This is a genomic window from Undibacterium sp. Ji50W, assembly GCF_049340445.1.
GTDB lineage: Bacteria > Pseudomonadota > Gammaproteobacteria > Burkholderiales > Burkholderiaceae_D > Undibacterium.
This window is the reverse complement of sequence record NZ_JBMPOX010000010.1, coordinates 115343-173013: the sequence shown is the minus strand read 5'-3', so window position 1 is coordinate 173013 and position 57671 is coordinate 115343. Positions and strand designations below refer to the sequence as shown.

General features: G+C 52.0%; 49 protein-coding genes (2 of these 49 running past the window's edge). 22 read left to right on the top strand and 27 right to left on the bottom strand.

Annotated elements, in window-relative coordinates; genetic code table 11:
• A protein-coding gene (locus ACO0K9_RS15960) for a metal-dependent hydrolase (protein ID WP_422986620.1) crosses the window boundary here: on the top strand, positions 1-425 show its 3' end. Its footprint begins 463 nt before the window's first position; only the last 425 of its 888 coding nucleotides appear in the window; its start codon lies off the left edge, out of view; it ends in the stop codon at positions 423-425.
• Positions 426-444: 19 nt separating this feature from the next.
• Here the strand turns inward: ACO0K9_RS15960 and ACO0K9_RS15955 are convergent, their stop codons facing one another.
• From ACO0K9_RS15955 to ACO0K9_RS15910, 10 genes are all read right to left on the bottom strand, one after another.
• A complete protein-coding gene (locus tag ACO0K9_RS15955) occupies positions 445-1116 on the bottom strand; it encodes an ABC transporter ATP-binding protein (protein WP_422986618.1) in 672 nt (223 codons plus the stop codon).
• Positions 1117-1138: 22 nt separating this feature from the next.
• On the bottom strand, positions 1139-2368 hold the full coding sequence (locus tag ACO0K9_RS15950; protein ID WP_422986616.1) for an ABC transporter permease: 1230 nt from the start codon (positions 2366-2368) through the stop codon (positions 1139-1141).
• Positions 2365-3615 carry an efflux RND transporter periplasmic adaptor subunit gene (locus tag ACO0K9_RS15945; protein WP_422986614.1) on the bottom strand — a complete coding sequence of 417 codons (1251 nt, stop codon included), beginning with the start codon at positions 3613-3615 and terminating at the stop codon, positions 2365-2367. The genes ACO0K9_RS15950 and ACO0K9_RS15945 overlap by 4 nt, the downstream gene beginning before the upstream one ends.
• 340 nt (positions 3616-3955) lie before the next feature.
• Positions 3956-5281, bottom strand: a complete 1326-nt coding sequence (locus tag ACO0K9_RS15940; RefSeq protein WP_422986612.1) for a TolC family outer membrane protein — start codon at positions 5279-5281, stop codon at positions 3956-3958.
• Between the two features lie 23 nt (positions 5282-5304).
• Positions 5305-5628: a rhodanese-like domain-containing protein gene (locus ACO0K9_RS15935; RefSeq protein ID WP_422986610.1), complete on the bottom strand. Its 324-nt coding sequence runs from the start codon at positions 5626-5628 to the stop codon at positions 5305-5307.
• Between the two features lie 38 nt (positions 5629-5666).
• Positions 5667-6317, bottom strand: coding sequence for a protein-L-isoaspartate O-methyltransferase family protein (locus tag ACO0K9_RS15930; RefSeq protein WP_422986608.1), 651 nt, complete (start codon positions 6315-6317; stop codon positions 5667-5669).
• A 42-nt stretch (positions 6318-6359) separates the two neighbouring features.
• On the bottom strand, positions 6360-9560 hold the full coding sequence (locus ACO0K9_RS15925) for an efflux RND transporter permease subunit (protein ID WP_422986606.1): 3201 nt from the start codon (positions 9558-9560) through the stop codon (positions 6360-6362).
• Between the two features lie 2 nt (positions 9561-9562).
• Complete coding sequence (locus ACO0K9_RS15920) at positions 9563-10726, bottom strand: efflux RND transporter periplasmic adaptor subunit (protein WP_422986604.1); 1164 nt, start codon at positions 10724-10726, stop codon at positions 9563-9565.
• A gap of 240 nt (positions 10727-10966) precedes the next feature.
• Entirely contained in the window at positions 10967-11593 is a 627-nt protein-coding gene (locus ACO0K9_RS15915) for a TetR/AcrR family transcriptional regulator (protein WP_422986602.1), read from the bottom strand.
• Between the two features lie 404 nt (positions 11594-11997).
• Positions 11998-12978 carry an AraC family transcriptional regulator gene (locus tag ACO0K9_RS15910; RefSeq protein ID WP_422986600.1) on the bottom strand — a complete coding sequence of 327 codons (981 nt, stop codon included), beginning with the start codon at positions 12976-12978 and terminating at the stop codon, positions 11998-12000.
• Between the two features lie 131 nt (positions 12979-13109).
• Here ACO0K9_RS15910 and ACO0K9_RS15905 point away from each other — a divergent pair, with 131 nt between their 5' ends.
• From ACO0K9_RS15905 to ACO0K9_RS15895, 3 genes are all read left to right on the top strand, one after another.
• Positions 13110-14228 (top strand): zinc-binding alcohol dehydrogenase family protein, encoded by a 1119-nt coding sequence (locus ACO0K9_RS15905; RefSeq protein ID WP_422986598.1) that lies wholly within the window; start codon positions 13110-13112, stop codon positions 14226-14228.
• An 84-nt stretch (positions 14229-14312) separates the two neighbouring features.
• Positions 14313-15083 (top strand): hypothetical protein, encoded by a 771-nt coding sequence (locus ACO0K9_RS15900; protein ID WP_422986596.1) that lies wholly within the window; start codon positions 14313-14315, stop codon positions 15081-15083.
• Positions 15084-15183: 100 nt separating this feature from the next.
• Entirely contained in the window at positions 15184-16203 is a 1020-nt protein-coding gene (locus ACO0K9_RS15895; RefSeq protein WP_422986594.1) for an MBL fold metallo-hydrolase, read from the top strand.
• A gap of 91 nt (positions 16204-16294) precedes the next feature.
• Here the strand turns inward: ACO0K9_RS15895 and ACO0K9_RS15890 are convergent, their stop codons facing one another.
• The 5 genes from ACO0K9_RS15890 to ACO0K9_RS15870 all read right to left on the bottom strand — a co-directional run bounded on the left by ACO0K9_RS15890 (position 16295) and on the right by ACO0K9_RS15870 (position 24824).
• Positions 16295-18115 carry a glycoside hydrolase family 28 protein gene (locus ACO0K9_RS15890; protein WP_422986592.1) on the bottom strand — a complete coding sequence of 607 codons (1821 nt, stop codon included), beginning with the start codon at positions 18113-18115 and terminating at the stop codon, positions 16295-16297.
• A gap of 97 nt (positions 18116-18212) precedes the next feature.
• The gene (locus ACO0K9_RS15885; protein WP_422986590.1) at positions 18213-19805 is read right to left on the bottom strand and encodes a DUF5060 domain-containing protein; all 1593 of its coding nucleotides are present in this window, start codon (positions 19803-19805) and stop codon (positions 18213-18215) included.
• Positions 19802-21418, bottom strand: coding sequence for a DUF5060 domain-containing protein (locus ACO0K9_RS15880; protein WP_422986588.1), 1617 nt, complete (start codon positions 21416-21418; stop codon positions 19802-19804). The genes ACO0K9_RS15885 and ACO0K9_RS15880 overlap by 4 nt, the downstream gene beginning before the upstream one ends.
• Before the next feature lie 457 nt (positions 21419-21875).
• Positions 21876-22865: a LacI family DNA-binding transcriptional regulator gene (locus tag ACO0K9_RS15875; protein WP_422986586.1), complete on the bottom strand. Its 990-nt coding sequence runs from the start codon at positions 22863-22865 to the stop codon at positions 21876-21878.
• 357 nt (positions 22866-23222) lie between these two features.
• Entirely contained in the window at positions 23223-24824 is a 1602-nt protein-coding gene (locus tag ACO0K9_RS15870; RefSeq protein ID WP_422986584.1) for a tryptophan halogenase family protein, read from the bottom strand.
• A gap of 363 nt (positions 24825-25187) precedes the next feature.
• Between ACO0K9_RS15870 and ACO0K9_RS15865 the strand changes: the two genes are divergently transcribed.
• Complete coding sequence (locus tag ACO0K9_RS15865) at positions 25188-27602, top strand: TonB-dependent receptor (RefSeq protein ID WP_422986582.1); 2415 nt, start codon at positions 25188-25190, stop codon at positions 27600-27602.
• 67 nt (positions 27603-27669) lie between these two features.
• Positions 27670-27879, top strand: coding sequence for a hypothetical protein (locus ACO0K9_RS15860; protein ID WP_422986580.1), 210 nt, complete (start codon positions 27670-27672; stop codon positions 27877-27879).
• 307 nt (positions 27880-28186) lie between these two features.
• Here the strand turns inward: ACO0K9_RS15860 and ACO0K9_RS15855 are convergent, their stop codons facing one another.
• Together ACO0K9_RS15855 and ACO0K9_RS15850 are read right to left on the bottom strand one after the other, a co-directional pair.
• Positions 28187-29530: a GH1 family beta-glucosidase gene (locus tag ACO0K9_RS15855; RefSeq protein ID WP_422986578.1), complete on the bottom strand. Its 1344-nt coding sequence runs from the start codon at positions 29528-29530 to the stop codon at positions 28187-28189.
• 451 nt (positions 29531-29981) lie between these two features.
• On the bottom strand, positions 29982-30116 hold the full coding sequence (locus ACO0K9_RS15850; RefSeq protein ID WP_422986576.1) for a hypothetical protein: 135 nt from the start codon (positions 30114-30116) through the stop codon (positions 29982-29984).
• 380 nt (positions 30117-30496) lie between these two features.
• Between ACO0K9_RS15850 and ACO0K9_RS15845 the strand changes: the two genes are divergently transcribed.
• From ACO0K9_RS15845 to ACO0K9_RS15835, 3 genes are all read left to right on the top strand, one after another.
• Positions 30497-31831, top strand: a complete 1335-nt coding sequence (locus tag ACO0K9_RS15845; protein ID WP_422986574.1) for an MFS transporter — start codon at positions 30497-30499, stop codon at positions 31829-31831.
• Positions 31832-32403: 572 nt separating this feature from the next.
• The gene (locus ACO0K9_RS15840) at positions 32404-33780 is read left to right on the top strand and encodes a pyridoxal-phosphate dependent enzyme (RefSeq protein WP_422986572.1); all 1377 of its coding nucleotides are present in this window, start codon (positions 32404-32406) and stop codon (positions 33778-33780) included.
• Positions 33777-34970 (top strand): trans-sulfuration enzyme family protein, encoded by a 1194-nt coding sequence (locus ACO0K9_RS15835; RefSeq protein WP_422986570.1) that lies wholly within the window; start codon positions 33777-33779, stop codon positions 34968-34970. The genes ACO0K9_RS15840 and ACO0K9_RS15835 overlap by 4 nt, the downstream gene beginning before the upstream one ends.
• An 85-nt stretch (positions 34971-35055) precedes the next feature.
• Here the strand turns inward: ACO0K9_RS15835 and ACO0K9_RS15830 are convergent, their stop codons facing one another.
• On the bottom strand, positions 35056-37227 hold the full coding sequence (locus ACO0K9_RS15830) for a DUF4214 domain-containing protein (RefSeq protein ID WP_422986568.1): 2172 nt from the start codon (positions 37225-37227) through the stop codon (positions 35056-35058).
• Positions 37228-37424: 197 nt separating this feature from the next.
• On the opposite strand from ACO0K9_RS15830, the gene ACO0K9_RS15825 reads away from it, so the two are divergent.
• The gene (locus ACO0K9_RS15825) at positions 37425-38015 is read left to right on the top strand and encodes a DNA-3-methyladenine glycosylase I (RefSeq protein WP_422986566.1); all 591 of its coding nucleotides are present in this window, start codon (positions 37425-37427) and stop codon (positions 38013-38015) included.
• 91 nt (positions 38016-38106) lie between these two features.
• Here ACO0K9_RS15825 and ACO0K9_RS15820 read toward each other — a convergent pair whose 3' ends face one another.
• From ACO0K9_RS15820 to purM, 5 genes are all read right to left on the bottom strand, one after another.
• Entirely contained in the window at positions 38107-38985 is an 879-nt protein-coding gene (locus ACO0K9_RS15820; protein WP_422986564.1) for a peptidase, read from the bottom strand.
• Positions 38986-39152: 167 nt separating this feature from the next.
• The gene (locus ACO0K9_RS15815) at positions 39153-39959 is read right to left on the bottom strand and encodes a transglutaminase family protein (protein WP_422986562.1); all 807 of its coding nucleotides are present in this window, start codon (positions 39957-39959) and stop codon (positions 39153-39155) included.
• Between the two features lie 16 nt (positions 39960-39975).
• Complete coding sequence (locus tag ACO0K9_RS15810; RefSeq protein ID WP_422986560.1) at positions 39976-40926, bottom strand: alpha-E domain-containing protein; 951 nt, start codon at positions 40924-40926, stop codon at positions 39976-39978.
• Between the two features lie 88 nt (positions 40927-41014).
• The gene (locus ACO0K9_RS15805) at positions 41015-42448 is read right to left on the bottom strand and encodes a circularly permuted type 2 ATP-grasp protein (RefSeq protein WP_422986558.1); all 1434 of its coding nucleotides are present in this window, start codon (positions 42446-42448) and stop codon (positions 41015-41017) included.
• A gap of 256 nt (positions 42449-42704) precedes the next feature.
• The gene (gene purM / locus ACO0K9_RS15800; protein ID WP_422986556.1) at positions 42705-43748 is read right to left on the bottom strand and encodes a phosphoribosylformylglycinamidine cyclo-ligase; all 1044 of its coding nucleotides are present in this window, start codon (positions 43746-43748) and stop codon (positions 42705-42707) included.
• A 175-nt stretch (positions 43749-43923) separates the two neighbouring features.
• On the opposite strand from purM, the gene ACO0K9_RS15795 reads away from it, so the two are divergent.
• The 8 genes from ACO0K9_RS15795 (at position 43924) to panB (ending at position 50733) form a co-directional block, all read left to right on the top strand.
• A complete protein-coding gene (locus ACO0K9_RS15795) occupies positions 43924-45009 on the top strand; it encodes an AI-2E family transporter (protein ID WP_422986554.1) in 1086 nt (361 codons plus the stop codon).
• Positions 45006-45701, top strand: coding sequence for a DnaA regulatory inactivator Hda (hda, locus tag ACO0K9_RS15790; protein ID WP_186949162.1), 696 nt, complete (start codon positions 45006-45008; stop codon positions 45699-45701). Before ACO0K9_RS15795 ends, hda begins: the two co-directional genes overlap by 4 nt.
• Position 45702: 1 nt before the next feature.
• Entirely contained in the window at positions 45703-46392 is a 690-nt protein-coding gene (locus ACO0K9_RS15785; RefSeq protein WP_422986551.1) for an HAD family hydrolase, read from the top strand.
• On the top strand, positions 46389-47750 hold the full coding sequence (gene pcnB / locus ACO0K9_RS15780; RefSeq protein WP_422986549.1) for a polynucleotide adenylyltransferase PcnB: 1362 nt from the start codon (positions 46389-46391) through the stop codon (positions 47748-47750). Before ACO0K9_RS15785 ends, pcnB begins: the two co-directional genes overlap by 4 nt.
• 2 nt (positions 47751-47752) lie before the next feature.
• The gene (gene folK / locus ACO0K9_RS15775; protein ID WP_422986547.1) at positions 47753-48232 is read left to right on the top strand and encodes a 2-amino-4-hydroxy-6-hydroxymethyldihydropteridine diphosphokinase; all 480 of its coding nucleotides are present in this window, start codon (positions 47753-47755) and stop codon (positions 48230-48232) included.
• Positions 48233-48365: 133 nt separating this feature from the next.
• Entirely contained in the window at positions 48366-48890 is a 525-nt protein-coding gene (locus tag ACO0K9_RS15770; protein WP_422986545.1) for a hypothetical protein, read from the top strand.
• A 118-nt stretch (positions 48891-49008) separates the two neighbouring features.
• Entirely contained in the window at positions 49009-49461 is a 453-nt protein-coding gene (locus ACO0K9_RS15765) for an REP-associated tyrosine transposase (RefSeq protein ID WP_422986543.1), read from the top strand.
• Between the two features lie 459 nt (positions 49462-49920).
• Positions 49921-50733, top strand: a complete 813-nt coding sequence (gene panB, locus ACO0K9_RS15760; RefSeq protein ID WP_422986541.1) for a 3-methyl-2-oxobutanoate hydroxymethyltransferase — start codon at positions 49921-49923, stop codon at positions 50731-50733.
• Between the two features lie 57 nt (positions 50734-50790).
• Here panB and ACO0K9_RS15755 read toward each other — a convergent pair whose 3' ends face one another.
• A complete protein-coding gene (locus ACO0K9_RS15755; protein ID WP_422986670.1) occupies positions 50791-51870 on the bottom strand; it encodes an MBL fold metallo-hydrolase in 1080 nt (359 codons plus the stop codon).
• 191 nt (positions 51871-52061) lie between these two features.
• On the opposite strand from ACO0K9_RS15755, the gene ACO0K9_RS15750 reads away from it, so the two are divergent.
• From ACO0K9_RS15750 to kdpE, 4 genes are all read left to right on the top strand, one after another.
• Complete coding sequence (locus tag ACO0K9_RS15750) at positions 52062-52676, top strand: TetR/AcrR family transcriptional regulator (RefSeq protein WP_422986539.1); 615 nt, start codon at positions 52062-52064, stop codon at positions 52674-52676.
• 401 nt (positions 52677-53077) lie between these two features.
• Positions 53078-54223 (top strand): phospholipase D-like domain-containing protein, encoded by a 1146-nt coding sequence (locus ACO0K9_RS15745; RefSeq protein WP_422986537.1) that lies wholly within the window; start codon positions 53078-53080, stop codon positions 54221-54223.
• A gap of 66 nt (positions 54224-54289) precedes the next feature.
• Complete coding sequence (locus tag ACO0K9_RS15740; RefSeq protein WP_422986535.1) at positions 54290-54778, top strand: phospholipase D-like domain-containing protein; 489 nt, start codon at positions 54290-54292, stop codon at positions 54776-54778.
• Between the two features lie 209 nt (positions 54779-54987).
• A complete protein-coding gene (gene kdpE, locus ACO0K9_RS15735) occupies positions 54988-55680 on the top strand; it encodes a two-component system response regulator KdpE (protein ID WP_422986533.1) in 693 nt (230 codons plus the stop codon).
• Positions 55681-55754: 74 nt separating this feature from the next.
• Here the strand turns inward: kdpE and ACO0K9_RS15730 are convergent, their stop codons facing one another.
• The 3 genes in view from ACO0K9_RS15730 to ACO0K9_RS15720 are tightly spaced (at most 49 nt apart) and all read right to left on the bottom strand, a layout consistent with a single transcriptional unit that may run on beyond the window.
• The gene (locus tag ACO0K9_RS15730) at positions 55755-55994 is read right to left on the bottom strand and encodes a TIGR02450 family Trp-rich protein (RefSeq protein ID WP_422986531.1); all 240 of its coding nucleotides are present in this window, start codon (positions 55992-55994) and stop codon (positions 55755-55757) included.
• Between the two features lie 49 nt (positions 55995-56043).
• Positions 56044-57591 carry a cryptochrome/photolyase family protein gene (locus ACO0K9_RS15725; RefSeq protein ID WP_422986529.1) on the bottom strand — a complete coding sequence of 516 codons (1548 nt, stop codon included), beginning with the start codon at positions 57589-57591 and terminating at the stop codon, positions 56044-56046.
• Between the two features lie 26 nt (positions 57592-57617).
• Positions 57618-57671, bottom strand: the final stretch of a protein-coding gene (locus tag ACO0K9_RS15720; protein ID WP_422986668.1) for a DUF2256 domain-containing protein. It continues 102 nt past the right edge of the window; the window shows 54 of its 156 coding nt (coding positions 103-156); the start codon falls outside the window, past its right edge — the gene reads right to left on this strand; it ends in the stop codon at positions 57618-57620.

Sequence of the window (57671 nt, the reverse complement as noted above, 5' to 3'; positions counted from 1 at the left end):
AATGGGTGGAGGATGCTGTAGAGCCGATGAAACGTTTATGGACCTGGCATTCGATAGAAGAAACCGAACACAAATCAGTGGTTTTTGATGTCTATCAAGCGCTGGGAGGTGGTTACTGGCGGCGCGTCGCCTGGTTACTCTATGTGACGATACTGTTCAGCTTTGACACCGCGGTACAGACTGCCCATTGTCTGTATCGCGATGGCGAATTATTCAAAGCTAAAACGCTATGGCAAGGATTGAAATTTTATTTTGGCCGCCGTGGCTTGTTATGGTTTTCCTTACCCCAGTATCTGGCTTACTTCAAACCAGGATTCCAGCCATGGGAAAGAGACAATCTACATCTGACCAAGGATTGGCTGACAACAAATGCGGATATTTACAAAAACGTTGGAGTAACTACACCGGCTGCAGGCAAGCCATAATTTCATGAACCAAATTGATTCACACCGGCACGCCAGCAGAGGGGACCAAGCGTCCGTCAACCAGTTCAATAATGCGGTCGCAGCGTCTTGCCAGCTCCATATTGTGGGTCACCATCAAAAAAGTTGTCCCATTTTCTGTATTGACCTTGCGCATAAGCTCAAATATGGCATCGGTGGATTTGGTGTCCAGATTGCCTGTAGGTTCGTCTGCCAAGATAAGCGGTGGGTTTAATGCCAGTGCCCGTGCAATGGCGACACGCTGCTGCTGCCCACCAGACATATTACCCACCATGCTATCCTGCCATTGTGCGAGCCCGACTTGTGCCAGCAAAGCCTGTGCGCGCTCGCGCATGGCGGTATTTGGTCTGCCTTTCTGCATCAACATCGGCATCATGACATTTTCTGTCGCGCTAAAAGCGCTCAGAAGATAATGCGCCTGAAACACAAAACCAATCGCCTCTCCGCGCAGACGGGTCAATTCCGCATCGTCCATGTGGCTGGTTTCTTTGTTGATCAGATACAGTTTGCCACTAGTTGGTCTGTCCAACAGACCGATAATATTCAATAGGGTACTTTTTCCCGAACCGGATGGTCCAATCAAGGCGGCAAATTCACCTTTCTGTATCGACAAATCAATGTCGTGCAAAACCTGTGTCTCTGCCTGTGTACCGACAGCATAGAATTTATTCAAATGCTCAAGGCGAAGTAGAGAATCAACCACGAATAGCCACCACGGGATCAAGCCTGGCTGCGCGAATTGCCGGAGTGACAGCAGCCAGCAGGCCAGTCAGCGTCGCAATCAGGGCACTCCAGAGAAACAGGCTCATATCCATGCTGATAGGGAACATGGGCGTACCGTCGGGGTTCTTGGCTATCATCCTCCAGCCAGCCAACAAACCGGTCGCCAGGCTGGAGCCCAAGATAGAACCCAGCAAACCAACGACTGCCCCCTGTATCAAAAATATACGCATGACCTGCCTGCGCGTACCCCCCATTGCGCGCAAAATACCAACTTCTTTCTGGCGTTGAACTACCGACACCACCAACACGCTGGCAATACCTGCCGCGACAGATAAGGCAACAAAAATACGTATCAACAAACTTGAATAAGTCTGTGCCCGCATACCTAGAAAGAACTGGCTGTTGGCAGCAATCCAGCTCATCGCTGTCAGGCCGGTCGTATTGGCAATTGCCTGAGCAATATCTTCTGCTGCATAGGGGTCACGCACGGTCAGATCTATACTGGAGACGCCACCGACCATGCCCAGCAGATTCTGTGCTGTGGATAATAAAACATAGACAGTGCGCTGATTAGCGCCGCGACTGCCCAAGTCGAAAATACCGGCGATATTCAAATTCAGGCTGGCACCTGCAGCACTGGTGACACGTAATTTGTCACCCAGTTGCACTCCCATGTCATCCGCCAGTTGCACACCAATCAGCATGTCAGTATTCATCATGCGACCACTGCCACTCACCATTTTTTCTGGTAAAGGGACTATTTTCATGTAAGCATCAGGCTCTATGCCGAGCAGAGATATGGCCTGGGTTGCACTGCCACGTACCACCAGCGCCGGACCGCTGGCACTGGCTGATACCGCAAGGACATCCGCACGCGACTGCATTTGATCACGCACTTTTTGCCATTGATCAATGGTGTTCATGCGTTGGGATGGTTTTTGTACCGTCGATGCGACAAGCTTGCCAGGCGACGCCGTCAACACGTTAGTGGCTTGCTCTTTTGGTCTTTCCAGACTGATATGGGCTTGCGAACTGAGTACACGTTTGAACAAATTTCCCTGCATGCCCGACAACAGCGCCGACATGAAAACAATCACGCCTACACCAATCGCCACTCCCAGAATGATGAATAAGGACTGCATGCGTCCCTCACGCAAAAAGCGAATCGCGACTATCCATTCAAACGGCAACAGACTGTTCATGACTTGCTACCATTCTTGCTTTCTTTGGGTAAATCAGCGCGTACCCGCTTGCCTTCCGCGACAGTAATCCCCGTAGCTGGCAAGATCAAATCATTCTCATTTAAGCCAGACAGCACTTCAACACTCTTGTCGCCGCGAACACCAATTGTGATAGCTCTGTGCTCTGTCTTGTTGTCTTTCAACAGCATCACCCAAGGTGAACTGGCAGCATCATGTACAGCATCAATGCTAATAGACAGGGCATCTTTACGCCTGGCCACTTCAATTTCAACTGACACCGTCATATCCTGTTTCAAGAAAGCGGGTGGATTGTTGACCGTCAGTTTGACATCGACAGATCCGCGTTGCGCATTAATGCCAGGGTTAATATAAGTCAGCACAGCAGGAAATTTTTGCCCCGGATAGGCATCTGCCATTGCCTGGGCGCTTTGATTCATTTGCAGATAGCGCAGATTTTTTTCATCAATCTGTATCAGCAACTGGGTCAGGCCCACAGGCGACAACACCATCAACACCTTGCCAGGCTGGACAATATCGCCACGTTCAACATCACGCGATATCAATACACCGTCACTGACAGCCCGTATCTGCATGTGCAGCAATTTTGCCATTGCTGCATTTTCTGCAGCCCTGGCCTGGTCCAGTGCGGCAGTCGCCAACTGATAATCACTGCCGGCTGGTTTGCTGCTTTGAATTTGTAGTCTTACACTATTGAGCTGGCTACGTGCAACATCCAGATTGCGTTTGGCATCATCCAATTGTGCCTGCCCAACAAAACCCTGAGCAACCAATTCACGTGTCCGGTCAAATTGCTTTTGCACATTAGATAGATTGGCCTGTGCCTGCACAAAAGATTGCTCCGCCAACGGTTGGGTTAAATCCTGTAATTGCTTGATTTTGATCTCGGCCTGATGCACATTGGCTTGAGCCAGTTCCAGCGCAGCAGTTTCATCGGCGGCTTCCAACTCGATCAATAGTGCTCCCGCCTTGACCGTTTGCCCCTCCTTCACCGGCACATTGGCAACCCGGCCCGTCACCTGTGCACCAATATCAACACGCGCCGGGGTTTCAACCCGACCACTGGCGACCACGGTTTGTATCAGTTCACCGCGTTGCAACTGGTAGACTTTGACTTTGGCGCCAAACAGCAATGGACGGGCAAAATAAGCGATTACGACAAGGGTAAGAATCGCCAGGATACCAGTCAACACATTACGCCTGTTCAAAAATCCGGCTTCTTTAGTCATCGAAAACCCTCTGGTTTTTAGAGCGTGTGGAAATATCCGACAAGCAGGGCCGGCGCATCCCATTTGAATACAATGGACTCTGCGTGACTGAAGATCAACATTCCCTGTTATTGCCCGGCTTACTGGCCTTTTGTCGCCAAATCACGAACGCAAATCCGTGGCAACCTGAACGCGTAGGCGTTCAATCGGGTCCAGCTCGTCAAAAGATATGAGCCACCTATGTCAAGTGTCCTTCAATTGATGCAGTGCATATTGATATTTAGCAAGCTCGCAATAAAAAAGCTCGCCAGAGGCGAGCTTTTCATCAGGACTTTCTCAGTCTAAAGTCAAAGCAATCAGCTTAGTGCTGCAGCAAGGCATTCACTTCTGCCAGATCTTCTTCTTTTAGCGTACCAGCGGCAGACTTCAGGCGCAGGCCGTTAAGGACAGTGTCATAACGCGCTTTTGCCAAAGTCTGACGGGTTGTGTACAATTGTTGCTGTGCATTCAGCACGTCGATATTGATACGCACGCCAACCTGATAACCGAGTTTATTTGAATCCAGAGCAGACTGGCTGGAGATTTCTGCAGCTTCATACGCCTTCACTTGGGCCAACCCGGAAGTCACACCAACAAAAGCCTGACGTGCGCCCTGAGCCGCTGTGCGGCGTGCGTTTTCATAATCACTGCGTGCCTTGTCTTCCAGTGCAATCGATTCCTTGACACGGCTGTTAACAGCAAAACCAGAGAACAGCGGGATATTCCATTGTACGCCTATGGTAGTCGGCTTGATGACGCCGCTTGAAGGCGGGTTGGTCGCGCCACCGGTGGTCTGGCGACCGGTCGTCGCTACCAGGTCAACTGTGGGGTAATGACCGGCACGGTTTTTTTCGATATCACGCTTGGCAATTTCCACCGCAACTTGCGAAGCGACCACACTGTAGTTTTGCTTTTCTGCCGAACCAACCCAGTCATCAATCACTGCCGGTTGTGGCGCATTCAGTTTGACGCCAGGTCGCAATGGTGCCAGTTCACCGGCTTCTTTGGCAATAATTTGCTGCAAGGCTGCGCGCTTGATTTCCAAATCACTCTGGCCTGCATATTCCTGTGCAGTCACCAGGTCATAACGTGCTTGTGCTTCATGCGTGTCAGTGATGGTTGAGGTACCTACTTCAAAATTGCGTTTGGCAGAAGCCAATTGTTCAGAGATGGCGCTCTTTTGTGCACGCAGGGTTTCTAGTGTATCCAGCGCTGCCAGTACATCGAAATAAGCTTGCGCTACCCTTACGATCAGGTCTTGTCTGGACTGGGCAAACTGCGCTTCGGTGACCAGCAGCAAGAGTTTGCTTTGTTCATATTGCTGCCAGTTGGTCCAGTTGAACAAGGGCTGCGACAGCGCCAGCGTCCAGGCATTGGATGTGCCTTTCACGGTATGCGAACCAGGAAAGGCATCGACTTCAGCATCGGTGCTGGATTTGGTGTCCGATCCTCTCAAAGCGATACCTGGCAACAGGCCGGCACGACCTTGTATTGGTTTTTCCTGTCCAGCCGTCAACGATGCGCGGGCACTCGCATACTGCGCATCATTTGCCAAAGCATCCTTGTAGATTTGCAGCAAATCTGTGGCGTTTGCATTCAGCGAAAGGAAGGCACTGGCAAGCAGTGTGGCAAGAATAGGATTACGCATGTAACGCTCCGAAAAAAAGTGAATTAATAGGTAGGCATTGCTGGGTCGACTTGCTGCGCCCATGCATGCACCCCACCCGTCAGGTTAATTGTCTGGGTATAACCCTGACGCTCTAAAAAATTTGCTACCTGCATACTGCGTCCACCGTGATGACAGATGCAGACAATCACGTCATCCGGTTCCAGTTCATGAAAACTCGTTGGTACCGTTTGCATGGGCATCAGTTGCACACCGGGGATATGACAAGTCTGATGCTCCCATGGTTCCCGTACATCGAGTAAAACAGGTGGATTTCTACTGCTATCGTTCAGCCATTGTGCAAGTTCGGTGGCAGTGATGTGTTGCATGATTTTTTTCCAGTTTGTTCTAGCGTATCGGTTTCAAATTACAAGCTGAAATGAGAAACCGGTGCAGCACCAACAGCAGGGGCAACCACGGTTTCAAACAAATTGCGTGTCGATACATCTGTGCCAGAAGTACGGGTCTGCAACTGTGCAGTCAGGGTCGGCAGTTGACCAACAAACGCCAACAGACGCCCACCGGTATTCAACTGCTTTTGCAATTGCTCTGGCACTTGCTCCAGGCCACCGGCGATGACAATGGCGTCATAGGTGCCGGTGTCTTTGAAACTGAATGCATCTGCCAATACGACATCCACATTACTCACATGGTTGTTGGCCAGATTAGCAACCGCCAGGTCACGCAGGCCTGGAGATGATTCCAGTACCGTGACATGACGCGCGCGATAGGCCAGCAGTGCTGCCAGGTAGCCGTTACCAGCGCCGATCAGCAATACTGTTTCCTGCTTCTTCAGGGCCAGTTCTTCCAGGATGCGGGCTTCCAGTTTTGGCGTCATGGCCTTGCTGCCATCTGGCAACGGCAATTCGGTGTCAAAAAAAGCCAGGCTTTTTTGTTCTGCCGGGAAATAATCCTCACGCTTGACAACGATCAGCATGTCCAGCACTTCCTGGTTCAAGACATTCCATGGACGGATTTGTTGTTCTATCATGTTGAAGCGGGCTTTTTCGATGTTCATTTCTTTACTCGATTGCAAAATTAATAGGGAACCGGCATTTTATCAAAGCACTTGGGCAGTTTGACGATTACCTCGCCATTTTTGCGTAATCCATAGACCAAGATCATCCAGATAGGTATAAATCACTGGCACAACCACCAAAGTCAGCAATGATGAAGTGATAATCCCACCTATCACTGCCTGCCCCATCGGTGCACGCTGCTCGGAACCTTCGGACAAGGCAAATGCCAATGGCACCATGCCAAATACCATTGCCAGCGTCGTCATCAAGATGGGGCGCAAGCGCACATGGGCGGCCTCCAGCAAGGCTTCCATACGATTCATGCCATTTTTTCTCGCCTGATTGGCAAAATCTACCAGCAAAATGGCATTCTTGGTAACCAATCCCATGAGCATGATGAAACCGATGATGGAAAACATGTTCAGCGTAGAGCGGAAGAACATCAAAGCCAGGAACACGCCTATCAAAGTCATGGGCAGGGCCGACATGATGGCGATCGGCTGCAAGAAGCTGGCAAACTGTGACGCCAGGATCATGTAGATGAAGATCACCGCCAGGGCCAGAGCCGACAGCGCATAGCCAAAGGATTCGGTCATGTTCTTGGTCGCGCCGCCCATCTTGTAGCGATAGCCAGGTTGCCACTGCATGCCTTCCAGCACTTTTTTAACTTCAGCACTGACTTCTCCGGCCGAACGGCCAACCACATTGGCCGACAATTCGACTTCACGGTTCAAATCACGACGATTGATCTGGTTGGCACCGGTCGATGGCTTGATATCAGCCACCTGGCGCAAGGGCACCATTTTCGGTGAGCCATCGGCATTCGTCTGTGAACTGGTCAGCATCAGGCGCGACAGGTCTTCGGCATTATTCCTGTCATTGGGTGACAGACGCACCGTGACATCATAGTTTTCATCATCCGGCGCACGCCAGGTGGTGGCGATTTCACCCGCCAGCAAGGGCCGCAGGGCACCGCCTATCTGCGCCACACCGACACCCAGGTCAGCCCCGATATCACGGCGTGGCTGTACCGAGATGGTCGGTTTTTGCGCCTTCAGGCTGGAATCCAGATCGACCAGGCCAGGAATAGTACGCAATTTTGCCTGCACCTGTTCCGACAATTTACTTAGTTCCACCAGGTCACTACCTTGCAGGCTGAAGCGCAGGTTCTTGTTATCACCACCCACGCCATCGAGTGCGCCGATATGGGTGACGGTGATACCGGCAATCTGGCTCAAACGGGCGCGCAACGGTATCGACATCTGCACCGTGGTTCTGGCCCTGTCCTTGCGTGGCACCAGGCGAATAAAAGTGGTCACATAATTCTTGCCCTGGGCCGAACCGGTGTTCACCGTGCTGTAGGTATCCAGTACTTCCGGGAATTCCTTGACCACGGCTTCCACCTGATGCACCTTGGTTTCTGTCAGTTCCAGCGATGAACCTACTGGTGTGTAATAGGTGACGCCGGTTTCAGAGTAATCTGCCTGCGGCACAAATTCGGACCCGATCAGGCCTGTGCCGGGTATTGCCAAACCCAGGAAAAAAGTCAGGCCAGCGATCAGCAGGGTTTTGATGCGGTGCTTGAGCGACCAGCGCAACATGACTTGATAGCCGCGTGAAAACCACTGCACGCCACGTTCGAACTGTTCGAGTACCCGGCCTATGCTGTTTGCATACCAGCCCTTGCGGATGGACTTGCCGTTTTCATCTACCGTGGGATGACCATGCGCATCGGGGTCGGGCCAGATGGATGACAACATCGGGTCCAGCGTGAAGGATACAAACATGGAAATCAGCACGGCAGCCGTGACGGTAATGCCAAACTGATGGAAGAAACGGCCAATGATGCCGCCCATAAAACCCACAGGCAAAAACACCGCGACGATAGAAAAAGTGGTCGCCAGCACGGCCAGGCCGATTTCTGCGGTACCTTCCAGCGCAGCCGTATGGTGATCCTTGAACTTGCCATTCACTTTCATGCCGGCGTGACGCACGATATTTTCGCGCACCACGATGGCATCATCAATCAGCAAACCCACACACAATGACAGGGCCATCAGGGTGATCATGTTGATGGTGAAACCAAACATGTCCATGAACAAAAAGGTACCGATCAGTGCCACCGGCAAGGTCAGGCCGGTGATGACGGTAGAACGCCAGGAATTCAGGAACAGGAAGACAATCAATACCGTCAGTGCAGCCCCTTCTATCAGGGTACGGCGGACGTTTTCCACTCCCACCCGTATCTGGCGGGAACCATCCTTGATGACCTGTACCTTGACACCCGGGTACTGTGCCTTCAACTGTGGTTCCAGTGCCTTCAGGGCATCGGTCAGGCCATTGGCAACTTCTATGGTGTTTTGCCCCTGGGCTTTCAGAATATCCAGTGCCACAGTGCGCTGGCCGTTATACAGTGCCAGGCTTTCCTGCTCTTCCTGTCCATCCAGCACGGTCGCCACTTGCGACAGCAAGACCGGCTGCCCTCCACGGCGGGCAACGATGATGCGGCCAAAGTCTTGCGGATTCTGGATGCGCCCCTGTATCTGCACGACCTTTTCATTATCAAGCGCACGGATGGCACCGGTGGGCAGTTCCTGGTTCTCATTACGCAGGGCATTGATGACCTGATCCACACCCAGGCCCAGTGCTTCGAGTTCATTCGGTTTCAGGTAAATCTTGATCTCGCGCTTGACGCCACCGACCAGGGTAACAGAACCGACACCGCGTACATTTTCCAGACGCTTTTTGACAAGTTGATCACCGATGGTGGTCAGCTCGCGGAAATCGCGTTTCTTGATCTTGTCGTCATTCGTCACCGATACTGAAAAGATCGGCTTGTCCGACGGGTCATAGCGGGTGACCCGTGGTTCCTTGACCTCTTTGCGGAAGGTGGATTTGATCAGGGCCACTTTTTCACGCACGTCCTGCGCTGCCTGTGCCGGGTCTATCGTCAGATCGAATTCCAGAATGACCACCGACGTGCCTTCATAGGAACGCGATGTCAGTGCGCTGATGCCATTGATGGTGTTGACGGTTTCTTCCACCTTGCGTGTCACATCTGATTCGATGGTTTCCGGCGAAGCACCCGGATAATCAGTCTGGATAACCACCACCGGAAAGGTAATGTCAGGGAATTGATCAACCCGCAGACGCTGGTAAGAAAACAGGCCGAGCACCACAAAGGCCACCATCATCATGGTTGCCAGCACCGGGTTGCCTATACTGATACGTGTGAACCACATGCTTACACCTTGCCTGTGGCGGTAATCAGTTTGACGGCAACTCCGGCACGCAAGCGCCCCAGGTTGGCCTTGACGATACGTGCATCCGGCACCAGGCCAGCAGTGATTTCAACCACCGCCTGGCCCTTGCTGTCACCATGCAAACCCAGCTTCACCGGCTTTTGCTGCAAGACATTGTTTTCTATCGCATACACAAAAGCCTGCTCAGCTTCATACTGTATGGCAGTCTCGGGCACGGTCAGTACATCGGATTTTTTATCCACTACCAGTTGTGCCTCGCCGAACATGCCGGCCCGCAACAGGGTATCTGGATTGGCAACCTGCACATACGCCATAATGGAGCGCGAGCCAGCAGTCGTAGACGGGTTGATCCTGACGACCTTGCCCTCGACTGCTGCCGTCACGCCTTCAATTTTCAATTGCACTGCCTGGCCGATACGGATGCTGGCGATATCCTGGGTCGGTACCGGTGCTTCCATTTCAAGTACACGCAAATCGACTACGTCCAGCAGGCGATTATCAGGGGATATTTTTTCACCAGGCTGTACCATGCGGCTACTGACCATACCGGTAATCGGCGCGCGGATGACGGTATCCGCCAGGGCTTTCTGGGCCACGGCCAGCGCGCCTTTGGCGCTATCGACATTGGCTACCGCAATCGCATACTGATTATTGGTATTGTCGTAGGCGTTCTTGGAAATGAAACTCTTGTCGAGCAAGGCGCGGTTATTGTCGCGTGCCGTGCGGGCGATTTCCAGTTGCCCCTGGGCGGCGGCCAGCGCACCACGCGCCTGTTCCTGCCGCGCCAGGTAATCGCTAGTATCCATTTTCACCAGGACCTGGCCAGCCTGCACGGCCTCGCCTTCGCGCACCAGTACTTCGGTAATATCGCCCGCTACTTTAGCTTTGACCGCAGCCTGATTGACTGCACGCAAGGCACCTGACAATGCCAGCAGTTTCCTGACTTCGGTGGTTTTGACTTCAGTAATATCGGCCGGCAAAAACTCCAGTACCGGCACTGCTGCATTGGCAGCAGCGCTGACTGTCGCTGCAATAGCGGCAGCAGATGGCGCAGTTGTGCCCTGCGATTTTCTTTTGGCTAGCAGCAACCCTGCAGCCAACAGCACCACAACGGCGATGATCCAGAATGTCCTGCGCTTTAACATGATTGTTTTTTCCAAAAAGTAATTGTTTCAAGACCTGGAAAAACACGGGCAATAAGCCCCCCAAAGGTCAGATGAAACCCTGACTTTAAAGCCTGACACTATGTAAGGGTCAAGCAGCGCATCTATATTTTGTAGAACCAGAACTGTTGCAAACGCAGCCAGCACTATGCCGCACAGGCATTGTCGTGCCTGCGACCGCTACACTTGAACGTTCTGGTGGTGCATCAAATTTTTATAATTCTATATACGCAGGCTATGCAATGCGATTTCTATGTAATGCTCAAGATAGGTATCAAGCTTGTCAGGATCGATCTGGCAAACACCTTGTGAATGCTTCCACATCATCATCATGATCACGGGTGCCGTCAGTATTCTGGTATCAATTTCCAGATCCACCTGGCGGAACTCACCACGCTCCATGCCCCGACGCAATACTATTGTCATCAGGTTTTCACCCCGATCGACCACTTCTTCCTGATAAAACCTGGCCAGCTCAGGAAAATTCCCGGCTTCTGCCATCATCAGTTTCGGCAAACCGGATAACTTGGTCTTGCCAACGTTGTCCCACCAGGTATGCGTGATCAAACGAAACAGTTCATCGCTGCTACCGTTAAACTGGCCAATCGCATCCTCTGCTGCTCCGATCAAAGGCACAATGCTTTCCCTGACTACAGCCTTGAATAATTCTTCCTTGCTGGAAAAATACAAATACAAGGTACCTTTGGAAACGCCAGCAGTACGCGCCACATCATCCAGACGTGTCGCAGCAAAGCCGCGCTCGACAAACAGGTCAAGGGCAGCAGCAAGCAATTCTTGCGGGCGGGCATCCTTACGACGCTCCCATTTAGGCTTAAAAGGACATGACATTATAACAATAACTCAATTAACTTACTTTTGAGTCAGTAATATAGTCCCCGTCCCTTTCAGCGTCAAGACAAACGCATGTTGCGTCTTAATAAAGTCTTAATCAGAACAAAAAACACTTAAAAACTGGTGGATTAATAGTTAAATAATAGAAATTCGATTAAGCATCCGAAAACCCATCCATCGCACCCACCTGACACACAAATTGCGCGATCTCTGCCAAACCATGCTCGTTGTCATTCTGATGTTCAGCTACTTTGCCAAACAACTACGACAACCACCAGCACGATGCGACAGAATGCAAAAATTGATAGCCCAAACATATAAATATTGGAACAGGCTGCTTTATATATAAGGGACACCGAATAAAAATATGCAAATTCAGTAGCTGAACAGGTCAGAATATTTCAACAGTGATTTTGAAATTGGGTGTCAATTTTGATCCTGGCAATCTCTGCCCGACCAAGACTGTATTCACGTGGAGAGCATTGCATGATACGTTTGAAGGCGGTGCTGAATGAACTTTCCGAATCATAGCCGAGTGAAGGTGCAATAATGGAAATGGGGTCACTGGTGTTCATCAGCCGGTCGCCAGCAAGCAACATGCGCCAGCGGGTCAGATAATCCATTGGTGATTCCCCCACCAGTTTTTTGAATTTCAATGCGAAGGTAGATCTGGACATATAGGCACGTTCGGCCAGGCTCTGTATCGTCCATTTTTGTGCCGGGTTTTCATGCATGGCATGGATGGCGGCGCTGATCTGCTTGTCTGTCAGTGCATAGATCCAGCCTACGCCACCACTAACACTTTGTGTGTTTTTGGCACCTGCGGCCCGTTCCAGCAAAAACAGACGCAAGGCCTGGACGAGCATCAGATAGGCGAGGTGCTGGGCAATCAAAGTACCGCCAGGCTGTGGTTCACGCAGTTCCTGCATGATTTGTTCCAAGGAACCACGCAAGGCTTTTTTATCTGACTCTCTGTGGATATGAACGACCGCTGGCAAGATACCCAGCAGTATTCCTGCGTGTCTTCCGGCAAATTCAAAATAACCGCCCAATCCATAACAATCACCACCGCCGTTATAAGTGACAACGCCACCTTCCTTCACTGTGGGAAACACCATACTGGCATCGACAGGTGGTAAAGCCGGGTCGCTGCCAAGCGTGGCTGGCTGCCCACCCGGCAACAAGACGCAGTCGCCTTCTTTGAGATGCACTGGTTCAGGACAACCTTCAACCGTGAGCCAGAATTCGCCAGAAAGCAGTGCATAACAGCGTATGCCTTGCAGTGCCTTGAAATGCAGCGACCATTGCCCGCCCGCATCGAGCCCGCGGAACATATAACTGCGAGGTTTGAGTAAGGACAAGACGTCTGACAGCGGATCCATTACGTCCCCGGACGATTGAAAAGATAAACCGGACTATAGAGCATGGATCGTCCCGGTACAAGCATCTATCATCTGGTCATTCTTACCCTTTCGTTCTTACCCGCTACGGGCTCACAATCTCTGGAATGCGAATGACTACCAATACTGCTGCATGGATATCAACGAAGCGCACTGATCTGGAGGTAAAACCAGCCAGTTACACGCCACCCGGGGACCTGGAAATAGTTGTACGAAACCACGCCGTCGCCATCAATCCGCTGGACTGGATATTGCAAAATGCAGGCGAGTTAGTTTTTTCCTGGATCAAATACCCGTTTATCCTGGGATCAGACCTTTCAGGCGAGGTCGCTGAAGTGGGCAAGAAGGTCACCCGATTCAAAGTGGGGCAACGTGTACTGGCACATGCGGTGGGGAGTGATCCCACACGCAACAGCGCAGCCGAAGGCGCTTTTCAGCATTACACTGTGGTCCTTGAACACATGGCCTCACCCATCCCCGATCACATGTCGTACGAGAGTGCAGCGGTGCTTCCGCTGGGCTTGTCGACGGCGGCTTGCGGCCTGTTTGAAAAAGATCAGTTGGCCCTACGGCATCCTTCTGTCAACGCCAAACCAACCGGACAAACCTTGCTGGTCTGGGGCGGCTCCACGAGCGTTGGCAGTAACGCGATTCAGTTGGCCGTTGCCGCCGGTTATGAGGTGATTACGACTGCCTCACCAAAAAACTTTGACTACGTCAGAAAACTAGGCGCTAGTCAGGTCTTCGACTATCGCAGCAGCAACGCGGTAAAGGATATCATCAAGGCCTGCCATGGCAAGACCATGGTTGGTGCATTGGCGATTGGCATGGGGTCAATAGAAGCCTGCCTCGATATTATGCATGAAAGCAAAGGCAACAAGTTTGTTTCCATGACGACCTTTCCAGTCTCTTTCCAGAAAATGACAAAGGGGTCTAATCTGAAACTACATTTTCTACTTCAGCTTCCGCGGCTGGTCGTATTTATGCTATCAATGCAGATCAAATCACGTCTCAGAGGCATACGTACCAAAGTCATCTTCGGTACATCCTTGATTGCCAATGAAGTCAGTCAGGTCATCTACGTGGATTTCTTGCCCACGGCCCTGGCTGAAGGTGTCATTGTTGCCGCCCCGGAACCACATGTGATAGGCAAAGGGCTGGAACATGTGCAGGCAGGTCTGGATATGCAAAGAAAAGGCGTGACAGCCAGCAAGATAGTCATTTCCCTTTAACGTGTATACAGCAACGCTACAACGCCAGAGTGCGTGACCATATCCCTGCCTGCTGATTCACCAATCAGAGAAAGAAGTAAATCCATGACATCGCTGAATGATGCACTGAAGGTTTTACTGGCATACAGCCTGATCATGATGATCGGCCTGATAGTGACCTGGTGGTGGTCGCGTTTTGACGAAAGGACAATTCGTGGCGTAGGCGTCTGGATAAAACCCATGAAATTCATGGCGGCCACGGCATTATTTGCCATCACGACTGCATGCCTGATGCGGATGGCAGACGTCAGGCCGCAAGCATTGCCATCCTTCTATTGGATTGCAGTATTAATTGTCAGCACATCTTTTTTTGAAGTAGCTTACATCAGCTTGCAGGGCAGCCTGGGTGAAGCCTCGCATTACAATACATCGGACTTGCTGCACGCCGTCATGTCTGGGCTTATGGGTATTGTGGCTGTAGCGCTGACCGCTTCACAAGCCTGGCTGGCCTGGGTGATCTGGACGCAAAATGACAAGCCAGCCCTGTCGGTAATGCAGTCTGGAATTGTCGTCGGTTTGATACTGACCTTTGTATTGTCGACGCTGAGCGGCTTTCTTTTGGGATCCCATCAAGCACCGCCCGGGAAAGGATGGCCAATAGTTGGCTGGCATTTGCGTGGTGACATCCGGCCAGCACATTTTCTTGGTGTACACGCGCAGCAATTCATACCGGCCTTCGGTCTGCTTGCTGAATACTTTGCGGGTGGTGCTGCACTTGCTGTATTTTCTACTCTCACAATGTTCTATCTGCTTGCATGTATTTGCTTGACCTTAACGGCAATAAGAGCCATTCCGGTCACCGCACATTTCGGTTAATCAATTTAATATCCGGACTTTTCAAAAAGAAAAAATGCAAATTATCTTTATCCGATTTATTCTTGTAATCATCTTGCTCCAGTTGGCGGGATGCGCACCATTGCAGCCATATCCAACATCAGATCACTATGATGGCAGCAAGTTTTTTAATCCGGCCGATCCCGAAGGTAACAGTCTGTGGGATGGACTCAAGCTGCTATTCGCGTTTGATTTTGAAAACTGGCCGGATGTGGTTGAAAATAACACGGTTGGCAATGATTCGGTTGACCATGCGCAAGCGGTTACTGTGCAAGGGAAACCGAGCAAAGATGAAGTCGCCGTCACCTTTGTCAATCATGCCAGCCTGCTCATCCAGACGCAGCATATAAATCTGCTGACTGATCCAGTCTGGTCGGACCGGGTCAGCCCCTTTGGCTGGATAGGTCCCAGGCGACACAGAAAAGCAGGCATTGCTTTTGTTGATTTACCGAAAATTGATGTCGTCGTCATTAGTCATAATCACTATGATCACATGGATCTTGAAACCCTCAAGCGATTAAACGATCGTTTCCATCCACTCTTTTTTGTCCCTCTCGGTAACAAAAAGCTGTTGGAAGATAGTGGAATGGCGCACGTCGTTGAACTTGACTGGTGGCAAAGTTACCAGGTGACTTCAGACCTCAAACTGAGCCTGACTCCAGCAGCGCATTTCTCTGGTCGTGGTTTGTTTGACAGAGGCCGCAGCCTGTGGGGTAGTTACCATATTTCATTTAACGGACACAGCCTGTATTTTGGTGGAGACACAGCGTATTCATCGCATTTCAAGGCAATACAGGAACGCTTTGGACCACCAGATATCGCCTTGCTACCAATAGGTGCGTATGAACCAAGATGGTTTATGAAACGGGTGCATATGGACCCGACTGAGGCGGTTCAAGCACACCTGGACCTGGGCGCAAAGCAAAGCATAGGCATGCATTTTGGAACTTTTCAGTTGACCAATGAAGGTATCGATCAACCAGTGAAAGATTTGAATGTGGCGTTACAAGAGAAAAAAATAGCGGCCAAGGAATTTTCGGTACTGCCGGAGGGGCGCGCGACGATGTTCAAAGTCGGCCAAGGATATTCGGCCGGCAGATAGTTCATCATGCGCTTTATTGTTTCGAGATGCGGTTTTGAGATGCGCAACAGCAATGCAGCATCTCAATGCAAGGCAGTACCTGGGCATGCCATCATGCCGACAGCACTTCGTTGTAAACCTTGTTAGCGATGGTGACGTTGCGCAATACCAGTTCGCGCACATTATGGATGAACCAGGCTTGCTTGCCATTCACCGGTGTGCCGAAGTCGCAGTCGCTGATGGTCACATTCGTAATGGGTGACACCACGGGCTTATCCGGGCCGTTGTAGCTGGATTTGAGCGGCCCGAGTAACACAATAGCCTGATAGCAGGAACGCGCCCCCTGGTCGGTATTCACATTGCTAACCTTGACTCCGCTGATGTACACGTCTGATACCTGTGGCGGCCGTATCCGCATCGCGTCATCCTTGGGTGCGTAATCGCAATCGAAAGTAATGACTGCCCCGCCGCCCACCGATGCGCTGCGTGGCGGTACCTCGGCGCCTGGCAACAGATTGGAAAAGCCAGGCTTGGTCTGCACCCCGTTAGGCAAGGTCACATTACGCACATAGAGGTGGCGCAAAAATCCGCCACGATTCATATTGGTCTTCAGGCGGATAGCAGTACGCAAGGCATCGCTGGCCCAGTGCAGATTGCGAAATTCCACATTCTGCACATAGATGTTTTCAATACCACCCGCCATCTCACTACCCAGCGTGACACCGCCGTGGCCACTATTCATGATGGAATTCTGTATCACGATATTGCGTGTCACTCCATACTGGATGTCGCGATTTTTTCCAGCCTTGATGGCTATACAATCGTCGCCGGTATTAAAGGTACATCCGTCGACCAGGACATTGTCGCAACATTCCGGGTCAAAACCATCACTGTTCGGCCCTATACTATGCATTTGCACATTGCGGAAGAGTACGTTGCGGCAATTGACAGGATTGTGCAACCAGAATGGCGCAGCCTGCACCTGATAGTCTTGCAGTAATACATCGGTGCAGCCAATCAACTGGATCATATGTGGCCGCAGGAAATGACCAATGCCAAAAATCCGGCGTTCAACCGGGACACCCGCTTCAGACAAGGCTGGCAAGAAATAATGGTCCGAGCGCCAAGTTTCCCGACCACCTTCTATCAATTTGGCCTGTTCAGGGGACAAACCGGGTGCCAGTGATTCCAGCGAAACCGGGTTGCGCGGATTGACCACGCTTTGCCTGTCATTGGCAGGTGCACCATCTGCCTTGCGACCCGCCCAGCCCCACCAGCAATCCTTACTGCCCGGAAAAGCGACACCACCCTGACCATCCAGAATGCTGGTGGCATCTTCACCAGTGAGGGCAATGTTTTGCTGGCCGTAAGCGTACACCAACGGTGAAAAATTCAGGCAATCATTACTTTGCCAGCGCGACAGCACCAGCTTTCCATTCGGGCCACAATCGTAGTCGCCATGGCGCGCATAGTCAGCCGGGTCATTATTAAAAAACAGGTGGGCACCCGCAGCCAGATGCACATGCACGTTTGAACGCAATACCATGGGGCCGCAGCATAACCAGTTACCCTTTGGTATGAGTACACGGCCACCACCGGCCGCATGACAAGCCGCAATCGCTGCCGTGATTGCCGGACAACAATCGGCAGCACCTGGCTTGGGTGCATTGACCTTGCCCCGTTCATCGTGAGAGATGAACGCATCTGTCAGCACCACTTCGCACTCACTGGCACCATAGGCGGTGATGAGAAAGTCTTGCGGACGAAACGTCAATGTCCGGGTACAGCGATCGATAATCGCTTGCGCTGCCTGCCATGGGTCGTCCCTGGTCGCTGCCAATACAGGTTCGGACAGGCAAGTGGCCAGCACTGCGCCTGCTTGCAGCAATCGGCGGCGCTTCTGATTCACCGGGTGGGCTTGATGTTTGTTCACTATTTGCTCTCCATTTGGTTTGTTATAGCGTTTGTTACAGCCTTAGCGCCACCTGAATACAAATTGACTGTAGATGACGAAAAAACTGTTCATTCAATTATTGCTGCTGCGTTGTTAATACTGTGATGCGCAAGGCCATGTAGGGCTTGCCGGGCAATGCAATACTGCGGCCATGCTTGTCGATAAAACTGTCATCATCTTGCTTTTTAAGTTCGAAATACTCATCGACAGGATGTATCGTCATGTTCCAGGTATCGATGATCTCTACCTTGCAGCGCATCCCCTCCCTGAGTCCGGATTGGTACAGCAAAAATTTCCAGTTGAGCGGTGTCGCACGTCCGAAGTAAGTCAGGTAATAACTGCCGCGTTTGCCCACAAAGGGAAGACTGGCCCCTTCGTCGATGGGATCAAGGCCTTCGGCTGGTGCCGTTGCCAGTACCGAGCGCAGGAAGGCGATCCGCGGCACGCTCTGTCCACGAAACACACCGCCTTTGTCCAACCATGGCAAACCATCCTCAGGATCCAGATAGGTATCACTGTGGCCCGCATAGGTACCAGCGATAGTTGCCTGCCAAAACCGCAGCAGCATCGCTTCTGGTGTCAGGTGCCCCCAGCGTTGCTGCATATTGCCTTCGTACTTCACTTCATCCAGTACCACAGGCTTGCGATAAACATCTCGTAAAATCACGGCACGCCTGGCATCTTCGGCCACCGCTCCACTCTGTATACTTGCATGGGTGACCCAGGGCTGGGTCTGGTTATACAACTGTAAGCCATTATGGATAGAACGCAAATGCTGATAGGGATCACTCTGCTGCACAATATGGAAATAACGATCCCAGTCGGCCGTTGTTTTCGCCGTCATGAAGTCAAATTCATTGGCCATTGACCACCAGACGTTACGGTAGGCGGACAGGCGTGCCACCACATATCGAAGATAGCGGTCATCGACGCTGGCTGGCATGCGGTCGAAGCCAAAATGGCCCTTGTCATAAGGATGGAACAGGATGACATCGGCCTCGATTCCCAGCGTACGGAGCTGGTCGATACCTGTCTCTATATGTCGAAAAAAAGCCGGATTGAAACGACTCAGATCCCAGGCCAGTGGTGGTCTTCCGGCAAAAGGATACAGGTCGGGATTATTCTGCTGCATGGGAAACACCACCATTCGCAACTTGTTGAACGGCGATGTCTCCAATGTCTTGAGTGTTTGTTCTTCCAGTGCCTGGTTATGATGCAGCCAGGAATAGCTGGTCGTACCGATCTGGCGATATGGAGTGCCATCAGCATAGGCAAAATGAAAGGTATTGCGCACGCTTACCGGGCCATGGTTGCCAGCGCGCGCAGGCTTGACAAGAATGGCAGCATGCCTGCCTTGTAATTCGACACGGTTGCTATGCGTCTCATAATGCCATTCGCCAATGGTGTCGGGCATAAAGCGTATACGGTAGATACCATCGCCATCGTAAAATCCTGACACATCCAGTTTCCTGTCACCTTGCACAAATTGCGCCGACAGACTGACTTCGGTAAACGGGTTGCCCGTGGCCGGGCCAGTCAGTTTGATTTCAAAGAAATCCCACTGATCAACACTGACCGGCACATCCGTGACTTGATTGGCAGCTGATATCGCTGTCTGCAGGAAAATAATGCCGGCGATTGCCAGCCATCTGAGCAAGGTAGACGTCACGGTAGCTTCACTATACGCACTGCCATATAGGGCCGACCAGGCAAGCTGACGCTGCGGCCATCTTTGTCGGCGAACAGATAGTTATCCTGTTTCTTGAGTTCAAACAGGCCGGGCACAGGAGTGATGCTCATGTTCCAGGTGTCAATCACATCCACCCTGAACTTCATGCCTTCGGCAAGACCGGCCTTGGCCAGTTCAAAACGCCAGTTAGTACGTGGGTCGTTACCAAAATAACCGAGGTAATACTGACCTCGTTTACCGGCAAAGGGATAATCCTGCCACTTGTCGATGGGTTCCAGGCCATCGGCCGGACCGTCCTCAAGTATTTTTCGCAAAAAGGTGAGGCGCGGCACACTTTGCCCGTGGAACACCCCACCCTTGGCCCACCATATAATGTCTTCAGGATCAAGATAGCTCTCGCTGTGGCCAACATAGGTACCGGCAATGCTGCCATGCCAAAAACGCAGGACCATTTCTTCGGCGCTGAGCCGCCCCCAGCGCTGGGGAAGATTACCTTCGTATTTGACCTCGTCGAAAATCACTGGCTTGCGATAGACATCGCGATAGATCACGGCACGCTCAAAATCTTCCGTTGCCGACCCACTCTGTATGCTGACATGGGTCACCCAGGGCAAGGTGTGGTTATACAAGATGCTGCCATTATGAATCGAACGCAGATGCTGATAGGGATCATTGGCTTGCACGATCTGGAAGTAGCGGTCCCAGTCGGCGGGTGTTTTCGCGGTCATGAAATCGAATTCGTTGGCCATAGACCACCATACATTACGAAAGGCTGACAGACGAGCGACCACATAGCGCAGATAACGGTCATCGGCTGCTGCTGCCATGCGGTCAAAGCCCCAGTGCCCCTTGTCATACGGGTGGAACAGGATAATGTCGGCCTCTATACCCAGTGTGCGCAATTGAGAAATACGTTGTTCCAGATGGCGGAAAAACGCAGGGTTAAAGCGGGTCAGATCCCACTGCGCTGGTGGCGTGCCTTCAAACGGGTAAAGTTGCGGTTCGTTCTTGCTCCACTCGTAATGCTTGGGAAATACCGTCATCCTCAGCTTGTTAAATGGCGAGGTCGCCAGCGTGCGCAGAGTTTGCTCTTCCAGTGCATCACCCTGATGTATCCAGGCATAGCTGGTTGTACCAAGCTGATGATAAGCTTGCCCGTCAGCATAGGCAAAATGGAAGGTATTGCGCACCTTGACCGGGCCATGATTGCCGGCAGCAGGTGCAGTAACAGTGAAGCTACCGCTCTGGCCTCGCAATGCAGCCTGATTGCTGCTGGTCGTATACTGCCAGATACCGGTACTTTCTGGCATGAAGCGTATCTTGTAGATACCTTCACCATCATAGAATCCGGCAACATCCAGCACCTTTTCGCCCTGCCGAAAGCGGGCCGATAATTCAACTTCAGTAAAGGGATTTCCTTGTGAGCTACCGGCCAGGGTGATTTCTATGCTTCCCCATTGCTCGACGCTAGCCGGAGCCTGCACCATGCCATCCGGCACAGGTGTTGCCGCTGCCTGCCGTACCGGCATGAAGAACGCACATAGCAGCAAGCCTGCGCCGCAGACCTTGCGCCAGAAATTCAATCCAGTCATTTCGCTGATCCGTTATGATGCGTTGGCAGGCTATCCATTTTTGTTTCTGAAGATCAGGCGTGCAGTGCATGCGGATGCACGCAATACATGATCCGCAGCCAGGATTGGACACTTGCTACATCTTTACAACATCATGTTGTACGATGTCTGATGTCGATTCCAGTTTAACCAACATTTCCCTGTTTTGCAAACAGGCAGGCAGCGCCAGGCATGCGACTGCAATTCACAGCACATTAACAGCACATTCCGGGCGGGAATATCAAAGATATGGAAAAAATACGCTTAACGAGAATTCAGACAGACTGAAATACGGCTGAAATGCGCTGGCTGCATGCCATGAAAGACAAGGACATAGCTCGGGTAGCGGGTAGCATGCTGCCGACTACCCGTCCACTACCCGTCCACTACCCGCTCGCTATCAGCCCGTTTGAGGATGAACGCCTGGCGACAGAGAAATTTATCTCAGGCGTCGTGTGGTTTCCCTGGCGATCAGCTCAAGGCCCGGCAAAGCCAGGTCAACGTCCGTTCCGCTGATCAAACCCAGCAGCGTCCTGGTTGCCAGCAAGCCCATGTCATACAAAGGCTGGTGGATCGTTGTCAGTGGTGGTGTGGTGTAGAGTGAACTGGGCAAATCGTCGAAACCGATGAGTGAGATATCTTCCGGTACCCGTATGCCTTTTCTGTACAGGCCCAGCCGTACGCCATAGGCAGACAGGTCATTGGCAGCAAAAACAGCGCTGAATTGCTGCTGGGTTTCAAGCAAGCGGTTGATCGCCATCAGGCCGCTGGCTTCATGGAAATTGCCTTCGACCACCAGGTTTTCTTCAAATGCGATATTCGATTCTTGCAGGGCACGCTGGTAGCCTTCCTGCCGTTCCAGCGCATCCGTATTGTTGGCGGGGCCGGTGACAAAGGCGATGCGTCTGTGGCCAAGCTCGATCAGGTGCCTGGTTGCCAGGTAGGCACCATGCTCATTGTCAAGCTTGAAGCCCACCGCCGTCTTGCTATGCAAGGCACGGCCAGTAGCGACTATCGGTTTATCCCTGGCAAATTCAAGTACCGTCTTGTCAGCGATACGGCCTGACAGCAAGATAATGCCGTCCACCTTGCGCGCCAGCAGCAGCTTGATACGCGCCGCCTCTTCTTCCGCATTCCAGTGACCACTGACGATGACGGATGCATAGCCTGTGCCTTTGAGCCCTTCGTCCACACCATGCAGGGTTTCATCAAAGAAGGGGCTGGCGATATCCTGCACCACAATGCCTATGGTCATGGAACGACCGCTTTTCAGGCCCTGTGCCAGTTGATTAGGCTCGAACTTCATCTCTGCGATGGCAGTTTCAACGGCTTTCCGCTTGTCTGGCGATACCTTGGCGGTACCATTGAGTATGCGCGACACCGTACTGGGTGAAACACCCGCCTCACGCGCTACATCCAATAAAGTCACTGGCTCATTTTTTGTTCTAATTTTTTCGACCACGCAATACCTTCCGTCGGGCAGGATGATTCTTTGGAAAGATCATTATTAAACACATAGGACAAACACATAGGACCTACGCAAAATTGTTCCAGCAAGGCGAAGCGACACAGACAGTACGAATAGTACGGCCAGGAGCTACGACGCAGATGGGGCAATGTTGCGTAAGTCCTATCATGAAAAGCTTTTCACAATTAGGATAGCATGCTTCTTTTCAAATGAGCAAACGCCGAAGCTTCCAATCAGCTTTTGCTCATGACTACTCATTAACAGGTGCCAGGCCAACCAGCAGCGTCGGCCCAGTCCTCCTGGAGCAAAGCAAACCAACTAAGCCCGGCGCGCCACCTGTATGTCGGCAGAGGTTTTGCACATATGCTCAACCAGTTTCCGGTGATCCGGTAAATCAGCCATGGCATGCTGCGACATCTGCGCGATCATCTGGAATTCTTTGGCGGCTTCTTCCATACGCGGGTAGGAAAATTGATTGACACCCATGTCGGTCTGGAATTCCATCCCGTACAGCACAAACTGCCAGCTGGATGGCGGATACATTTCCATGTCAGTCACAAAATCCATGCGATTCGGCGGGCGACAACGCCACATTGCCAATCTCTCCTGCAAGCTGTGGGGGATGGTGGCAGGGTCGGTATTGTCACGCCAGAATGCGCTGTCCGTACGTTGCGTCAGGCAGTAATGCATTTTGACGAAATCGATGATGCGCTCATAGCGCTCCTTCATATGCTGGTTGAACTGGGTGGCAACCGGTGCCAGTTCACCATTGAAGGGAAAAAGATAGGTCAGCAGATAGGCAGCGGTTTCTATCAGGCCTATGCCGGATGATTCCAGCGGTTCCAGGAAGCCGCCGGACAAACCGATCGCCACGCAATTCTTGACCCACTGGGTTTCGCGGTAACCGACATTCAGCTTCAACAACCGGGCGGACATACCGTCAGACGCCGGTCCTATGTAATTGCGCAAGACCTGCTCTGCCCGTGCTTCATCCGTGTGCCGGCTGGAATACACATAGCCTATGCCGCGTCTTTGCTGCAAGCCTATATCCCAGGTCCAGCCAGCTTCTTGCGCAGTGGAAATCGTGTAGGAAGGGATGGGGGTATCTGGCTGCGCATACGGTACCTGCATCGCCACGGCACGGTCAACAAACAACACATCATTCATGTTGCGGAAAGGAGAACCCAGTGCTTCGCCTATCAGGGCAGCACGGAAACCGGTGCAGTCTATATACAGATCAGCAGTCAGCGCCTGCCCTTCTTTGGTATGCACGGCAGCAATGGCACCGTCATTGTCGAGTTGCACATGCTCGACCGTCGCCAGCACCTGCTGCACACCCAATGATTTGCCATGCTCGCACAACAGCGCCGCCAATTTGCCAGCGTCGAAGTGATAGGCGTAATTCATGGGACCAAGAAAATCCTTGTCGTCGAAACGCTTGGGACCGCGATGGGCATCGGCAATGCGCTTCTGCATGCTGACAGCATCCGCAAAAGGCCGCCTTGCCTTGCCAGAGCCGGCTGCACCCAGCAGCCAGTAAGGTAATAATTCCGGCCCGCCCTGACGTTGGCTGGGATGGCTGAAAGGATGGAAATAATGCCCGTTGCCTTCGGCACCCGCTGGCCGGACCCAGTCGGCAAATTGCACGCCCTGTTTGAATGTTGCGTTGCATTCGCGAATGAAACGCGCTTCATCGATACCTATGGCAGCCAGTGTGCCGCGGATGGAAGGAAAGCTGCCCTCCCCCACACCTATGATGCCTATCTCTTTGGATTCCACCAGGGTAATGCTGATGCCATCCGGGGATGAAGATGCCTTTTTAGCGAGAGACAGATTGCTGGCCAAAAAACATGCCGTCAACCAGCCTGCGGTTCCACCGCCCACGATCAAGATGTTACGAATATTAGGTACCGGTTTCATTCAAAGTCTCCTGTTTTCTGGAACTCATTTCATGAATAGAAGCAAGTTCTTCTGTTTTTATATAAGCCTGTTGCAAAAATCATACGGTTTTGTTGTGGCAGCTCCGCCCGGGCACGCCATCCCGTTTTTGCAAATACCTCTGAGGGAAGCTGAGCCAAATCCATGGAGCCCCCCCTTCTGGGCATCTCATATTACAACATTTTGAAAACGTTACCATTTTATATTTGACACGGAAAACCGTTTCTATGTAATATGAAAACGGTTTCAAAACAAGAAATCGCAAAACATATATAAGAAAACGTTTTCACATAAAGACGTAATGGTTTAATAAGCCAACAAATCTAACCGTGTAACAGGAGACATATGAAAATCAGCACATTCGTGCCGCGGAAAGCCGCGTGCACTCCCATCCAGTTCGCCATTTTTTCGCTGCTCGCCAGCATGGGCAGCGTTCAGGCACAAGAGCAAACTTCAGCTCAAGCACAGGCAAAAGCCGCCAAAGAAAGTACTACCATTTCTGAAGTGATTGTGACTGGTACCAAACGTGCCACGTCATTGCAACGCACACCCGTAGCCATCACCGCCATCAACGCCGAAACACTGGAAGATGCACACGTGCAAAATGTCCAGGACGTCGTCAATCTGGTGCCAGGTTTCCAGGCCACCAATGAGGGTGACCATGGCGTCATCACCATGACCATGCGCGGCATTGGTAATGACAGCGCCAAGACCGAATACGCCGACCCTGAAGTTGCCTTGTTCATCGACGGTATTTATGCTCCACGCCCTGAAGGTGCAACTTCCCTGTTGTTTGATCTGGAAGGTATAGAGGTTCTGCGTGGTCCACAAGGTACATTGTGGGGTCGCAATGCCACGGTTGGTGCCGTTAATATGCAAACGGCCAAAGCCAAGATCGGCGACAGTTCCGGCAATTTTGAAGGTGGCGTAGGTAGCTATAACCGCATTGGTACACGCGGTGCATTCAATGTACCGGTCAGTAATGAATTGGCTTTGCGCTTTGCTTTCGTTCATGAAAAACATGATGGCTATGTCGATTTCCAGACACCGCCTACGCTGTCCCTGGATAGCCAGAAAGCAGCATTTGCCACTTACCTGAAAAACGGCGGCACTGTCGTACCATTCCAGCCTATCAACTATGCGCTGTTTGTACAGGATGGTCCTAAATACGGCGCCCAGGATCAAAGTGCAGCCCGTATCAGCATGTTGTGGAAACCAAATGCCGCCACAAAAATTGATCTGTCCTATGAAAAATTCATAGACCGTGGCACACCATCGATGAACCTGCTGCAAAATCCGCGTGCTGGCCAAAGCCAGTGGTCGGCGCTGATAGATACCGCCCCCTTCCTGAAACGTGACACCGATTCCATCCGCGGCAGAATAGAATACGCCATCGACAAGTCCATGCAACTGACTTACATCGGCGGTTATTCCAAGTTCAGCGGCTCTTCCCGTTTCGACCAGGATGGTGGTGCCACCTTGCCAACCAGCTTCACTTCTGGTGGCAACATGCAAGCCAACAATACAGTCTCGTCCAACTATAAAAACTTCAGCCATGAAGTTGAACTACAATCGGTAGGCGTCCGTGATATCGACTGGCAACTGGGTTTGTATTATGGTTCTGAAACCAATGATATCCGTTTTGATATTCCTATCCTGAACGGCACATATCAAGGTACAGTAGGCTGGCAGGGTTCCTTCATCCAACCAAAAGAAACAGTGGAAACTGCAGCTGCTTTTGGTCAGGCAACCTGGAATGCAAGCAGCGATACCCATATCACTGGCGGCCTGCGCTTCACCTCTGACAAACGGACCAATGTTGGCGGTCGCGGCTATGGTTTCTCTAGCAAACCAGAACTGAGCCAGTCTGCCATTACTCCAAATGTTGACCCGGCTTCGGCGACATCCAACTTTGCAGCCTATTCCATCAATGATGGCAGCTATAGCGGCAGCAAAATGACAGGCCTGTTGCGCATCTCGCATGACATCGACAAAGACAACATGATCTATGGCAGCATCTCTACCGGCTATAAATCAGGTGGTCTGCAAGATGGTGGCAAAACCTATGGTCCTGAAACACTGACCAACTTCGAAGTCGGCACCAAGAGCACACTGATGGGCGGCACAGTTCGACTGAATAATGCACTGTACTATGGCAAGTTCAAAGACTTCCAGTTCAGCGCACCGGTCACCGCACCTGACGGCACCCGTGGTCTGCAAACATCAAATGCGGATGGCGCTACTGTGTATGGCTTTGAATCCGAACTGGCCGCCAAGCTGAGTAAAGACGACAAGCTGCAAGTCACCATTGCCATTGCCAAGGCAACGCTGGGTAATTTGGTCGGCGGCTCAAATGACTATGCACTGCCAGCTTGTAAGATTCCTGGCATCAGCAATTGCCTGGATGTTTCGGGTAACACCATGCCACATACACCGAAGTTTTCAGCCCAGGTCATGTATCAGCACACCTTCCATCTGGATGGCGGTACGCTGACACCACGCCTCAGCCTGCATTACGAAACGGATACCTGGCTGAGCGTGTTCAACTACGGTGACGGCGACAAGCAAGAAGCCTATACCCGTGCTGATCTTGGCCTGCGCTATCAGTCCAATGGGAAAACTGCCTGGTATGGCGATTTCTTTATCCGCAATGTTGGTGACAATAAAATCAAAACCAGTGCTTTGAACGCCAACGGACCATGGCAGGCGCAATATCTGCCACCACGTACGGTCGGTGTGAATGTTGGTATTGATTTCTAAATAAAAGCTATCCATTCAGCTTAAACAGACAAAACCCCCGGTTCACGCAAGTGACCGGGGGTTTTACATGGATGCACGTTCTTGCATCTCCCTGGCCAGCTACCATACTGGGCTTTCGTTGTTTGGTCAATGTAGCGACAGAGACATTGCATTAGTCAATTTCATCATTGCACTGAATTGCAGCAACGCGGCAACATTGAACCAAGCAAAAATAACAGGAGACCAGGATGCGCAGACCATGGATCAAAATGATACTGGCGGCCTTAGGATTTACTGATAGGCTGCGGGATAAATAGATAGGACTTACGCAAAATTGTCCCGGCAAGGTTATCGCTTAAGGAAACCTCTCTTGCAGGCGAGGTTCGTTACGTTGGCAGACAACATGTTGTCTGAAACCCCGGCTACACCGTAGCGACGAAGACAATACTTTTAGTACGCGGCTCCCAGGGCAGGAGCTGCAACGCAACTGAGACGGTTTTTCGCAAGTCCTAATAAATAAAAAGCCTGACCTGGCACATAGGGCCGGGTCAGGCAAAAGTAAAAACAAGAGCAAGGACAGTAAGGCTGTCTGTGATGGATACTGCTTAAGCCGTGGTCTGCGAACGAATCAAATTGCGGTACCAGTGAGCGCTTTCTTTCAGCGTACGTTTTTGCGTGGCATAGTCAACATGTACCAGGCCAAAGCGTTTTTCATAGCCAGAATTCCATTCGAAATTATCCAGCAGGCTCCAGTAAAAATAGCCCTGCACATTGACCCCGGCGGCAATCGCTGCCTGCACGGCTTGCAGATGCCACTGCACATAATTGATGCGCACCTGATCGTTGATTTTTCCATCGACGATTTGATCGGCAACGGCCATGCCATTTTCCGTAATATACACCGCCGGCAGGTCTGGATATTCTGCCTTTAACTGCAGCAAAAGATCGGTCAGGCCAGAAGGATAAATTTCCCAGCCCATGTCGGAGAAGCCCAGTTTTCCTTCTGGCTTGCGGGGTGGATTTTCGGTACTGACAAAGGCACGGAAATAATAATTCACCCCCAGAAAATCCAGCGGCTGACGGATTATTTGCATGTCTTCCGGGTGCACCTGGAATTGCGTCATGTCCATGCGATCCAGTGCTTTCTGCGGATAGCGCCCTTTGAATATCGGGTCCATGAACCATTGTACCGAACGTGCATATTCCCATTCAGCAGCGGCGACGTCTTCCGTACTGCCGGTGGCTGGTGTGGCTGGCCACTGATTCAACACAATACCGAGGCGCGCCGGGGTATTCACTGCACGCATGGCTTGCATGGCCAAGCCATGTGACAGCAAAAGGTGATGCGACACCTGTAAAGCCTGTACCGTATCAGCAATACCTGGTGCAAACTGTGCGTTGCCATAACCGAGATTGGCAGTACACCAGGGTTCATTGTGCGTCGCGATGGTGGCGACACGCTTACCAAAGCGGCGCGCAACTTCGGCTGCATATTCAGCAAACCTCAGCGTGGTTTCACGGTCCAGCCAGCCACCTTTGTCCTGTAAGCCTTGTGGCAGATCCCAGTGGTAAAGCGTAATGTGGGCCTTGATATTTTTTTCTTCCAGCTTATCCAGCAACCTGGAATAGAACTCAAAACCAGCTTCGTTCCAGGCACCGTAGCCCAGCGCTTGCACACGCGGCCAGGAAATGGAAAAACGATAAGAATCAACTTCCAGCGACGCAATGATGTCTACATCTTCGGCATAACGATGATAATGATCGCAAGCCACATCGCCCGTGCTGCCATCAATGATCTTGCCCGGTGTATGGGTAAACGTATCCCAGATGGAAGGGCCGCGCCCATCGGCTGCCGCAGCTCCTTCAATCTGGTAGGCACTGGTAGCCACACCCCAGGTAAAAGCCGGTGAAAATGAAAGTGGTGCTGACGAATTTTTCATAGTATTCATTGGTAGGATTGGATTAATCCGGATGCCGGCCCGCAGGCCGTACTCCGGCTTTATTTATTATTTTCAGGAAGCTCTGTATGGCGGCGACATGGCAAGTCCTCCTGCCCGCCGGCTTTATCAAAACTTTCCTGGTGGACTGTAACAGTGCCATCTGCACGCATTTTTCGCGGGTGCGTCAGTACATGACAAATGATCAGGCCACACAACTGAAAACGTTTTCAATTTACCACAAAAAATATGGCCTCTACTTTCAGGCCATATCAACCATATACGCAAACGGTAGCTCAGACAGCGCATACAGCAAGAGTGAAAACGTTTTCAAGCTAAACGGAATTTATCATCCGCTTTGTGCTGTGTCAACAATCTGTCCTGCCAAAATCTGTTAAAGAATATGAGAAAAAGAGCAGTACAGATGTTTTACGTACAAAAAGTGAAAACAATTTCATGTTTACTATGTATCGATGCCCGCTTTCACCCCCGCCTGCAGCAAAAACGCGCCTGCATACAACCATGTGGAATGACTGATAAAACCAGGCTGCAAGCCTTTTTGCCATTCACCGACAAGGATTTTCTTCAATTCACCCATGCACCCTGAATGCCTGTTTTTGATGAACAAAAGTTTTTTATTCTCAAATTTCGTGCTATTCTTTTTCTTGAAAAGGTTTTCAAGGCCGGATTATTGAAAATAATTCACACGAAGCTGTTGCACATTGAAGATGGCATGGTGATTCATGGAAGCAGTTCATGATCTGACCGGGCCGTTTGATTGGTGCAAGGCAAATAATAAATATTACGAGACTAGCTATTCTTACGGTTGTCCGCTGAACCAGTTTACTGCGAGCCCTACCCGGGCAGACAGGGTCAGCACAGCCGCCTGGTGTCACTGTCGTCACTGTCGTCACTGTTGTCACTGTTGTCACTATCAGTCACTACCAGGCAAAGCGTAGCGCCACCCTAGCCGCCACTATGATTACACAGACAGAAGTCCATCTGCGTGCAGTACCAGGAAAGCCCTCACCGCTGTTCTGGGTACCCACCACGTATTTCACCATGGCACTGACGTATATGACGCTGACCAGCGTCACCGCCATCATGTTTAAAAATCTGGGCATGGATAACGGCCAGGCTGCCGAATATGCCAGTTACCTGATCCTGGCCTATACCATCAAGCCCTTGTTTGCCTCTTTTGTCGAAATGTACAAGACCAAGAAGTTCTTTGTCATCTGTACCGAGCTGGCCATTGCCATCGGCTTTGTCGGCGTCGCACTGGTGATGTCACTGCCCAGTTACATGATGATTCTGATGCTGCTGTTCTGGCTGATTTCCTTCCTGGGTGCAACCCAGGATATTGCTGCCGATGGCGTGTATGTCACCTCGCTGGATGGCAAGACACAATCCCTGTACTGCGGCATACAAAGCCTGAGCTGGAATATCGGCCCTATCGTTGCTGCCGGCGGCCTGGTGTATCTGAGTGGCAAACTGCATACGGATTTCTTCCATCATGATCCCAAGGTGTTTGGCGCCGAATGGATGGATTCCTGGCGCATCATCTTCCTCATCGTAGCCGGCATTACCGCGCTGATGGCGTTCTGGCATATGCGTACCATGCCAGACGGTGCCAAGGCAGAAAACACACCCGCCAGCGTCGGTGACGCTGTGCATATCTTGCGCGATTCTTTCGTCACTTTCTTCCAGAAACGCGATGTCTGGCTGATGGTCGCATTTGCCTTCCTGTTTCGCCTGAGCATAGGTTTTCTTGAAAAAATCGGCCCTTTCTTCATGGTTGATCCGGTTGCCAAAGGTGGTCTGGGTCTGTCGAATGAATCACTGGGCCTGATCTATGGCACGTATGGCCTGGTTGCCGTGCTGCTGGGTTCTTTGCTGGGTGGCGTGTTCGTCGCAAAACGTGGTTTGAAACCCAGCCTGTTCCTGCTGTGCTGTGCCGTCAACATACCGAATGCCACTTTCCTGCTGATGAGTATCTTCCAGCCGGAAAGCCAGCTATTGATCACTGCCGGTGTAGCCATAGAAAAATTCTTCTTTGGCTTCGGTTCCGTCGGCTTCATGATTTACCTGATGCAACAACTGGCCCCAGGCAAATACACCACCACTCACTATGCCTTCGGTACCGGTCTGATGGGCTTGTGCATGATGGTAACGGGTGTCATCAGTGGCCACCTGCAGCAATTGCTGGGTTATACCCATTATTTTATCTTCGTCATGCTGGCAACCATTCCGTCTTTCGCAGTCTGCTGGTTTGCTCCTTTCCATCATAAGGAGGACCGCAGCACAGCGGAATAAGCACTGCAGCGCAGCACAAGCTTACAACATCACAGGTTTATAATTAGGACTTACGCAAAATTGTCCCGGCAAGGCTATCGCTTCTAGGAAACCTCCCTTGCAGAGGAGGTTCGTTACGTCGGCAGGCAACATGTTGCCTGAAACCCCGACTGCACCGTAGCGACGAAGACAGTACTTTAGTACGCGGCTCCTAGGAGAAGAGCTGCAACGCGGCTGGGGCGGTTTTGCGTAAGTCCTAATAATAAAAGAAGAGCGGCTCGTCCCAACTGGGCACGTTTTAACGTAATACAGTCTCTCACTTTGATGCCGCCTTCGGGCGGCATTTATATTTTCTGCCTTCCAGATTTTCCTTCACAACGTGACCCTGTTTTCAAGGTTCCAGCAATCTTCAACAAGAATCAGCACAAAGACTATACTTAAACCCTGACCCGTCGGCAGTCTCATTTTCCGCATAAGCATAGTTGCAAAAATTCCTTAGCCGAACAGGCAGACATCGCTAGCATGGCTGCCTCTTTAACTAAAGCGTAACAAGATGCATGGCAATGATCTGCCATAACAGGCTTGGAGAAAAAATGACATCTACTACTAATCCCGCAGTACTTGCGTTGATTGGCAATACACCCCTGGTCAAGGTTACCCGCCTTGATACCGGACCGTGTGAATTGTTTCTGAAACTGGAATCGCAAAACCCTGGCGGTTCGATCAAGGACCGTATCGGCCTGGCCATGATAGAGGCGGCAGAAGCCGATGGCAGGCTACAAGCCGGTGGCACCGTAATCGAAGCCACAGCCGGCAATACCGGCCTGGGCCTGGCACTGGTGGCGCGGGCCAAAGGCTACCGCGTAGTGCTGGTGGTGCCAGACAAAATGTCCACCGAAAAAATACTGCACCTGCGCGCCATGGGCGCTGAGGTGCATATCACCCGTTCCGATATTGGCAAGGGCCACCCCGAGTATTACCAGGATTATGCGGCGCGCATTGCCAAAGATATCCCCGGGTCTTTCTTTGCCGACCAGTTCAACAACCCGGCCAATCCCTACGCCCATGAAACCACGACAGGCCCCGAAATCTGGGAACAGACTGGCCATGATATCGATGCGATTGTGGTGGGTGTCGGCTCTGCGGGCACGGTTACCGGGTTGACGCGCTTTTTCCGCCAGGCACAGCCAGAACTGGAATTCGTACTGGCCGACCCCAAGGGTTCCATCCTGGCAGAATATATAGATACCGGTCACGTCAATGAAGTCAGCGGTTCCTGGGCGGTGGAAGGCATAGGTGAAGATTTCATCCCTGCCATTGCCGACCTGACGGCAGTCAAACATGCCTACACCATTGATGACACCGAAAGCTTTGGCACCGCGCGTGAACTGTTGCGTGCCGAGGGCATACTGGCAGGTTCATCCACCGGCACCCTGCTGGCCGCCGCCTTGCGTTATTGCCGGGCCCAGACCACGCCCAAGCGCGTGGTTACCTTTGTCTGCGATACCGGGACCCGTTATCTGTCCAAGGTGTATAACGACAACTGGATGATAGACCAGGGTCTGCTGAAACGACAGGTTTACGGCGATCTGCGCGACATCATAGGCCGCCGCTTTGATGATGGCGCGGTCATCAGCGTTGACAGCAGCGATACCCTGATGGTGGCCTTCAACCGCATGCGCAGTGCCGATATCTCGCAATTGCCGGTGATCCATCATGGCGAGATCATCGGCATCATCGATGAATCGGATCTGTTGCTGAAAGTATCGGGCGACGCCACCCTGTTTCGTAGTCCGGTGCAAGACACCATGACCAGTCAGATTGAAACCCTGAACCCGCAGGCCGGCATAGCAGCATTGCGTGCCACCCTGAATCGTGGCCTGGTCGCCATCATCGCATCCAATCAACAATTTCACGGCCTGATTACCCGCTTTGATCTTCTTAACCATTTACGCAGGACACTCTCATGAGCTATCCCGAATACAAGAAACCTGAACGTCAGCAAGCCTTTGGTACGCGTGTGATTCATGCCGGGCAATTCCCGGACCCGACTACCGGTGCCATCATGCCGCCGATTTATGCCACCTCTACCTATGTGCAGGACAGCCCTGGCGTACACAAGGGCCTGGATTACGGTCGCTCGCACAATCCCACCCGCTGGGCGCTGGAACGTGCCGTGGCCGACCTCGAAGGCGGTGCCCAGGCATTTGCCTTTGCATCTGGCCTGGCCGCCATCGCCACCGTGCTGGAAATTGCCGACAGCGGTGCCCACATCGTGGCAGGCGATGATATGTATGGCGGCAGTTATCGCCTGTTTGAACGTGTGCGCAGGCGCAGCGCCGGCCTGGATTTCACTTACGTGGACATGACCAAACCGGAAGCCTTGCTGGCTGCGCTCAGGCCGGACACCAAAATGGTGTGGGTGGAAACCCCGACCAACCCCATGTTAAAGCTGGCCGACTTGCGTCGCATAGCCGCCATCTGCCGTGAACGCGGCATCATCGCAGTGGCCGACAATACCTTTGCCAGCCCGCGTGTACAACGTCCGCTGGAACTGGGATTTGATATCGTCGTGCATTCCATGACCAAATACCTCAACGGTCATTCTGACATCATCGGCGGTATTGCCATTGTCGGTGGCGAAGCACATCAGGCCGAATGGCGTGAGCGCCTGGGGTTTCTGCAAAATTCAGTCGGTGCAATAGCTGGTCCCTTTGACAGCTTCCTGGCACTGCGTGGCATCAAGACCCTGAACATCCGGGTTGAGCGACATAATGCCAACGGGCTCGATCTGGCGCAGTGGCTGGAACAGCAAACCAAGGTCAAAAAGGTGTATTACCCTGGCCTGGCCAGTCACCCGCAGCATGAACTGGCCAAGCAGCAGATGAATGGTTTTGGCGGCATCATTTCCATAGAGCTGGATACCGACCTGGCGGGTGCACGCCGCTTCCTTGAACGCTGTGAAGTATTTGCCCTGGCAGAAAGTCTGGGCGGCGTGGAAAGCCTGATCGAACACCCGGCCATCATGACGCACGCCACCATCCCCGCCGAACAAAGAGCGATACTCGGAATCACCGATTCTTTCGTGCGCCTGTCTGTCGGCATAGAAGATGTGGAAGATTTGCGCTATGATTTGCAACAAGCGCTAGATGCAATATAAATCTTAATGACAAAAAAACAGAGAGCGTACTGTCGGTACACTCCCTGTTTTTACATCAGCTTGTTTCAAGCCTTCATTCCCAGCATTATTTCAACAGCTTGATATTCCGCCACGGATGCGGGTCCTTGTCGACGATGGGGCTAAACTGCAACGGTGGCGCTGCTGCAACGCCTGCTGCAACGGTCGGGCAAGCGCCGGTGCTGACATAGGTCAGTGCAGCAGACAGGCGTGATTCGCTGACATTGCCCAGCTCATGATTCAGGTCATCCGGCACATAACACGCCGGCGTAAAGCCATTGGTGTAATCGCCCTTGCCCAGCGCATTAACGCCAGCAAACTGAATCGCAAAATACGCCGTAGTGCAATTATTGGTCTGGATAAAGCCATATGGTTTGCCGCAAGTCGTATCACCGATCAGTATCACCTTCATGAAAGGTGTCAGGCCATTGATGATGGATTCGCTGGCCGAACAGGTATTACTACCGGTAATAACAAACACACGTGGCAATTTCAAGGTAGGCAAGAAGTTATTGCTCGTATCGGTATCATAAAAATAGGATACATTGTCAGCCGTCATGTCAGCATGCTTGTCATTGAATTGCAATTGCTCAAATATGCTGTTGGTGACCTTGCTACCACCAATCATGGCCGACAATTCATTCGCAATATACAGATAGCCGCCACCGTTATAGCGCAGGTCCAGCACCAGATCATCAATGCCGCTTTGCTGGAACTTGCGTATGCTGCTGATCAGCGGTGATTCTGCGGTACGGATATGGTCGGTAAACACCATATAGCCTACCTTCTTGCCATTCACGTTCAATACCTGATTTTGCAAAACCGGCGACGTCGTCACAGTGACCGCAGTCATAGTCACATTGCGGCTGGCACTGCTACCGTCCTGCACCTGGAAGCTATGGGATTCAGATTTGCTTGGATACAGGGCGTTGTATTGTGCATCATTGATATAGGAACCCAGAGAGCCATTATCTACGCTGACCAGGGTAGTGCCACGTTTGATCTGCGCCACATCGGCAGGTGACCCTGGTTGCACGTAGCGCACACGTATCTTGCTGCCTTCACGCACCAGGCTATAGCCGTAACTGACATCTTCACCCGACTGGAAATAACTGTCTATGCTGCCCTGCTCCGAAGTAAAACTGAATCTGTCCTTGGACCTGACCAATAATGCAGTGAAATAGTCTTCTGCCGTACTGTATTGCGCGGGTGGTACATCAATAATATCGCGATACCACAGATACACATCGTCCAAATGAGAACGCACCCATTTTTTCTTGCCATCTACGGTACAGATATTCGCCAGACTCTCAGGTGTCCCCAGGCTACTGCTGAGATTAAGATTACTGTCATTGACACCGATCAGGTCTAGCGCTGCCGTGGTTGAGGTACTGGTGACAGCCGCAGCAATCGCCATGGTCTTGCTGATGTTGTCATCCAGGTTGTTGTAGTTCAAGCCCTGCTGTACAGCAAAATAATTGGCGACATTCAGTTTATTGTTAAGTAAAGCTGGCACCCAACTCCAGGTCGGGTCATTTGCATATTCACGCGCAGCCACCAGCATCGCCCTGACGATATGTCCTTTTGTCGTACCTGTTTTCAACTGGCTGGACCAGTAATCAATTTCAAGGGCGGTCGGTGCCGTGGCACCACTTCGGCCCAGCACATTTTTGTAAATGATGCGGATGAAGTCATCATTGCTCATGCCGCTGGTATAACCAGTCAGCGTTGGTGACTGCAAGGCCACCAGGTAAAAACTATCCGCAATCTGGTCGTCAGACATACCCGCCTTGACCTGATCTATCCAGTAGGCCAGTCCATCCGCGTCCGGTACCCGGTTAAAGAACGCGACATACAGGTCTATCAGGGAATTCAAACTGGTGGCGGACAAGGAATTGGCTTTATCCCCAATGCTCAGGTTCACATGGAAATCGGAAAACTGGATGTTCTTTATATTGCTGGCCAAGGTGACCGAAGTACCACCGGCACGGGTATCGCTGACGATAAAACCGCTGATACCGGCATTCGTGACCTTGGTAATCGTATAGTCCTGGCGTTTGCCAGAAAATACTGTGGTATCTGTACTGACTGATGCAGCCTGCACCGGAGGCGCCGCAGCTGGCGTAGTTGAATTGGCCACAGTTTTACTATCCTGGCCACCGCAGGCTGCCAATATCAGGCTCAGGGTCAGGGCTGACAAGGCAGACAGCGTGTTATTTCTTTGCTTAAAGCTGAACATGTTGATTCCAAATCTGGTTTCGTCTGATGAAGAACAATGACACTATGAATTTACAATTTTCAAACTTGCTATTGCTGCCCTGCAGCACCATTCTGCAACAGGCTTTGTACGAAGTAAGTAAAATAGAGCAGCAAATTGAAACACATTGTTAAAATTTAATATTTTAGAATCATATCTTAAATTGATGGTTGCCAAGCATGACTACACGTTGCAATTGGGCTAATTCCTCTAATCTTTTGTATTTGCATTATCACGACCATGAATGGGGGGTGCCCTGTCACGATGAGCGACGCCTGTTTGAAATGCTGAACCTGGAGGGCGCGCAGGCGGGCTTAAGCTGGGAAACCATCTTGAACAAGCGCGAAAATTACAGGCAGGCATTTAACCAGTGGGATGCAAAAAAGATCGCTGCCTATGGCCCGGACAAAGTCGCAGAATTGCTGGCCAATCCCGGCATCGTCAGGAATCGCCTGAAAGTGGCTGCCACGATTACCAATGCACAGGCCTATCTGCGTCTGTGTGAAGAAGTGGGCAGCCTGGATGCTTACCTGTGGGCCCATGTTAACGGCAAACCACTGATCAATAGTGGCGAACGCATCATCACGACGGACTTGTCGGATCGTATTTCAAAAGACCTGGCGAAACGCGGATTCAAATTCGTCGGTTCCACCATTATCTACGCCTATATGCAAGCCATAGGCTTGGTCAACGACCACGCTGCCGACTGCGACTGGCGGCATCAGTCCAACATATCCAAGGCTGTGCGCAAGACGGCTGGTAACGCGTAAACCAGGCGCAGCAGGTGCCACTTGATGGCCCCTGACGGCACCTGATAACACCTGTGTTGCACAGGTTTCAAGTCTATTGAAGTCTATTGATTCAAGCCTGCTTATTACTGTTGGGATGTTGTGCCAGTGATTGCAAAGGTCCTGGCGGTTGCGGGTTTTCTATCAGTTGCGCTGGCACTTCCACCCGCACGGGCTTACTGTGCATATTAGTGGCAGACAGGACATTATCAATGACTTCGGGGCTGGCATTCCAGACCGGATCATCAATACTTTCAAATACGCTTTTCAATTGCTTGCCCCAGGTATTGCGTATCATCTGAAAATACTGATTCTTTTCATCGATAGTGACGAAATGGGTGATCGCCAGTTTATTATCTTCATACACCAGCAAATCCAGCGGCAAACCCACCGACACATTGGAGCGCAATGTCGAATCCATGGAAATCAGCGCGCATTTTGCTGCTTCATCCAGCGGTGTGGTGGGGGTAACGACACGGTCTATGATAGGCTTGCCATACTTGGCTTCACCAATCTGGAAATAGGTATTTTCATTGTGCGATTCTATGAAATTACCGGCAGAATAAATCTGGAACAGGCGACAGCGCTCACCCTTGATCTGTCCACCAAAAATCAGACTGACATTAAAGTCGATACCGAACTCGGACAATGCCTGGGCGTCGCGATGATGCACCATACGCACAGCCTCACCGACGATACGGGCGGCTTCATACATATTCGGGGCAGTCCAGATAGTATTGCCTTTGCCATCCACATGCTCAGAGACCAGTTGTCGTATCGATTGCGAAATCGACAGATTACCGGCGGTCATCAGCACCATGGTGCGATCGCCAGGGTTTTCAAAGACCGACATTTTACGGAAAGTACCTACCTGATCCACGCCCGCATTGGTACGTGAGTCAGAGAGAAACACCAGCCCGGCGTCAAGCCGCATGCCAACACAGTAAGTCATAGAGCAAAGTCTTGGTGGAACGAAGTGGGGATTCTACCTTAATCTTGCCCCAGATAAAGCATCAGCCTGATGCAAAATGTGGCGTATCGGCCAGAAAATCTGGCCGAAATTCGGGGCAAATCACAAATAAATTAAATTTTTAATATTCTATTTGCACAATACCAGCGTCAACGCGGCGTTACCGCCACGGTCACACTCATGGTCTCGTGCCCGCCGCCGCGCCTTACGCCGCGTACCGGAGCAGCTGAATCATAATCACGGCCGATAGCCAAACGGCAATAGGTATCCGTCATCAGGCGGGCGTGGGTCACATCCACGCTGACCCAGCCAGTGTAGTCGGCATCTTCCACCCAGGCATCGACCCAGGCATGGCTCTCGGCATGATCGCTCGATTCGGGGTCGATATAGCCAGACACATAACGGGCCGGGATACCGCGTGCATGGCAGCAAGCCAGAAACAGGTGGGCATGGTCCTGGCAAACCCCGCGCCCCAATTGCAAGGCATCACTGGCGCTGGTAGTGACGATGGTCGCACCAGTCTGATACTCCACTGCACCACGAATGTGCGTCGCCAGATTGAGCAATGCACCAGTAGTGGTCTTGCCCAGATCAGGCAAATGGCTGCCAGCGAAGTCAAGAATGGAAGCAACCGGCTCGGTCAGACGGGTAGGCACGGTAAATACCAGCGGTGAAAAAGTGTCCTGATCAGTAATCCGCCCCTGATAAGGCATGGCCAGTTCAACCACCCCCTCGGCAATGATGGACACCTCATGATGCAGGCCGGTGATGGTCAGGGTGTGCGAAGGATTGCCATAAGCATCAATGTAAGCATGGCGCTGCCCTGCTGTCCTGATCTGCCATGAAATTGCATGCTGGTGCTGCTCTGCACGCGGTGTCAGACGCAGTTGCTGTATGGTATAAGTCAGCGGCGCAGAGTAATGGTAAATGGTCTCGTGACGAATGATAAGTTGCATGATTTTTCGGATAATCTCAGGCTGCCAGCGGAACCAGAAAGTCGCGGCTGACACGATTACCCAGCTCAAAGATGTTTTCCAGGAATGTGGTCAGGGTATCATGCAGACCGGCAGCCAGTATTTCTTCTATCCGGGCAAATTTCAGTTCTGCATGCAACTTGCCGGCAAAACGCTCGGTATCGGCGGACACATCATTGCGCACTTCACGCAGGTTGGCGACGACTTCATCCATGCAGGCCAATAGCGAACGTGGCATATCACCCCGCAAAATCAATAGCTCGGCCACCCGTTCAGGGGTGATCACATCACGATACACCTTGCGATAAATTTCAAAGCCAGATACCGAACGCAGCAACGCGGCCCAGTAATAAAACTCTCTTTGCAGGCTGTCGTTACCACGCTTGCTTTCTTTCGCACCATGGAATTTCACATCCAGTATACGTGCCGTATTGTCGGCACGCTCGACGAAAGTACCAAGGCGAATGAAATGCACCGCTTCATCTTTCAGCATGGTGCCCAGGGTAACGCCGCGTGATAAATGGGAGCGGTATTTGACCCATTCAAAAAACTGGCTGGGATCATTTTCCAATACGTGGTCAGATAATCTTTCCTGCATGTCCAGCCAGGTGGCATTCTGGGTTTCCCATACTTCGGTGGTCAGGGTGCCGCGCACGGCACGCGCATTTTCGCGCGCTTCTTTCAGGCAAGATGCAATCGACGACGGGTTCATGGGGTCTTTCACCATGAAATCGAGCACATCCTTTTTGGTCAGTATTCCATATTGATGATCAAAGGCAGACTGCAACTCAGAGATGCCTAGCATGGCGCGCCAGCCCCGTTCGGCATCTACTGCCGACTGCGGCAACATCGACGTCTGTATATTCACATCCAGCATGCGTGCGGTATTTTCAGCGCGTTCGGTATAACGCGCCATCCAGAACAAGTGATCGGCAGTGCGGCTTAGCATGGTATTTTTCCTCAATCGTCAAAACCTGTTGCAACATTCAAAGGCAACCCGGCATTTGTGCACAAGGCTGCGAGGGTGCATGAGGTGATTAATTTTCCAGTATCCAGGTATCCTTGGTGCCGCCGCCTTGTGAAGAATTCACCACCAGTGAACCTTCCTGCAAGGCGACGCGGGTCAGGCCGCCCGGCACCATGGAGATATGCTTGCCTGACAATACAAAGGGGCGCAAATCAATATGTCTGGGGGCGATGCCATTTTCAACAAAAGTCGGGCAGGATGACAATGCCAGCGTGGGCTGGGCGATATAGCCATCCGGCTTGGCCAGCAGGCGCTGGCGGAAATCTTCTATCTGCTGCTTGCTGGAAGCAGGACCTACCAGCATGCCGTAACCGCCAGCCCCATGCACTTCCTTGACCACCAGTTCGGACAGGTTGGCCAGGGTGTAGGACAGGTCTTCCGGTTTGCGGCATTGAAAAGTCGGTACATTATTCAATATCGCTTCTTCAGACAGGTAAAACTTGATCATGTCCGGTACAAAAGGATAGATGGATTTGTCATCTGCCACACCAGTACCGATGGCATTCGCCAGGGTGACCCGACCGGCACGGTAGACTGACAGCAGGCCAGGAACCCCAAGCGAAGAATCCGGACGGAAAGCCAGCGGGTCAAGGAAATCATCATCAATACGACGATAAATCACGTCCACCCGCTTCGGCCCGCGCGTCGTACGCATGAAAACGGTGTTGTCATTGACGAACAAATCCTGGCCTTCCACCAGTTCCACCCCCATTTGCTGCGCCAGGAAAGCATGTTCAAAATAGGCCGAGTTATACATGCCGGGGGTCATGACCACTACTGTCGGGTCATCCACGCCCATGGGTGCTACCGAGCGTAAATTGTCCAGTAACATGTCGGGATAGTGATCAACCGGGGCAATCTTGTTGCGGGTAAACAGCTCGGGGAAGAGGCGCATCATCATCTTGCGATCTTCCAGCATGTAAGACACGCCGGAAGGCACGCGCAAATTATCTTCCAGCACATAAAACTCGCCTTCGCCGGCACGCACGATATCCACTCCGGCAATATGGGCATAAATATCCGAAGCGACCGAAATACCCTGCATTTCTGGCCGGTATTGTGCGTTTTTGTATATTTGTCCGGCAGGGATAATGCCTGCCTTGATGATCTTCTGGTCATGATAAATATCATGAATGAACATATTCAGTGCCTGCACCCGCTGGACCAGGCCTTTTTGCAATTGCGCCCATTCATTCGCAGGAATGATCCTGGGGATGATGTCAAAGGGGATCAGGCGTTCGGTACCGGCATCATCACCATAGACAGCAAAGGTGATGCCGACGCGGCGGAAGCTGAGGTCGGCTTCGGCGCGCTTGCGCTGTAGCTGTTCTGCAGACTGCTGTGCCAGCCAGGTGCAAAATTCGCGATAATGCTCGCGGGTGTGACTGTTATTGCTGGGCGTGCCTGCATAAACGGCCGCCATTTCATTGAAAAATTTTGCCATGTTCAAGTCTCGCGGTTACAGTACAACAACAGCATATCAAGAAACGTGCCAGTTCACTCAGCGATTTGCAGGAACAGGGTTTTGCTCAGAAAGGGGTGTTGTTTAGCGCGCAAAATATGCCAGCCGAATGCGAGGCTGAAAAGAACGCAGGAGGAATGCGGACAAAAACGCGGACAGAAACGCGGGGCTGGGATGCTACAGACAACACGCAACCTGGCTGGCAGGTTGCATTGCTACGGATATAGTATCGACGATACTAGACTACGATAGTCTGATGCTCATCGCCGGCACGGGCACGGATTTCACCAATCCGGTATACGGTTTCACCGGCTGCGGCCAATTGTGCCAGGGCAGCATCTGCCAGCTCAGCTGCGACAATCACCACCATGCCTATGCCGCAATTGAAGACGCGGTGCATTTCTGCGTCGGCCACACCACCATGCTGTTGCAGCCAGGTGAACAAGGGTGGCAGAGTCCAGGCATCTTTATGCAGGACGGCAGTCAGTTTGTCACCCAATACACGCGGGACGTTTTCAACCAAACCACCACCGGTGATGTGGGCCATGCCTTTGACTTCCAGGGATTCCATCAGGGCCAGCAAAGGTTTGACGTAGATGCGGGTAGGTGCCATCAGGGTATCGCCCAGGCTGCGACCATGAAAATCGGCACTCAGGTCTGGCTTGGCGACTTCAATGATCTTGCGTACCAGCGAGAAGCCGTTGGAATGGATGCCGGACGAAGCCAGACCCAGAATCACGTCACCGGGCTGTATCTTGCTGCCATCAATGATTTTGGATTTTTCTACGGCACCAACTGCAAAACCGGCCAGGTCATATTCACCATCAGGGTACATGGAGGGCATTTCGGCCGTTTCACCGCCGATCAGGGCGCAACCGGCTTGTTCGCAACCAAAGGCCACGCCCTTGATGACGTCGGTAGCAGTTGTCACGTCCAGCTTGCCGCAGGCAAAATAGTCGAGGAAGAACAAGGGTTCTGCACCTTGCACCAGGATGTCATTGACACTCATGGCCACCAGATCGATGCCTACCGTGTCATGCTTGTTGAGGTGAAAAGCCAGTTTCAGCTTGGTGCCCACGCCATCGGTGCCGGAAACCAGGACAGGTTCCTTGTATTTTTTGCTGACTTCAAACATGGCGCCAAAACCGCCTATGCCAGCCATGACACCTTCGCGCATTGTTCGTTTGGCAAAAGGTTTGATGGCGTCAACCAGGGCGTCGCCAGCGACCATATCGACACCAGCGTCGGCGTAAGAGAGAGAAACAGGGGTAGAAGTGCTCATGATATTCGGCAATAGGGGCAGGAGGCGGTAAAATAGAGGAATTGCCAGAAAAGTCCGGCAAAACCGCTATTTTAACAAATTGACCGCGAAAACTCTGTTTTTTGGGACCATGCAGTAAATTCGATGTCACCTTGACTACTATTGACTACTATATTGACTACTAAGCAGCCATAAAATGCCATTTTCTTTTACGTCGGAGCAAAAACAATCCATGCTGTGGCTGGCCCTGGCATTTGGCCTGCTGCTGTTGCTATCACTGCTGGGCCCGGTGCTGATGCCTTTCATCGTTGCCAGCATCCTGTCCTATGTGCTGACACCCTGGGTGGACAAGCTATGTGCGCTGCGCATACGCAGATTTGGCCTGCCACGTTCGGTGGCCGCAACCCTGATTATTGTGGTGCTGATTGCAGTCGTCCTGGCCATGCTTCTGATCATGATACCGATCTTGCAAAAAGAAGTCCCGCAGTTGCAAGACCAGATACCGCGCTTTTTTGACAAGCTGGATCAAATGCTGGCCCCCATGCTGTCTGAGTTTGGCATCAAGGTAAGACTGGACAGCAATGGCATCAAGACTTTGCTGACTGAACAAATGGCCAGCAGCGGTGACGTCATCGGTAAAGCGGTGTTGAATTCAATACGTGTCGGTGGCACCGCATTACTGGGTATGGTCGCCAATTTATTGCTGATTCCCATCGTGTTGTTTTATCTGCTGATGGACTGGCATGCCCTGATCAAGCGCCTGAGCCACTTCATTCCACGCCGCTTTGTCAAACAAACCGCCAGTGCGGTCGCCGAAGTCGACGAATTGCTGGCGCAATACCTGCGGGGGCAAATCCTGGTGATGATCGTGCTGGCCGTGTATTACTCCGTGGCACTCAGCATCGCCCGTTTTGACCTGGCACTGCCGGTCGGTATCATCACCGGTTTTCTGGTGTTCATCCCTTATCTGGGTTATGGACTGGGACTGGTACTGGCGCTGATCGGTGCTATCCTGCAATTTGATGGTTTTGGTGGCCTGATGTCTGTCGCCATCATTTATGGCATAGGACAAATGCTGGAATCGTTTTATCTGACACCACGCCTGGTCGGCGAACGCATAGGCTTGCATCCTCTGACCGTGATTTTTGCCTTGATGGCATTCGGGCAACTGTTTGGCTTTATCGGTATCCTGATTGCCTTGCCCGCTTCTGCCATCGTCTCGGTTGCCGTCAAGCACTTGCGTGTGTCTTACATGAATAGCTCTTTTTATCGTCAGACATGAGGCAATTATTACTGGACCTGGACGCGCAGAAACTGCCGTCCCTTGCCACCTTTGTGGTGGGGCAAAATGCTGAACTGGCGCAATTGCTGGGCTTGTTTGCCCAGCGCATCACCAGTCAGTATGGTGAACGCTCGGTTTATATCTGGGGTGAAGCTGGTGCCGGCAAAACCCATTTGCTGCATGCACTGGCCGATGATGCCTCGGCCCGCTATATCCCAGCTGATGCGCCGGAAAGTGCCTTTGATTTCACCGAAGGTGTCAGCCTGTATCTGCTGGACGATTGCGACCAGTTACCACCGCTGAACCAGATCGCGGCTTTCAATCTGTTCAATGAGGCGCGTGCGCATGGCGGTTTTTTGGTCGGGGCAGGCAATCACCCGCCCATGATTTTGAATGTACGTGACGACTTGCGCACCCGCTTTGGCTGGGGCCTGATCTATCAGGTACATGGCCTGACCGATGAAGACAAGATCGATGCCCTTGAGCGTGCCGCCCACGCCCGCGGGATACAACTGTCGGCGGGCGTGTTACCCTATCTGATTACCCACTATCGGCGTGATATGAGTTATTTATCCGATATGCTCGATCAGCTGGACCATTACTCACTGGAAACCAAACGTCCTATTACCCTGCCGCTGCTGCGCGAACTGATGTTGCAGCAACAGCCGGGGCCAGACTCTACACATGACTAGCATGCGCAATATCGCCTTATTTGATCTCGACCACACCCTGATCCCCATCGATTCTGATTATGAATGGGGACAGTTCCTGTGCCGCACAGGGGCAGTCGATGCCGATGCATTCGCCCGTCGCAATGCGGATTTCTTTGCCCAATACCAGGCTGGTACGCTGGATCCGGTGGAATACCTGGAATTTGCCCTGGGCACGCTGGCGCAATTCCCGCGCAGCAGGCTGGATGAACTGCACGCGCAATTCATGCAGGAGGTCATACAGCCCGTCCTGCTACCAGTTGCTTTTGATTTAATTAAAAAACACCAGGACCAGGATGACCTGATCGCCATCATCACAGCGACCAACCGCTTTGTTACCGCACCCATAGCAAAAGCCCTAGGGGTGCAACACCTGATGGCCGCTGAACCGGAACTGGACGCAGCAGGTAATATCACCGGTAAATTGCTGGGCGTGCCCAGCTCAGGCGCGGGCAAGGTCGTGCATTTGCAAGACTGGCTGGCCAAGCAGGAAGTTACACAACCAAGGCAACTCAGCGACTTTAATAACAGCTATTTTTACAGCGATTCGCAAAACGATATTCCGCTACTGGAACGCGTCAGCCACCCTGTCGCCACCAATCCCAACGACAAACTGCGCGCCTATGCACAGACCAAGGGTTGGCCTCAACTTCACCTGTTTGACAAGCAATGATCAAGAAATTTATTCGCAAAATACTCGGCGTTAAAAACAAGAGCGATGTCGCCAGCGCCAACCAAAAGCCAACTGTGCTGGGTCCCAAAGACCACCGCATAGATCCGCAACTGGTGTCTGCGAATGCCATCCGCATCACCCAGACCCTGCAAGAGAATGGCTTTAAAGCCTTTGTCGTCGGCGGTGCAGTACGTGACTTGCTGACCGGCGTCAAACCCAAGGACTTTGACATTGCCACCAACGCCACGCCAGAACAGGTGAAACGTCTGTTCCGCCGTGCCTTTATCATCGGCCGCCGCTTCCAGATCGTGCATGTGATGTTTGGCCAGGATTTGCTGGAAGTCACCACCTTCCGTGGCTCTGCCACCGATGGCGCACCCAAGGATGAACACGGCCGGGTGCTGCGTGACAATACCTTTGGCGAACAATATGAAGATGCGGCACGCCGGGACTTCACCGTCAATGCCATGTATTACGACCCGGCATCCGAAATCGTGCTCGACTATCACGGCGGCATGAAAGACATCAAAAAGAAAACCCTGCGCATTATCGGCGTGCCAGAAGCGCGCTATCGCGAAGACCCGGTGCGCATGCTGCGTGTGGTGCGTTTTGCCGCAAAACTGCAATTCGACATTGATGCTGCCACACGTGCCCCGATACCAGTGATGGCCCCGCTCATCAATAACGTACCCGCCGCCCGTGTATTTGATGAAATGCTGAAATTGCTGACCAGTGGCCATGCCATGGCCTGCCTGCAACAACTGCGCAAAGAAGGCCTGCATCATGGTCTGATGCCTTTGCTGGATGTCGTGCTGGAACAACCCCTGGGTGAAAAATTTGTAACCCTGGCACTGGCCAATACCGACTTGCGCGTGCAACAAGGCAAACCAGTGTCGCCAGGCTTTTTGTTTGCCTCTTTGTTGTGGCATCAGGTAGTGGAAAAATGGGACGCCTACAAGGCTGCTGGCGAATTCCCCATCCCTGCCCTGCACCTGGCAGCCGACGATGTCCTGAATACCCAGACCGATGCACTGGCAATACAGCGCAAGATAGGTTCAGACATGCGCGATATCTGGGCCATGCAACCCCGTTTTGAAAAACGCATCGGTAAAACACCTTATAAAATGCTGGAACATCCGCGCCTGCGTGCCGGTTATGATTTCCTGTTATTGCGCTGCGCATCGGGTGAGATTGATGCCGATCTTGGCGAATGGTGGACCGATTTTATCGATGGTGAAGCCGATGAACGCGAACACCTGATCAATAGCAAACCCAAGGCAACTGCAGCCGAAGCCGGTGTAAGAAAACGCCGCCCACGCCGTCGTGCCCCACGCAAAGCAGCCGCTGCCGCTGAATGAGCATGCAAGCTTTTATCGGCATAGGTGCCAACCTGGGTGATGCCAAAGCCACCGTAGGCAAGGCCATCACAGCATTGGCGCAAGTGCCTGATACCACCCTGGTGGCCCAGTCTGCCCTGTTCGGCAGTGCGCCTATAGATTCATCCGGCGACGATTATGTGAATGCCGTCGCCGAACTGGATACCAGCCTGAGCGCAACTACCCTGCTACTACATCTGCAAGCCATAGAACTGGCTCACGGACGCGAGCGCCCCTACCGCAATGCCCCACGTACTCTGGACCTGGATTTGCTGCTGTATGGTGCCGAAGAAATCCATACCGCCAACCTGCAAGTGCCGCATCCCCGCATGACAGAACGCGCTTTTGTGCTGCTGCCACTGCTGCAACTGGCCAGCGATGTTTACATCCCCGGCAAAGGCCGTGCGCAAGATTTTGTCGCCGCCGTCGCTGGTCAGCGCATACAAGAATTAACCTGCGCCTGATGCCTGCAAAAGTAAATCACGGTGCACCCCGGCAGACCTGTCTTTACAGGTAGCATGAGCAAACTGGATTTCTAGTCTTTTATGCGTCGAAAACAAAATCTGCCACTTCTCAAGATCGTTAAGGAGACCATATATGATCGTTGATCCCACTCTGGCTCTTCGTTTCATCAACACCTATACGACCTTTCTTGGCTCCTTGGTCAACGAACAAGAGAAGAGTAAGGAACAATCGATACGGCCATCGATACACCAGTTGATCAAAGGACGCGAGTATTATCTGGCCGACCGCACTGCACTGACCCGCTATCGCATTGCCCACCCACAAGCCGATGCAGATATCCTGGACGCCATTGCCGCCCTACGAGTAGAACACTGGGTTTATCTGAAAGACACCCGCAGCTATTCGGTTTGGCTGGACGAGCAAGGGCAAGCAGCCTATGGTGTGCTCGGTCTTACCGACCGCTTGCGCATGGTGACACAGGGGCATGCCGGTGCAGTATTGATGGCGGGTCTAATGCCCTTACAAGGGCGCTGGGTCAGCGACGCCCTGATACAAGATTTCGTCTTACTCGGCCCCAATTACCGGCGCGATTACAACGCAATTTACCGAGACTTGCGGGCGCAGGACTTGTTCAGTCTGGGCCCGACAAAAGTTTAGCAATGCTTAAACCACAGCATATTCCAGCACGCTCCATCCCTAGTCCGTTCCCCGTAGGAGCGGCTTCAGCCGCGAATGGCAGATGCAGTAGGACTTCTCAAATAGTGTGGGTTGGCTAATGCTGGCACACGGCAGCAATTTACGGCGCGGACGTTTTTCTGAACCCGGCCGGGTGTATCTGGTCACCACCGTGACACGTGGGCGGCAGCCTTTGTTCACTGATTGGCGCATGGGACGGGAATTAGTGCAGGTATTGCGCGCAAGCGATGAGGCCAGGATGAGTACCAGCCTGGCTTTTGTCGTCATGCCCGACCATTTGCACTGGTTGTTCGTACTTGGCGAAACAAGTGATTTGTCAGCGGTGATGAAACGGGTAAAAGGCCAATCCTCACGGCGCATAGGTGCCATGCTCGGCTTGAACGGCATATGGCAAAATGGTTTTCATGATCACGCAGCAAGGGCGGATGAAGATATTCAGGCCATGGCACGTTACGTAGTGGCAAATCCCTTGCGAGCTGGCCTGGTGCAAAAACTCGCCGACTACCCACTGTGGGATGCCATCTACGTGTAAATCCCTGATGTATACCACCTGCACATCTCCGTAGGAGCGGCTTCAGCCGCGATCAACCAACACAGCAAAACACACCATAATGGAAATGGCCGGTACGACACACTATTCGCGGCTAAAGCCGCTCCTACGGTGCAACTTCAGCGGTGTTGTATCATGGCGACCTTGGCACCTGTCACTTTCTAGCTTGCCAAATGTAAAGCGGGCCCTTGTTTGGCGTTATATTGTTCAGTTGGAAAATTGCATTTGTAAAAACTGTCTGGCTGTTGCCGCAATGCTGAAGCGCAGTGTAAGCACCCAAGGAGCCAGTCTGCAGTCGCCTGGACAATCAGCGGCAATACAATTTCCTTATTAAAATAGGTGTAAGAGATAGATAAAAATAACAATTAGAAGATGTAGGTGGAGACAAAAAATCGCTGTCAAACAAAAACCAAACGACAGCATCACCTCTGGAGAAAAAGAATGGCTGAATATTTGCAAGACCGTAAAGCAGTTAGCATTCCCGGCTTAATCAGCATGCGCGAGAAAGGTGAAAAAATCACCATGCTCACCTGCTACGATGCCAGTTTCGCATCCCTGATGGACCGCTGCGGTGTAGAGGTTTTACTCGTCGGCGATTCCCTGGGCATGGTATGCCAGGGACATGACTCCACCCTGCCAGTGACACTGCAAGATATCGCTTATCACACCGCTGCTGTCGCCCGTGGCAATCAAAAAGCCCTGGTCGTCGCCGACATGCCGTTTGGCAGCTATGCCACGCCGGAAGCAGCCTTCAACAGCGCGGTACAACTGGTACAGGCTGGTGCGCAAATGGTTAAACTGGAAGGGGGCACCTGGTTGCTGCCGACCATCAAGTTCCTGACCGAACGTGCGATACCCGTCTGCGCGCATCTGGGCCTGACACCGCAATCCGTCCATCAGTTGGGGGGGTACAAGGTACAGGGCAAGACCGATGCGTCGGCCAACTTGCTCAAATCAGAAGCACTGGCGGTGCAGGCAGCGGGTGCAAGCATGATCGTGCTGGAAGCCATCCCCGCCAGCCTGGGCAAGGAAGTCACAGCATCCCTGCACATCCCCACCATAGGCATAGGTGCGGGTGTAGATTGCGCAGGCCAGGTGTTGGTCATGCATGATTTGCTGGGCGTCTTCCCTGGTCGCAAAGCCCGTTTCGTAAAAAATTTCATGGAAGGCCAAACCAGCATCGATGCCGCAGTACTGGCGTATGTGGCAGCGGTTAAAGACCAGTCTTTCCCGGCCTTGGAACATAGTTTTTAAAACAAAAACAGCCCGCAAGGCATGCGCCTGCGGGCTGTTTTCATTCAATGGCCTGTGCTAATCCGCCAGTACTGACTGCAAAGAGACAGGGCGGCTGGTCTGAGTGTTCGGGAATAGCCACCACCGCCTGCCGGTTTGCGGTTCGGCGATATCGACTTCTTCACCCATTTGCGGCGTGCTGATTCTCACTCCATGTTGCTGCGCCAGGGTGACGATGCGTTCAAACGGCTCGTACCAGCTGTGCATGGACAAATCAAACGTACCGTTATGGATGGGCAGCATGGTTTTGCCGCGCAAATCCAGATGTGCCTGCAAAGACTCTTCCGGCTGCATGTGGATGTCCGGCCACATCTGGTTATAGGCACCGGTTTCCATCAGGGTCAGATCAAACGGGCCATACTTGTCGCCTATCTCTTTAAAACCCTTGAAGTAACCGGTATCGCCACTAAAAAATATCTTCATATCAGGTGCAATGATGGTCCAGGATGCCCACAGGGTCTGGTCACGGTCATGCAAGCCACGGCCGGAAAAATGCTGGGCCGGTGTCGCCACAAACTGTATGCCACCAACCTGAGTACTTTGCCACCAGGCCAGTTGCTGGATTTTTGCACGGTCTATGCCCCACTTGACCAGACGTTCGCCCACACCCGAAGGTGTCAGGAAATGTTCGGTCTTCTTCGCCAGTTGCAAAATGGCAGAATAATCGAGATGATCATAATGGTCATGCGACAGAATCACGCCCTTGATGGGAGGCAGATCGGCAATACTGATGGGCGGCTGGTGAAAGCGCTTGGGGCCCATCCACTGGAAAGGCGAAGCGCGTTCAGAAAACACCGGATCAGTCAGCCAGAATTCGCCTTGCAGTTTCAGCAGCAAGGTCGAATGTCCAAGGCGATACAGACTATTGTCTGGCGCGGCCAGCAATTGCGCTGTCGTCAATTCAAACACAGGGATACTGCCGCTGGGCACAGTATCTTTGGGTTTATCAAAAAAGAATTTCCAGGCTATCCGCAGATTCTGCAAAAAACCAGGCTCACGTACTGGTGCCTGGTTCACAAAGCCCACGCCTGCTTCCTGCAGTACGGTATTGGTAGTAAGCATGCCCTCTGCCGGGCTGGAATAAGAAACATAAGCCATGGTCATCAACGCTCCTGTTGGTATGGTGTGCAGTAGAAAGCACAAATTTTATTCAATTCGATATGCCGCTCAAACAGAGTTCATACCGAATTATTACACTACACAGTGTAGTTTCATAATTTAAAAAAGTATACTACTTAGTGTAAAATTCTTTCATGACTATGATTCGCCAAGATGAATACAATTACAACATGTCCAATCCCGTCCGCCAGACTGACCGCAAGCGCGAAGCCATATTACAAGCCGCGATTCATGAATTTCGCCTGAATGGCTTTGAATCAACCAGCATGGACAAGATCGCCGCCACGGCTATCGTCTCCAAAAGGACTGTGTACAACCACTTCCCCAGTAAAGACGATTTATTCGCCGCAATATTGTTGAAATTGTGGAAAAGTGCAGTTTCTCAGGATGATTTTCAATATCAGGGCGACAAAAGCCTGCGTGAACAGCTCGAAACTTTCCTTGGTAACAAGATGCTCCTGATGTGTGACACCAATTTCATTGACCTCGCCCGCGTCGCCATCGCCGCCACCATCCACACTCCGGACCGCGCCAGGGATATGGTGGAACGCATGAATAATCGCGAAGAAGGCATCGTTGCCTGGATCAGGGCCGCGCAAGCAGATGGCAAACTGAAGGCTGGCGATGCCATCCTCATGGGTGACATGCTGCAAGGCCAGCTCAAGTCTATGGCCTTCTGGCCACAGGTAGCCATCAGCCAACCCATATTGGACGCCAGACAGCAGAAACAGATGATTGAGCTGACAGCAGGGTTGTTTTTGAGCTACTACGAAAACAAGGGATAAGCCTGAGCAGTGCAGGCCAAAGTCCCGGCAAAAAATTACGTTACGCAACAACCTGAAAAGATTGAACAGGTTATAAGCCGACCATAGACCCAACATTCGCCATGGGCAAATCACAGTGCTCTTGATGTCACGCATCAAGAAACAACATTCCGACACGACGATAACAACGTCCTTACAAGAAGATTTGCCCAAGCGTCACTGATCAGTGACGCACCTCACCTCTCATGTCACATCTCCGTCATCAGTACCTTGCATGATAGTTAAATTAACATGCAATTAAAATAATTAGCTTGCAATAAGACCCATCTGCGCTAGGATGGTAAAAATTATTTTATTGATATGAATACCGCCATTCAACGACACAAGCCAGGCGACAAAATTCACCACTTGAGAGGATGAACATGGACCAGTATGAAGTCATTGCGAGCAATGACAAAGCACTCTTCAGCCTGAAACTGCATCGTGGCGACGGCATGCTGTTACTGGGCATGAGCTGGAAAACAGGCAAGCCCAGTGCCGATTTTTTCGGCTTTGCGATTGAATACAAAGAACCGGGTGGCCAGCAATATTTTGCCATCAAGAATCGCCTGTCGTTTACTGAAAAGGACGGTAACTTCAATCCGGAAAGCCTGTCCACCCGTCTGTCGCCGATACAGAAATTCCGCTGGATCCACTTCCCGCGCAATGCCGACATGAAGGGTAGTTTCACCTATCGCGTCACCCCCGTGTTCATGAACCAGACTGGTGAATTAAGCTATGGCGAAGCGCAAGAAGCCGACATCGTGTTGCAGCGAGAAACTTACGAGGGGCAGTTGAATGTGGCCTATACACGTGGCTTTGTGTCTTCCCAGGCGTTTGTTGACCGTTACACCGCCGCCGCAATACCGACCCTGCTGCCTGCCCAGGCAGATGACGGGCTGACATTCAAACCCACCAACCCCAAGGCAGAAGAAGCACTGGCCTGGATGGGGTTTGAAGCCCGCAGCGCCATACTGGAAGTGCTGGACAATGCGATTGCTGACCCCACTGCACAGGTCAGTGTAGCGGCGTATGATCTGAATGAACCCGGCGTACTTGAAAGACTGGAAAAACTGGGGACCCGACTGCGCGTCATCATTGATGACAGCGGTAGCCATGCAGCAGATGGGTCGGCAGAATCGCAAGCCACCACGCGACTGATCGCAAGCGCAGGTGCCGGCAATGTATTGCGCCAGCACATGCGCGGACTGCAACACAATAAAACCATCGTCGCCAAGGGCCAGCAAATCAATAGCGTGGTCTGTGGCTCAACCAATTTCAGTTGGCGTGGTTTTTTTGTCCAGGCCAATAATGCCATCATCCTGCATGGCGATGGCCCTGTTAAATTATTCCAGGCAGCCTTTGAGAATTATTGGGAAAATAAACCTGCCAGCTTTTCCAGCGGCGCATCGGCAGGCTGGCAAAGCCTGGGGCTGGACAAGATCGATGCTCAGGTGTCATTTTCTCCGCACGGCAGCACGAATGCGGCACTGGACGACATTACCAAAGACATCGCCCTGACCGAATAGTCGCTACTATTTTCGCTGGCTTTCCTGTACCAGACCCCAGGATCGATACAGGATACGATCAAAACAGTGGCCACCGACCCGGCCAAGTTTGTCTACGGTATCTCGGACAAGGAAGTGACAGGTCTGTCGCTGACCACACCGAATGGCAAGTCCACCGAAGTCTATCCATCGGCACTGGGCAAGACCGCGCCACCACCCTTCCATGAAGAACCGACCGGTGGCGGTGGTACTCGCATGCACCATAAATTTGTGGTGATCGACTTCGACAGACCCACCGCACGCGTATATATGGGTTCCTATAATTTCTCGCAGTCCGCCGACCATAACAATGGTGAAAACCTGCTGCTGATCCGCGACCGGCGCGTTGCCGTGTCGTATACCGTCGAAGCCTTGCGCATGTTTGACCACTACCAGTTCAGGATCAAGGAACAGAATTCCAAAGATGCCAATAGTCCGCTGGTACTGACCAAACCACCGCAAAATGCGGGGGAACACGCATGGGAAAGCAGTTATAGCGATCAACTCAAGATACGTGACCGCGTGCTGTTTTCCTGACCTCAGCATGTGGCGTGGCATAGCTCTACGCTACGTCATAAGCCACCTGGCTGCGCAGCAATTGCTAGCAAAGCGCATACAACTTCAAATCGGCGATCTTTAATACCCCCTTCCCATAAAACCACTCGCATAGAATGCAGCAATGTTATATTTACAGCGCCTGCTGATTTTTCCTGTACACGCCCGACCAAATAAAACATTGAATCACCATGAGTGACACCAAAATCCATATCGTGCTGATCGAAGATGACAAGCAGATCCGGCGCTTCCTGAACACCGTGCTGGAAGCCGAAGACATGAGCGTCTTTGAAGCAGAAAATGGCAAACAGGGCCTGATTGCGTCCGCCACCCGCAAGCCGGATTTGCTCATCGTTGATCTGGGTTTACCGGACATGAGCGGGCTGGATGTCATCCGCGATGTGCGGAGCTGGACCGAAGTCCCCATCATCGTATTGTCAGCACGTACCCAGGAACAGGAAAAAGTCGACGCCCTGAATGCCGGTGCCGATGATTATCTGAGCAAACCCTTTGGGGCCGCTGAACTGATCGCCCGCATCCATGCCCATTTGCGCCGTCGCCAGCCACAGTCAACCCAGGCCGACGCGGTATTCAATTTTGGTGATGTCAGCCTGAATTTAGCCCTGCGTACGGTCAACCGTGCCGGGCAATCGGTGCATCTGAGCCCGATCGAATACCGCTTGCTGTCGGTGCTGGCACGCAATGCCGGCAAGGTCTTGACTCATCAGCAATTGCTGAAAGAAGTATGGGGCCCGAACCAATCAGAGAACAGTCATTACCTGAGAATCTATATGGCCAACCTGCGGCAGAAACTGGAACAGGAGCCAGCCCAGCCGCGTCATTTTTTAACCGAGACCGGTGTCGGTTATCGCCTGCTGGCTTAGTGCCTGCTGCTGCCGCGCTTTATAACAATCCCACCGCAATCCCACCGCAATCTCATAGCAATACCGCCGCCGTCTCACAACCAACCTTGCTTCCATTGTGTAGTGTCGGCCAGTTCCTTCCAGGCGATCTTGCGTTTGGTCTTGGTATAGACCGCTTCGAGTTCGACAAACTCTATCACCGTATGACGTGCGACCTGCCCTTCTTGCGGCACAGGTAAATACACTTTGCTGACCAGAAAATGCTTTTGTTTGGCAACAACCTGCACCGCTGTCCATTTGGACAGCAAAAGTTTGTTTGCTTGTATGGGATTCATCTTCAGCGCTTTCAAATGGATCTACGATGTTCTCTGCTGTGGTGTGTGTTTATAGTTCATCAAGCATAGCGCGTATCTGTATTGCCCTGTCACGCAGAGCCTGCAAGGCAGCTTTATCCATTTTTCTGAGTTGCGGATACACCATGCCTATGCGTGGGTTACTGGATAACTTGTTTTCGTTGCGTGCAAAAAAATCCCAGTACAGTGCATTGTAGGGACAAGCATGCTCACCAGTGCGTTGCTTTTTATCGTAGTGGCAACCCTTGCAATAATCACTCATCTTGTCGATATAGGCTGCTGCTGATACATAGGGCTTGGTCGCCAGCATACCACCATCGGCAAACTGGCTCATGCCCAGGGTATTGGGTAATTCTACCCATTCAAACGCATCAATATAAATACCCAGGTACCAGCGATGGACTTGCTGCGGCTGTAAGCCAGCCAGCAAGGCAAAATTGCCGATGACCATCAGGCGTTGTATGTGGTGGGAATGGGCATGTTCGAGCGACTGGCTGATGGTGCTGGACAGGCAACGCATTTTTGTTTTCCCAGTCCAGAACCAGGTCGGCAATTCCGCCTCATGCGCAAAGAAATTATGCGTTTCATAACCGGGCATTTGTGCCCAGTAGATGCCGCGCACATATTCGCGCCAGCCCAATATCTGGCGTATATAGCCTTCCACCGCAGGCAATGCGGCATGGCCCGCCCACAGCGCAGCTTCAACCTTGCTGACCACGTCTTGTGGATGCAGCATTTTCACATTCAGGGCAAAGGAAATCAGCGAATGGAACAAACGCCATGACTTGCTGCTCATGGCATCCTGGAATTCACCAAAATGCGGTAAAGCGTGCTGGATAAAGGCGTCGAGTTGCGCCAGCGCTTCAGCGCGGTTCAGTGGCCAGGCAAAGTTACTTGCATTCGCTACACCAAAACTGTTGATGCCTGCATGCTGTATGGTTTCCCACAAGACTGAATGATCATGCCGTGGCCGAAAATCTGCAGGTTCCCAGGGTATGCCTGGCCAGGCTTTGCGGTTGTCGTGATCATAATTCCATTGACCACCGACAGGCTTGTTGGCTTCTTCCAGCAAGACCTGGTGCTTGACGCGCATGTGTCGATAGAAATGCTCCATCAACCATTTCTTGCGGCCATCAAACAGGATGGCAGCTTCATCACGGCGAGTAAAAAAATGTTCGCTGCCAACCATGCGGCAATTGCTATTGCTGGCATCGCAATAGGCGGCGAGTTGCGCATCGAGCCTGAATTCGTCAGGTTCCTGGTATTCAAACTGGCTGGACTGATAGTGTGCCAGCAGCCAATCCAGATTGGCTGTCAGCGATTGCGTATTGTCTGCATCGTCTATCGCCAGATAATGCAGGCGGTGGCCCACTGCTTGCAACTGCGCAGCCAGGTCGCGCATAGCGGCAAAGATGGCGATAATTTTTTGAGCGTGATGGAGGACGTAGTCTGTCTCCTGACGGATTTCCATGATGGCATACACCACATCGTCGGAGACCTGGCTGAACCAGCTATGCCCGGGATTGAGCTGATCACCCAGGATCAGGCGCAAAGTCGTCGCGGGTGCAGAAGATTGCATGGCGTATTCCAATTTGGTAGTGGCCGTTATCCCTGTGGCTTGCTATTGCTTTGACTACGACCGCGGCAGCGCTGGGAGCA

What these genes read in the sequence shown, in the direction of transcription:
- kdpE (WP_422986533.1), top strand. Translation starts at nt 54,988, where the DNA reads ATGAGTGACACCAAAATCCATATCGTGCTGATCGAAGATGACAAGCAG.
- ACO0K9_RS15795 (WP_422986554.1), top strand. Translation starts at nt 43,924, where the DNA reads ATGCCATTTTCTTTTACGTCGGAGCAAAAACAATCCATGCTGTGGCTG.
- ACO0K9_RS15840 (WP_422986572.1), top strand. Translation starts at nt 32,404, where the DNA reads ATGACATCTACTACTAATCCCGCAGTACTTGCGTTGATTGGCAATACA.
- folK (WP_422986547.1), top strand. Translation starts at nt 47,753, where the DNA reads ATGCAAGCTTTTATCGGCATAGGTGCCAACCTGGGTGATGCCAAAGCC.
- ACO0K9_RS15845 (WP_422986574.1), top strand. Translation starts at nt 30,497, where the DNA reads ATGATTACACAGACAGAAGTCCATCTGCGTGCAGTACCAGGAAAGCCC.
- ACO0K9_RS15880 (WP_422986588.1), bottom strand. Translation starts at nt 21,418, where the DNA reads ATGACTGGATTGAATTTCTGGCGCAAGGTCTGCGGCGCAGGCTTGCTG.
- ACO0K9_RS15860 (WP_422986580.1), top strand. Translation starts at nt 27,670, where the DNA reads ATGGATGCACGTTCTTGCATCTCCCTGGCCAGCTACCATACTGGGCTT.
- ACO0K9_RS15925 (WP_422986606.1), bottom strand. Translation starts at nt 9,560, where the DNA reads ATGTGGTTCACACGTATCAGTATAGGCAACCCGGTGCTGGCAACCATG.
- ACO0K9_RS15765 (WP_422986543.1), top strand. Translation starts at nt 49,009, where the DNA reads ATGCTGGCACACGGCAGCAATTTACGGCGCGGACGTTTTTCTGAACCC.
- ACO0K9_RS15815 (WP_422986562.1), bottom strand. Translation starts at nt 39,959, where the DNA reads ATGCAACTTATCATTCGTCACGAGACCATTTACCATTACTCTGCGCCG.
- ACO0K9_RS15770 (WP_422986545.1), top strand. Translation starts at nt 48,366, where the DNA reads ATGATCGTTGATCCCACTCTGGCTCTTCGTTTCATCAACACCTATACG.
- ACO0K9_RS15730 (WP_422986531.1), bottom strand. Translation starts at nt 55,994, where the DNA reads ATGAATCCCATACAAGCAAACAAACTTTTGCTGTCCAAATGGACAGCG.
- ACO0K9_RS15755 (WP_422986670.1), bottom strand. Translation starts at nt 51,870, where the DNA reads ATGGCTTATGTTTCTTATTCCAGCCCGGCAGAGGGCATGCTTACTACC.
- pcnB (WP_422986549.1), top strand. Translation starts at nt 46,389, where the DNA reads ATGATCAAGAAATTTATTCGCAAAATACTCGGCGTTAAAAACAAGAGC.
- ACO0K9_RS15940 (WP_422986612.1), bottom strand. Translation starts at nt 5,281, where the DNA reads ATGCGTAATCCTATTCTTGCCACACTGCTTGCCAGTGCCTTCCTTTCG.
- hda (WP_186949162.1), top strand. Translation starts at nt 45,006, where the DNA reads ATGAGGCAATTATTACTGGACCTGGACGCGCAGAAACTGCCGTCCCTT.
- ACO0K9_RS15870 (WP_422986584.1), bottom strand. Translation starts at nt 24,824, where the DNA reads ATGAAACCGGTACCTAATATTCGTAACATCTTGATCGTGGGCGGTGGA.
- ACO0K9_RS15930 (WP_422986608.1), bottom strand. Translation starts at nt 6,317, where the DNA reads ATGAACATCGAAAAAGCCCGCTTCAACATGATAGAACAACAAATCCGT.
- ACO0K9_RS15850 (WP_422986576.1), bottom strand. Translation starts at nt 30,116, where the DNA reads ATGGGTGAATTGAAGAAAATCCTTGTCGGTGAATGGCAAAAAGGCTTG.
- ACO0K9_RS15920 (WP_422986604.1), bottom strand. Translation starts at nt 10,726, where the DNA reads ATGTTAAAGCGCAGGACATTCTGGATCATCGCCGTTGTGGTGCTGTTG.
- ACO0K9_RS15950 (WP_422986616.1), bottom strand. Translation starts at nt 2,368, where the DNA reads ATGAACAGTCTGTTGCCGTTTGAATGGATAGTCGCGATTCGCTTTTTG.
- ACO0K9_RS15865 (WP_422986582.1), top strand. Translation starts at nt 25,188, where the DNA reads ATGAAAATCAGCACATTCGTGCCGCGGAAAGCCGCGTGCACTCCCATC.
- ACO0K9_RS15805 (WP_422986558.1), bottom strand. Translation starts at nt 42,448, where the DNA reads ATGGCAAAATTTTTCAATGAAATGGCGGCCGTTTATGCAGGCACGCCC.
- ACO0K9_RS15905 (WP_422986598.1), top strand. Translation starts at nt 13,110, where the DNA reads ATGACTACCAATACTGCTGCATGGATATCAACGAAGCGCACTGATCTG.
- ACO0K9_RS15935 (WP_422986610.1), bottom strand. Translation starts at nt 5,628, where the DNA reads ATGCAACACATCACTGCCACCGAACTTGCACAATGGCTGAACGATAGC.
- ACO0K9_RS15825 (WP_422986566.1), top strand. Translation starts at nt 37,425, where the DNA reads ATGACTACACGTTGCAATTGGGCTAATTCCTCTAATCTTTTGTATTTG.
- ACO0K9_RS15830 (WP_422986568.1), bottom strand. Translation starts at nt 37,227, where the DNA reads ATGTTCAGCTTTAAGCAAAGAAATAACACGCTGTCTGCCTTGTCAGCC.
- ACO0K9_RS15915 (WP_422986602.1), bottom strand. Translation starts at nt 11,593, where the DNA reads ATGTCATGTCCTTTTAAGCCTAAATGGGAGCGTCGTAAGGATGCCCGC.
- panB (WP_422986541.1), top strand. Translation starts at nt 49,921, where the DNA reads ATGGCTGAATATTTGCAAGACCGTAAAGCAGTTAGCATTCCCGGCTTA.
- ACO0K9_RS15810 (WP_422986560.1), bottom strand. Translation starts at nt 40,926, where the DNA reads ATGCTAAGCCGCACTGCCGATCACTTGTTCTGGATGGCGCGTTATACC.
- ACO0K9_RS15785 (WP_422986551.1), top strand. Translation starts at nt 45,703, where the DNA reads ATGCGCAATATCGCCTTATTTGATCTCGACCACACCCTGATCCCCATC.
- ACO0K9_RS15750 (WP_422986539.1), top strand. Translation starts at nt 52,062, where the DNA reads ATGTCCAATCCCGTCCGCCAGACTGACCGCAAGCGCGAAGCCATATTA.
- purM (WP_422986556.1), bottom strand. Translation starts at nt 43,748, where the DNA reads ATGAGCACTTCTACCCCTGTTTCTCTCTCTTACGCCGACGCTGGTGTC.
- ACO0K9_RS15835 (WP_422986570.1), top strand. Translation starts at nt 33,777, where the DNA reads ATGAGCTATCCCGAATACAAGAAACCTGAACGTCAGCAAGCCTTTGGT.
- ACO0K9_RS15900 (WP_422986596.1), top strand. Translation starts at nt 14,313, where the DNA reads ATGACATCGCTGAATGATGCACTGAAGGTTTTACTGGCATACAGCCTG.
- ACO0K9_RS15910 (WP_422986600.1), bottom strand. Translation starts at nt 12,978, where the DNA reads ATGGATCCGCTGTCAGACGTCTTGTCCTTACTCAAACCTCGCAGTTAT.
- ACO0K9_RS15855 (WP_422986578.1), bottom strand. Translation starts at nt 29,530, where the DNA reads ATGAATACTATGAAAAATTCGTCAGCACCACTTTCATTTTCACCGGCT.
- ACO0K9_RS15745 (WP_422986537.1), top strand. Translation starts at nt 53,078, where the DNA reads ATGGACCAGTATGAAGTCATTGCGAGCAATGACAAAGCACTCTTCAGC.
- ACO0K9_RS15820 (WP_422986564.1), bottom strand. Translation starts at nt 38,985, where the DNA reads ATGACTTACTGTGTTGGCATGCGGCTTGACGCCGGGCTGGTGTTTCTC.
- ACO0K9_RS15725 (WP_422986529.1), bottom strand. Translation starts at nt 57,591, where the DNA reads ATGCAATCTTCTGCACCCGCGACGACTTTGCGCCTGATCCTGGGTGAT.
- ACO0K9_RS15945 (WP_422986614.1), bottom strand. Translation starts at nt 3,615, where the DNA reads ATGACTAAAGAAGCCGGATTTTTGAACAGGCGTAATGTGTTGACTGGT.